Genomic DNA, 57,671 nt, shown 5'->3' on the forward strand with positions numbered 1-57,671 from the left:
AAATGTCTCAATTACCAGACTCCATATGAAGTGTTCTGGAAAGAGGTGCGTGGTGCACTTGCAATTTGAATTCACCAAACCTGTTTATTTCTATTGGTGTAAAATGGAATGATAATAATCCTGATCATCAATTCTCTCCTAAAGTGCACGTTGCAACTATGATTGACCAATAGAGAGGAAAAATGGTTGCAATATATTTCCAAGAACCAGCAGTATTTCGGTGCCGGCCCACGTTCTCTCGATGAGGTGTTCCCGATTTCATAAAGCTTTCCATGTATGCCTATCGATTACTTAAGATGCGAACCTTCAGTCCCATCTTTCTCTTTAACCAAGCAAATGCATTCCGTTAATTTAGGCTTACATGTTAGCTGATTATGTTCATATAGGACGGAAAGTATATCCTGCAACATACTACAGCTACAGGAGGCGCTGTTTTGATTTTTGCCGTATTTTTAGTGCATTCAGGATGATAAAATTTAGAACTAGCTTTATCTTTGCATAATATGCTGAAATAGCATGAATAATTATTTCTAACACGAATTCATTTGTGGTCGCTGGGTAAACAAAAGGCAAAACTCATAGTTGGATATTGCTCATTCATTGATTCCGTTGGGATTGCCGGTTTTTGGTTTATTACAGTTACTAAAATTGGAGTTCCCTGAATGGGCTGAAATTAGATTTTTGAAGTGGGTGGTCAATTTTGTTCAAGACAAGGTTTATCTGTATTTTGTAAACTCTTGGTTAATGAAAATAATATTGGAGCATAAGTCGTTAATGTGAATATTCATTCTTTAGCTTGTTGCCTGGGGTAGCCACTAACTGAAATTCATTAGGGTTGTGTTAGGAAATTGGAACGACACCGACCGAGGGTTAGGTTGGCGTCGATATTATGACCTGGTTAATGATCAGAATCTGGAAGGTATTAAAGTTCATATTTCATTCTTGAACATCTGAACAATAGAATTGGAGAAACGGAAAGGATACTCATTATGGAACAGATCAGCTGGAGCGATTTTGAAAAAGTGGAGTTGAGGGTTGGCAGGATTATCGAGGCGGAGGTGTTTGCCGAGGCGAGAAAACCAGCCTATAAACTGCAGATAGATTTTGGCGAGGAGATCGGCATCAGGAAATCGAGCGCCCAGATTACCGAACATTACGCCGCCGACGAACTGGTTGGCAGGCTGGTGGTGGGGGTGGTGAATTTCCCGAAAAAGCAGATCGGTCCGTTCATGTCCGAGTGTTTGACCACCGGCTTTTATGATGCAAACGGCAACGTGCTGCTCTGTACTCCGGATGGGGAGGTGCCACTGGGGGCGAAGTTGCTGTAACTTCTTTTCTGCGGTTTCTGAAGGGTTTCAGGGGAGTAAGGAGCTAGAAAGAAAACCTGTCGATTTACTCTGTGTTCATCTTCCTGCGCGGCATAGGCAGCTCAGGATGATGAACACGGATATCATCCAATCTCAAGCAGGAATGTCGAGCCTCGTTTTACCCGCTCTTTCCTGTTTTGCCCCTCCTTCTTCATTGCTGAAGATAAGGTAATTATTTACCAGATAATTTATGGCAAAAGCGGAGAGTATTCCGCTGCTCTGGGCAAGCAGATAATGGGTGCCGGCATCCGCGAAAAAAAGTGAGACGTAGACGTTCACCACCAGCGTTCCCAGCGAGAGGGTATTGAAATGGACGAATCTCCTGAGCAATGATCCGTTGTGGTTTCGTGCGCCGAAGGTCCAGTAATTGTTCAGTAAGAAATTGTGAATAATGCTGATTTCAGTGGCGATTGCCGAAGCATACAGGTGGCTCACGGTGAAAACTTCGACCATTGCAGCCATAATGACCAGATTGAGAAGTGTGCCGATCACGCCGACTGCAGCAAACTTTATGAAATCACTTTTCAGGTAACTGCTGAATGAGAGACGGAGCTTTTGGGTTGAGAGGTAAATGGGCTGGTGTTGACGGTGTACTTTCATAGTAAAATTCCGAACATTTCCTTATCGTTTATTCATTAACTGGTGGCTGTTCAAAGTTGTGTCAGTAGGTCAGGCCTGGTGCTCAACCGCCATCCGGAAATGTTATGGTAAAGGTTGTCTGCTTCTGGTCGCTTGTAACCGTAATGGTACCGCTGTGCATTTCCATGATTCGCTGGGCGATGGTCAGGCCGAGACCACTGCCTCCATAGGCCTGGGAACGGGATTTTTCCACACGGTAAAACTGTTTGAATATATTCGGGATGTCGGCTGGTGGTATGACAGGACCACTGTTGCTTAAGGATATGACCAAAGAGCCCTTACTTTTCTTGCCGAGGATCTGTAAGGTGCCATTCCTGTCATGATTGTACTTTATTGCATTGTCGATCAGGTTGATGAAAAGACGTAAGAATTTCTCCTGATCAACCTTGACTGTAAGCTGAGGGAGCGAGGTGGTTACGGTTATATTTTTTTCACGTATCACCTCTCGGTAATCTTCGAGAATTGCTGTGATCAGTTGCGGTATATCAACATGTTCCCGATGCACTGTATCCCGTTGTTCCAGCCTGGCAATATTGAGCAGATCACGAATCAGTTTGTTGAGTCGCTGCATGCAATAGAGCTGTTTTTCAAGGTTGGCCCTGGCGTCTTTTTCGAGGTCTCCCGCCAGCATTTCTTCGTGGCCAAGCATGAGAATGGTCAGCGGGCTTTTCATTTCGTGGGCTGCATTTCCCACAAAGTCTTTTTGCCGGTTGAAGGAATGTTCCAGCCGATCAAACATTGAATTGAGTGAGGCTGAAAGTTCATAGAGCTCGTCTCTGCTTTTGCCCAGCGGGATGCGCTCATCGAGTGAGCTTTCCCTGATCCGCGTAATCCTGCGATTGATGATCGAGATCGGGTGCAGCAGTCTGCCAGCCACAAAATACGCTGTGGCAATAATAAGCAATACTGTCAGCAGCAATGAACCGATCAGGCCGTACAGTATCTCACCTAACTCGGCATCCCAGAGCAGTACCGGTTTGGCGATATGAACGGTGATTGTTTCCTTGCCGATTTCATGACGGAACATCCGGACACGAAAATTTATTTGATCTCCGGAAATATCATCTGCCTCATCAAGGGGAATTTGAAAATGTTCAATGGGGACTGTTCGGGTAACAAAATATGCCTTATCAGTATCGGCAGGAGGAAGCTCGGTAAGTTTGGCGAATTTACTGCGAAAAAGTGTGCCACTGATATCACTGTCTATTTTCAGCCAGTAGCCATGATTAAGAAGTTCCAGATCCCCCTCCGATTGCAGAAAGAGTGTGCCATTCTCATCGTAGTGCAATTTTGAAAAAAGAAGTTCTGCAATGTCTGCCAGCTCGTAATCGAGCATTTCATAAATTTCTTCTCGTATTTCGCGATAAAAGTGGCTTGAGAAAAACATCACACAAATAAACGACGCCAGCGATATAAGCGCTGTAAACTTAGTCCTGACCTTCATGTACGCTACCCTTCCAGTCGATAACCGAAACCGCGCACTGTGACAATGAGCTGCGGCATATTGTCTGCTGTAAGCTTCTTTCTGAGATTTTTTATGTGTACATCAATGAAGTTGGACATGCTGAAAGAGTCGAAATCGTCGCCCCAGACATGTTCTGCAAGTGTAAAACGTGAGACGGCTCTGTTTTTGTTGTGGAGCAGGAATTCGAGTATGGCAAATTCCTTGGAAGTGAGACTGACCGGACTACCGTTTATCTGCACTTCCCGGCTGACTGTATTCAACTGCACATGGCCGGCCTCGATGGTTGAGCTCGAGGCACTGCCGCGCCTGAGCAACGCCCTGACCCGTGCAAGCAGTTCAGCGAGTGAAAAGGGTTTGGCCAGATAATCATCGGCGCCAAGATTCAGGCCGTGAACTTTATCATCGATGTCACCCTTGGCTGTCAGCATCAGGATGGGGGTGGCAATGCCGGCAGCCCGAACCTCCCTGAGGATTTGCAGACCATCGATATGTGGCAGCATGATATCAAGGAGGATCAGGTCATAGTTGTCATCCCAAACCTTATCCAGTCCTTTAGCCCCGTCTGAAGCGGTCGTCACCTTGTAATGTTCTTTGTTCAGGACGCTGGCCAGCCGTTCGAGGAGATCCGGTTCGTCGTCTATAATCAGGATGTTCATAACAGGTTGTTTCCTATCTCATTTACCATGGTCAGATCTTTCTGAATGGCCAATGAGTTTGTTTCCACACGGGTGAGTTGCGAATGGCTTTCTGTTGAATCCCAGTTGTACCCGGATAGCAGGCGATAATAATAATGCCCCGCGGGTTTACCCTGTTTTTCCACGACCAGTTCCTGGATAGCGCCTACTTTTTCACATTTGTTGGTGAACCTGTTTTCCGCCAGCATATCCTTTTTATGGGCAACTGCCAGGATGTCCTTGTTGTCGGCCATGGTCGGCGGATGCCAATAGTTATACATCAATGCGCCACTGCCAAATATCTGGCGTCCTGTTGTTTCAGCGACAGATTCAGCGACATCGGCCTCCGGAAGGGGCTTGCTTCGATAGAAGGCCAGCCCGCTGGCAATCTGGTAGTGATCCATGCCGACCACCAACGGTTTGTGTCCTTGTTGTTCAGATACTTTCAGTACCTGTTCATCGACCTGCCGGGCAAGGTCATCCCAGCCAAAGAGAAAGGCCACATTGCGGAAGGGAACACCAGGAATGCCGATTGCGCTGTAATGGAGCAGTCCACCATAGCACAGCACCATTATGATAAGAGTTTTTGGCCACATTCCAGCAACAGCTCTGTTGAACTTGGTGTTGCGACTGAACATGGCCGAGGCCATAAAAGGGATTACCGACAGCCACAGGGGGCCGGTCCAGTTCACTTTTACTTCCTTGGTAATGCTTACCAGAATGAAGATTGATAATGGAACCAGAAGCATTGTCAATCCAAAAAGACGTTGTCTGTTGAATTTGTTGTTAAGGTGGATGCTCGTTTGACCTTTGGAAAACCAATCACCCCAGGCGGAGAGCACCGCCAGAAATCCTGTGGGGGTGAGCAGTAACAAAATACTCGCCAGCAGTTCATGAGTGGAAAATTCTGACGATGCCTGAAGACGTTCCTGGCTTTGGAAAAGAAAAGAAGCCCATTCGTGCTGGGAATTCCACCAGATGACCGGTGAAAAAATGCTGAGGGCGAGAAGGGCGGCGAGGTATGGTTGAGGGCGGAGAAAATACCTTCTGGCCGAGGAGTCAGCCAGCATGAAGAGAATGATGGCCGGAGCAAGAAGGGCGATGGTGTATTTGGAGGCCAGGCCGAGGCCAAGAAAGATTCCAGCGCCATACCAGGCTTTTTCGCGGTTCTGGACAAGGGCGAGATAGAGATAATACAAGGCGCCGGCCCAGCAGGCGATCAAGGGTGCGTCCGGAGTGCTGAGCAGGCCGGTGCAAAAGAAAATCGGCAACACGGCGACCAGCAGCACAGCTCTGAACGCAGTCTCTTCTTCAAACATTCTGGTGCTGAGCCGAAAGGTGAAAAAGGCGGTGACGAACCAGCACAGGAAGGTGAGGAACCTCACTCCCAGTTCGCTGTTGCCGAACAGCAATGTCCCTCCCCGGATCAACAGGGCGACCATTGGTGGATGATCGAGGTAGCCCGGTGCCATATGTTGCGCATAATTCCAGTAGTAGGCCTCTTCCTGCAGGAGTTCGATGTCACCGAGATATACCAGACGAATTATCACAGTGTAGAGGATCAGGCTGCCGCCAAACCAGCGCCAGTAGGCAGGGCGGTTCCGGAGTGGTTGCAAGCTGGTTCTGCTCAGGATAACCGCTGCTGTGAGGCAGCATAGTGTGCAGAGATATTGTGTTACCATGGCCGTGGTCTCAGCCTGGAACAGCGGTAGGGCCAGGACTCCGTCGCGAAGAAACAATCCCAGCAACAGTACCGACAAAAAGGTCAGGTAGTTGGGACCGTTGGTGTTTTGGGCTTTGTAAACTCCGGAATCGGCCGTAAAGGGAAGAATGAAATAGCAGCAATGGGCGGTGATGAACAGGCTGATAAAGCTGGCGGTCGTCTGCTGATACCCGTGTCGGGACATAAAACCGGACAGAAAGAGATCACAGAGTCCCAAAGAGAGCACCAGGAGCAGGAGCGGCAAAGTTTTCCGGGGCTCTATTCTGCCTGCAGTAAGGCGTGACAGTTGCGACAGGTATTGACCGAGTATTGAATAGTTCATCTTGGAGCTGCCACTGAAGCGGTCTTGAAATACTATGGGAACTTCCTGAACCCTGGGAGGCTGTTTGCTGCCGGCTAGTATTTCCAGGCCGATCTTGAACCCGGAAAGATCATTGGTAACCGCGGTGATATACCTTTTGTGAACTGCGAAAAAACCGGCTAACGGGTCCCTGACCCCTGTTAAAATCCTGGCCGGTAGGGATGCCAGTTGTGAGGCGGCTTGCCGGTACTGCGGCCATCCTGGCGTTGCGCCACCGGCGGTATAGCGGCTGCCGATACACATCTCACACTCATCAGCCATGATGGGTGCGATCAGCTCCGGGATAACTTCCGGGGGGTGACTGAGGTCTGCGTCCATCACCACGATCAGGTCGTTGCTGGCGGCTTCGGCGCCTCGTACCACTGCCCCGGTCAGGCCTCGCTCCGTATCACGGCAGATGAGACGAACATCAAGAATTCCTCTGTACCCCTCAATTATTTGCCGGGTATGGTCTTTGGAGCCGTCATCGACGAAAAGTATTTCCGGTGTCATGCCCTGTTGTTGCATCAGCTTTTCAAGGCGATGCAACAGCGGCTCAATATTTCCGGCTTCGTTCAGTGTTGGGATAATAATGGAAAAAGTGTGCATACAATCTTCACTCTTTAAATTTGATTTTGGTATTTACCACTAAGTGGGCAACTGGTTTCCGGCTTAGGGTAGTTGATGTAAATGAAGGGAAGATGAAGAGAACGTGCAGGGGGGGAGAACAAAAAATGAGGATATTCCTTGAATGTCCAGGGAGAGGGGGTGAATCAGAACAAGGGCGAACCGGGGTATGAAAAGAGGTCAGTGATTACATAGGCAGCTTTCACCTTACAACAGGCTTCCTTTAAACAGCCTTTTAAAGCTTTAAAACCTCCAACGTCCCATCTCCTACGTCCAACGAGTTTGTCGAACGTGAAGTTCGTCCAACGCGCAGTTCGTCCGACCTATCCCCTGTCAAATTCGGACTAATAGTATGCTCTCGGTATAAAAAAATCCAGCCACGCAGATTTTACTTTACCTCATTCTGGTTTTGCATGTATGGAGATGCAAGAGCAGCAGTGAAAATGGAATGAATCGCGAAGATTTCGGAGTTTAGAGAATACGCACATATGTTTCAATGTTCCCCGGATTGGATGGGAGGAGGCTGTAACGATGTCACATGATATTGAGCACAAATTGAAACTCAGGCATCTGCAATTGGATGACTATGAGGCAGTTCGGGATATAAGCGGGCGTGTATACAAGGGTGTTTCACCGCCATGGTCGCTAAAAACATTTACCAGGTTGATCGAAACGTTCCCGGAGGGGCAGGTGTGTATCGAAGATCATGGTACGCCTGTGGCCGTAGCTTTTTCCCTGATCATCGACTTCAGTGTTTTCGGCGACAATCATTCCTACGAACAGATTACAGCCGATGGAACCTATACCACCCATGATGTGGAAGGAGACTACCTGTACGGTATTGAAGTTATCGTTGACCCAGAGTTTCAGGGGTTGCGACTCGGTCGTCGGCTCTATGATGCCCGCAAGGAGCTGGCGGAGAACCTGAACCTCAAGGGAATCCTCATCGGTGGCCGCATCCCGGGCTATCATAAATACTCCGAGCAGATGACACCCCAGCAGTACATTATCAAGGTCAAAAATCAGGAGATCTACGATCCTGTACTTACCTTCCAGCTGTCCAACGGCTTTCATGTCAGAAACCTGCTTGACGATTATTGGCCGGAAGATCATCACTCAAAGGGTAATGCGGTGTTGCTCGAATGGATCAATATCTACTACCAAAAGAAGACCAAACTGATAGGCAGGACCCAATCCATTGCCCGAATCGGCGTGGTGCAGTGGCAGATGCGGCGCTTCGATTCCTTCGACGACTTCATGCAGCAGGTTGAGTTTTTTGTTGATACGGTCAGCGACTATAAGTCGGACATCGTCCTCTTTCCAGAACTCTTTAACGCCCCGCTCATTCATACCTATGAAGGTAACAATTCCATGGAGGCCATGCGGATGCTGGCCGGATACACGGAGGACTTCCGGCAGGCCATGACCGAGATGGCGCTGAGCTACAATATTAATATCATCACCGGCAGCGTGCCGCAGATTCGTGACGACGGCAAGCTCTACAACGTCAGTTATCTCTGCCGACGCGATGGTACCTGGGATTACCAGTCGAAACTGCATATCACCCCGGATGAAGACCGCAGCTGGGGATTCACCGGCGGGCATGATCTCAAAGTATTTGATACCGATGTCGGCAAGATAGGTATATTAATTTGCTACGATGTGGAATTTCCTGAACTGGCGCGGCTGCAGGCAGCCAATGGCATGAAAATGCTGTTTGTGCCTTTCTGGACCGATACCAAGACCGGTTATCTCCGAGTGCGGTGCTGTGCCCAGGCCCGGGCTATTGAAAATGAATGTTTTGTTGCCATCTCCGGCAGTGTCGGCAACATCCCGAAAGTTGAGACCATGGGCATACAATATTCACAGTCGGCCATCTTCACGCCGTCGGATTTCTCCTTTCCCCACGATGCCATTGCCTCGGAAGCCACCCCGGGTATCGAGACCACCCTCATTACCGATCTCGATCTGGATCTTATTAAAGAACTGCGATTCAAGGGCAGTGTCCGCAATGCCTTGAGCAGGCGAACAGACCTGTATCAGTTGCGCTGGATAGGAGACGAATGACATCAGCCTGTGGCAGGTTACATACAGGGTGACCTGCCAGAGTATTCAAGGGCTCTCAGGACCGGCCTGAAAGCTTGGAATAATGCCGTGATGGTAAGGGCGGGCATGAGTGGTTAGGCCCATGAGGTTCCTTGATTGAAGCTCAAGGTATACTGATGCCAAAGAGACTGTGCAGCCTGTTAAAAAGGTTGAGAGCATAAAAGTCATACGCCTCAATCCTTACACCTGCCCCTTCACGTTTTCAATGCAGTGCTTTCCCCGTGCTGCTCATCGCCAGATTACCGTCACGTACGCCGCGCAGGGAGATCAGTCTGTCGGCCAGATCCTGTACCTCTTTGGCCTTGCCCTTGACGATAATAACTTCCAGGCAGTTGTGGTGATCCATGTGCACGTGGGTGGTGGAGACGATATGATGGTGGTAGTCGTGTTGGACCTCTGTCACCTTTTCCTGCAGTTTATGCTGGTGGTGGTCGTAGACCAGACTGATGACGCCCATTATCTGTCTGTCTTCCTCCCACTCGGTTTTCACGAAGGCTTTGCGAATGAGATCCCTGATCGCCTCCGAGCGGTTGCTGTAACTCCGTGCCTTGATATGCTCATCAAAGATTTCGAGAAGATTGTCTTCAAGGGAGATTGAAAAACGTTTCAGCATTGAGGCGACCCCTCCTTAGGGCAACGAATTAACAGTTGGACCTTCTTTCTTGTGAGAACTTCAGGCCAGGGATTTTCTCAGGGGCAGACCACCTGGAGAGTATGGCTCTGAACAATTACTACAACTCGACACTGTAGCATATCTTGTTGCAGAGTCCTAGCGTGATCGGTTGAGATTTCTTCTGATTTTCAGCCGCGACGTTTATGGTTGGAGACGTTTTTCAGGCTATGCCTCAAAAAGAATATCAGCAGGACAAAGAGCGCGAGAGTGTACCACGGTGTCCAGCCCACGGCGGAGATAAAGCTCTGGGCCTCAACCATCTCCTCAGACCATTCCGGGTGATGAGCGCCGGTGCGCGCCCGTGTCTGCTGCATCAACACGGCAAAGAAAACACCAATCAGGCCATAACCCAGATTAAACACCAACCCCTTGAAGCTGAGTACCGTGGCTCTTTGGTCAGAGCTGGTGACGCGGTTCAGGTAGTGGCTGGTAAAGAAACTGACCATCATCAGTCCGATCGAGACAAAAGCCACCGGCAATACACCGAAATAAGGCACGAAAAGCGACAACAGAAAGAGCCCGACGATGGAGAAGCCAAAAAGGAAGAATACGTTTTGCGTGGGGGTGAAACGTTCGACCATTTTCTCGCAGATTTTCGGGACTACCAGGCCAAGTAAAGACATGGTCGCCAGGATCAGACCGAAGCTTGCCTCGGGCAACTGGATGAGCCGGAAGTATTGACTGGTCATGGTTATCAGCAGTCTCAGCACATGATCGTAGAACATACCGCAGAGAATAACCGCGGTAGCGAACGGAGTCTTTAATATCCAGACGCATGCCTTTCCCGTAATCTTCAAGGCTTCGGTCATGTTTTTTGAGAAACTGCCATGGCTGTTATGTTTCTGGTAGTTTTCGGCTGGGTCGTGGAACATCAGGGAAACAGCAGTCGCCATAAAAGCCAGCACCAGGGTCAGAAAGACCGGGTAGCGCATGGAATCCTGCTGGGTGACGGTGGCGGTGGAACCGACCAAGCTGAGCAATCTGTTGATTACAGCCGGGTCATAAACCAGGGCGCCCGTGGTGGCAGTAAGCAGCCCGACCAGCGCTTTTAAGCGCATCTGAAGACTCAGCACTTTGGGCCAGCAATCGCGCATATTGTTGTTGGCGAGAGTGTCATAGGCCAGGGCCTCATCGGCACCGCTGGCCATGGCTTCGGCTAAGCCGCTGATTACGCGATTGAACATGAAGGCGTAAAAAACCAAAGTGATATTGTGCAGCGGCACGAAAGCGATCACACCAAGTTCGAAGATCATCAGGAACGAGGTCGTCACAATGAGCTTTTTCCTGCCGAGAATATCAGCCAGTGCGCCGGAAGGGACTTCTGCGGCGACGATGGTTATGGCCCAGACCGTGTTTAACAGAGCGAATTGCTCAATTGTCAGACCGTAGTCAAGAAAAAGAATTGTGAAAACAGGGTAATAGAACCGTGCATTGAAAAGAATCCGAAAAGCCAGGAACAGCTTGATATTTTTGAGCGCAAAAGGAGAACCTGTTGTACAGCCATTGGCCATGATCGATCCGTGCAAACTGTGATTTGTTGATATTATTGCGACTTCGGTCCAGCAATTACAATAATCTTTCAGCCGGGAGATTTCATGAAAAAATCAGCAATGTTAGAGGAGAAGGGAGGATGTTGTTGGAATGATGGTTGTAACTGACGAAATTTTTAATTGAAAAGGTGGGTAGTGTGAGGTGAGTGGAGGGAGATGAGAGTTGGGAGGTGGGAGGTGGGAAGGCTGGTCTTTGTAGATAGCCAGATCGACGCCGGCTTTCACCTCCCGCCTCACTGTTGAGGTAGAAACGTACCATATTGAAAGATGATACAGAATTCTGAACACTACCCTCGTTCCTCTTGCCTGTCTCCTGGTCTAGCCGAAACATATAGGACGGGATGATCGATAATATCCTGTTATCGTTGATCTTTGTTGTTGTTCGCAGCGCAGGGCAGCCAGTTATCTTTTAAGTCTGTTAATAACTTCCTTATGTTCTTTTGAGACCCGAAAACTCTCGCGGGATTTTTGTATAGCCTTGTTGTGGGTTGTATTATCAAGGCGGTTGTCTTTAAAGAATCGTATCGTATCTTCCGGGAATTTTGCCATGCATACCGAAATAAGCCACGCATTGGCCATATGTACATAATATCCCTGATGAGTCACGGCCTGGGAGAGGGTGAAGATTGTTTCGAGATTCTCCTTTTGCATATAATGGGCTAGAAGAATCACAAGTGCCGCGCGAACAAAAAACTCTTTCTCTGATTGCAGCCAGAGCCTGACAATATCAAGAACCACCTCTTTTTCATGAGCGATATTTTTATAGTCGCAGATGGTTGAGTCGACCTGTGCCCAGTTGTCAACTTTATCGAGGAATCTCTCAGTTAAGGGCAAAAGCTCTGAGAACGTTTTATCGAGATAGGAGAGTGTCATGCCTTCGAGCAATATCAGTTCATAGACATTATTCTTATCAGATTCGATAAACGTCAGTGCCTCTCCTTTGGCGATCTTTTTGGCAAGTTTTCGTAACGCGGGAACACGTACCCCGATGGTTGTTTGTCGGGTGGGAATAATTTTGGTATTGAACTTCTTGTATTGAGTGTCGGAGAGTTTCTCCAATTCTTGCATTACGTTCATCTGATTTCCTCTATACTGCCCGGTTGCGACAATTCGAGCCATGAGGTTTCCCTCCTGGCTGTTTCCATACGTGTACTGTCAGGCTGCGCGGCTTCGATAGCTGGCGGCCCACGCCAGTATTTGCCAAGCAACGGCACAATTGATATTAAATCGGTTTCCGACACATCGTCATCGTATGGTCAGTAGGTGGAGATACGGTACTATAATGATCGATTCGAACAGATTGACGAGATATATCTATCAGGTAACTGTATCGCTGCCAGCCAATTATCCGTCGGAGATTCGTTTACCGGGCAACGCTACAATGGAGTAAATGGAAGGTGTACTCCCAGATATTATGACGTGCGGAAATTGGCAAAATCTTCATGCTCTATAGAAATCCGGTAGGGGAACTATTCAATTTTTCAGGTGTATCACCCACCATAATTGTCTGGTCCATTCTTATTCCTTTTGTCTCTGTACCTTGTCCGGATTTTTAACCGGGACAGCCTCTAAGGTCGCTTGGTAAAGGCTCGGTGTATATCGTGCGCTGCGCACTATTTATAGGCTGTTTCCATTTTCTTCTCCAGCCTGCCCACCAAAAGAGATAAGCTCAGGCATACCAGCAGATACATGGCTGTGATAGTCAGCCACACCTCGATGGTAGCCTGGGTGGAGGCCATTACCTGCATGCCCTGAAAGGTGAGTTCCTGTATCGAGATGATGGAGACGATGGACGAGTACTTGATGGTGTTGATAAATTCATTTGCCAGTGGTGGCAGCATAATGCGGGTTGCCTGGGGCATGATGATATGGCGCATCTGCTGATATTTTGAGAGTCCCTGTGAGCTGGATGCCTCCCATTGGCCGGTATCGATGGATTGGATTCCTGCCCGCACGATTTCGGTGATATAGGCTCCCTGGAAGAGCCCGATGGTAAGTACTCCGGAGAGAAACGGGGTGATCAGTTGTGGAGTAGCAGTAAAAAAGGCGAGTTTATCCTGTAGCTCCGGGCCTGCGGCACGGTAAAAATCCTCGATGCCGAAGAGTGGTAAAAGCTGATCGCTGACGAAATAATAGAAGATAAAGACCAGGACCAGAGGCGGGGTATTCCTTATCAGCTCAACATAGCTTGTACCGATAAGGCGAAACACCAACCTTTTCGCAATACGCATCAGCCCCATGGCCACACCCATCACGGTTGCCAGCAGCATTCCCCAGATGCTGAGCCTGATGGTGGTAAAAAGCCCTTCCAGCAGGACATTGGCTCCCCAGCGGCCTGTCTCCTGATCTAGTCGGAACATATAGGTCGGGATGATCGACCAGTTCCAGTTATAGTTGAGCCCGTAAAACAACCGGTAGCCGAGAAAGCCGGCGAAACCAACAACCATGAGTATGGCTATCCAGTCGAGCAGGGTAAGTTTTCGTGTTTCGTGCTGCATGGGGAATGTCTTTCCAGCTGAACCGTTGGTGGTGTCGGTTGTTGATTGGTATTGGTGGCTTATGTTGCTTGTGAAAATGATCTGCGGAATTGGGCAGAAGGTGCGAATTTCTTTTCAGTTCAGGCAGCGTCAGGTTCGAAGTTTTGACTGTAAACTAGAGTTTGCCATGTGAGCAGTCAAAACACTGAAGAAGATGGCGCTGCATGGACTGTACCCCAAGACCATTTCTTTCAGGGCACTTTCGGTGAACATTATGGAGATCCGCTGCATGTACATTGAGGCCTTATGCGTTCTTAACCCTATATCAAATAGTGATCGCCATAATGTTCATAAGAAATTGGCAACTATTCTACCTGGCTTAACCAATCTTTGGTCCCAAACCAATACTGATGCTTCTCCTCAAGCCAACCTTCCATTTTCACACCGGTGATCCAGCTATTGAAATAGTTGAGGGTGTCCGGGTCGCCTTTTTGCATGGCAAAACCGATGGGCTCTTTGGTGAAGTTTTCGGCAAGAGGCAGAAACAGGCTGTCCGCATAGTCAACCGCTTCATAGGCTGGTTTAGGTGCAGAGCCAACAACCGCATGAACTTTACCGTTTCTCAGCTCCTGGTATGCCTGGGGCTCGTTATCAAACATTCTGAGCTGGGCGTTTGGCAGGTATTTCTTGGCGGCAGCGGCAGCGGTGGTGCCAAGTTTTACAGCAATCTGTACATCCTTTCTGTTGAACTGCTCAAGTGAGTTGAAACCTGCTGCCAGCTCCTTGTGGGCAACAATGGACATGCCGGAATAATCGTATGGTATGGAGAAGTTCACCTTCAGGGCACGTTTCGGGGTGATGCCCATGCCGCCGATGATAACATCAAACTTGCCGGTCAAAAGCGCAGGGATGATTCCGGACCAGGCGGTGGGAACGAACTCCACTTTCACGCCCATATCCTCAGCTAAACGCTTAGCTACATCGATTTCAAAACCGATCAACTCGCCATTTTTATCTTTCATTGCCCAGGGCTGAAAGATGTCCATGCCAACACGCAGAGTGCCGCGTTTCATGACCTGCTCAATGGTGCTGTCTTGAGCTAACTGCTGCTGGATGGACGCAGCAAAAGCTGTTCCACTTACGGACAGCAGCAATGCCAGGCTGAGTACCAGAGCGGATAATGTGGTTCTCTTCATCTGATTTCCTCCAGAATAAGGTTCTAGGATGTATTGGTTTAACATCAGTTTTTTTATGAAATAGCTCGTACACATCAAATCATGAGAGCTTCATTCGCAGCTCCATGACAGTGACCACCACTGAAAGAATCACGGTGATTACCAGATACATGGCGGCAACGGTGAACCAGATCTCAAAAGTCAGGTATGTTTCGGCGATAAGGGCCTGGGCCTGCATGGTCAGGTCGTAAATGGCAATGGTACTGACCAGGGCGGAATCTTTAATAAGCGAAATAGTCTGACTGGTGAGTGGCGGCAGCATGGTTCGCACAGCCTGGGGCAAAATGATATGACGATAGGTCTGGAAATTATTGTGACCAAGGCTGTAGGCTGCCTCATACTGGCCTTTTGAGACCGAAAGAATGCCTGAACGGAAAATCTCAGAGGCATACGCTCCCTCAAAAAGGCTCAAGGCAAGGATTGCCGCGGGAACTCTTTCAAGCCCAAGGACAGGGCCAAGTACGAAATATATAAAAAATATCTGGATCAGCAGCGGGGTATTGCGACTGGTTTCCAGGTATATTCGGGCAAGTGTGCTGGCAACAGGAGAGGAGGAAAGTCGAAAGATGGCCGTTACCAGACCTATGACAAGAGAGAAAATCAGACTAATAGCAGAAATTTTCAGGGTAATTTGCAACCCTTGGAGCAGTGGCCCTGCGGAGAAACCATTTTCGTCCCATGTGTAGATGAACTTGGGGATCTGGTACCACTGCCAGTTATAGCTGATATTGTCTATGCTTATGGCGGCAAGCCAATACAGTCCCCACACCAGCAGCAGAAACTGCATCACGTCAATGAGCGGTGAGCGCAATATGCTCCGCATCTGCTTAAAATAGAGCGACGATTTAGAAAGATTCTGCATGAACATTCAATGAATTCAGGAGCGGGAAGACTATGTAGGAATGAATTTTTTTCTCAATTATCAGAATCCTACATGAAATAGATACGAATTACCATCGTCAATTTCGCCAGCCATGTCTGGGGATTGGACTATTCCCCAGACCTTCGGTAGCTGTTTGCACGCTAATGAGTGGTACAGCATCTGATCACGACTAGCATGGTGACATAGTAGTCACTGAATTTGTTTAATAAAGGGTGTTTTTAGTCTTTATTAAAAACCTCAATGGCATTGGCCGGGCAGACTGTGTAACAATCTCCACACACATCACAGCGGGTCGGGTCGATGAGGTACTGTCCGGCAGATTCCGAAATGGCCTTAAACGAGCACCTCTCAAAACATTCCCCACAGTTGATGCATCCGTCGGAGATGCGTACTCCCCTGAATGGGTATTCCATAGCCCCGAAGGTAAAGCGGGTGCGTTTAAGTTTGTGATCCCGTTTTTCCATGGCAAAGTCAAAATCATAAATCTCACCAGCGGCACGGTAGAGGCAGAAGGTGGTCATTGCCGGATATTTCTCTATATCTTTGACCCCAAGCTCAAACATGCTGTTTGCAGCAGCTTTTTCTTTGAGCTGCTCCAGGCTGATTTCCTTGACACTACCTGAAACACTGATGGTGTAGCCCGGCTGAAAATAGGGCATACCATGTTCATCGTGACTAATAGCTGATACCGGGTAGATACCGCAGATCGCCACTTTACCCGATTCAACCAGCTGGGAGTAAAAGGGTTTGACCGTCATGGTCCTGAAATACAAGCCTTCACTGTCATGGGCGAAGAGATGGGCAATACGGGTACGAGGTTCACCATTTTCGACGGTCGCGAATGTAAGAGATCCGATTTGATCAAAGAGTTGGTAGATTCCCTGAATGTTCATAGTAACAACCTCAAGCTGGAATTATGGATTACTGTATCGTGTTTACTGCTCAGGTTTCATGAGATATTTCTTTATTTCGGCAAAATGCTCATGAGCTATCAGGGCTGGAGAGTAATGGTAAAAGGTCAGTCGGCAAAGGTTGATGCGGGCAGGAAAATGGTAAATATGAGACAGATGTTTATTTTGTGAAATTTTTCCGGAATCGGGCCGGGGATTGCCCTGTGTGTTTTTTGAAGAACTTCACAAAATTTGTCGCTTCATCAAAACCGCATTGGTAGGTGAGTTCCTGTATTGGTTCAGAGGAGGTGGCCAGGTGCCTCTTAATTTCAAGGACCGTATAACTGTCGATAAATTCTTTTGCGGTACTGTTTGTCATGGCCTTGCATATTCTGCCAAGATGTTTTGTCGATTTGCCCAGCATTTCTGCATAGTCGACAACATTCCTGGTGCTGGAAAAGTGTTGCTCCAGAAGGGTTCTGAACAGTTCAAAGGTAGTAAACCACTCCAGGTTTTGGGGTGGGGTTGAAACACGGTGTTGAATGCGCTCGATCTTCAGCAGCAGCTGCTTCAGTTGGAGCCTGAGAATTTCTTCTTTGGCGAAATGGTCCGGGTTGCGGTATTCCCGTACCATCTGGTCAATGAGGCTGGCTATTTCTTCCCGTTCTGTGGCGGCAGGTTCTATAAGTGGGGAGCGGAGATGGTAGTTCATCAGCCGGTTCAGTGACACGACATCATCATGGGTCATATTTTTTTCGAGGAAGGTATCCGTAAAGAGAAGTACCAGGCCGTCCACTTCAGGTTGAACTGTAAAAGCGTGAACCTGATTCTTGGAGACCATGAGCAGTGTACCCGGTTGATACGGGTATGGTTGAAAATCGATGTGGTGTTGGCCATGGCCCTTGGTTATCAGCAGGATCTGGTAAAAATTCACCCTGTGCGGTTTTTCCAATGGGTGCTCCAGCCTGTCTCTGCGGTTGAACAGGCCGGCAAGAGAAAAAATTTCAATCTGCAGTTCCTGTGCTCTTTTTTTGCAAAAATCGATGTGCGGTATATTCAGCTCAATGGACATGGTTCTGTGCCTGTTTTCATACTGGATTTGATTTCATCTCTTCCCGATTATAAAATTTAATCAGGAGTCCAACTGGATTTGCTGGGTCAAATTCATGGATAAATTACGCTGAATTTACCGAATAGGAAAGAGTTCAGGGAGTAACAATGAGAATAGTGATTGTTGGTGGTGGAGCAATTGGAAGACTTTTTGGTTCATATCTGGCGCGGGGGGAGAATGAAGTGACGCTCCTGGATACCGATGAGCAGGTGATCGGCGCTATGCGGGATCAGGGCATAGGTGTGGTGGCGAGTGCCACGGACGATCCTGATGAGGTTACACCCGTGCCGGTAAGTGCTGTAACGGACGGTATGCTTATAAAGGAGTGCGATCTGGTCATGTTGATGGTGAAGTCGTTCGATAGCAGATGTGCCACCAGGTCAGTGGCACATCTTATCGATGCGAACTGCCCTTTGCTCAGCATTCAGACCGGACTCGGCAATATCGAATTGATGGAAAAAGTTGTGCCCAAAGAGCATATTCTGGCTGGTTTCACCTTTAAATCCGGCACTGCTCTCGGGGGGGCCAAAGTGCGTTACGGCAGGGAGGGAAAAACGTATCTGGGTGAATTGAACGGCAAGGTCACCGAACGGGTTCAGAAAATCGCCAATGTTTTTGAACAGTGTGGTATCGAGACCAAAATCTCTCAGCGGATCATTGGCAGATTGTGGTGTAAAGTCATCGTATTTTCGGCGATTAATCCTCTTTCTTCGTTGCTCAAGGTTCCAAACGGCTGCCTTACCAGCAAGATGGAGTCGATCACCCTGATGAAACGCCTTGTTGACGAAGGGAGGGCGGTTGCTGAGGCATACGATATTGATCTTGTGTACGACGATCTTAATGAACTGCTTTTTGAGGCGTGCCAGAAGAGTGCCAACAATCTCTCATCAATGCTCCAGGATATTTTAAATGACCGGCCAACGGAGATTGATGCCCAGAATGGTGCCATATGCCGCTTCGCAGCCAGGCGTGGCATAACGGTGCCTACCCATGAGACCATGGTGGAGCTGGTAAAATTGCTCGAAAAGTGGAGGCCTGGGATGGAGCAATTCTAGCAGAGAGCTATTTTTCTTCATCTCTTCGTTGTAGGGCAAAGAAATAATGCTGAACATATTAATTATATGCCTCCGCTTAATTTTCGACCTACGCCTCGACCTGAGAAAAAATAGCAATTCTTTACTGAATGCCGAAGGACAAGATGAGCTTGAAAATTATTTGTAAAGATCAAGGAGGGGATTAAATGGGAAACTGGAAGAAGTTCTTGCTGGCTGTGGACGGCAGTGAAAATTCCAGGCGAGCCGTAATCTACCTGAGCCACATAGCCCCTCTTGTTGAAGGTGTGGAAATCTGCGTGCTCAATGTCTACCCCCAACCACCACCGGATTATTATACGGAGGGCGGTCGTCTTGATCGATATCTGGAGATGCGTACCAACCGGGCCCGTGAGATGTTTGCGGAGGCCGAGGAGATACTCGTCGCTGCCGGTGTGGATAAATCGTCTTTGGATTTCGAAGTGCACATGGCTGAGGAATGCACCATCAGTGAAGTTGTCCTCAAGATACAGGATGAAGGCGACTATGGCACAGTGGTTGCCGGCAAGCGCGGGGTTTCAAAGGCCGAGGAGTTCCTGTTTGGCTCCATCTCCAATGCCCTGGCAAGGCACAGCAAAAAATTCACCTCCTGGATAGTTGGGTGAAGCCATGGCCGACTGGAGCGGTTTCCCCCACCATATTCTCGAGCGCCTGCAAAATCATGTAGCGGTTCGTTCCCAGCGCAGAAAACCAAGGCTTTTTGCTGATACCAGTGATTTTGTCAATATCGACTATGGCGACGTCATCCATGTCGATGACCGGTATTTTCTGATCGTCGGCTATACCAGGGAAGGGCGTTTCGGAGTGGATGAACAGCCTAAACAGTGGGTACCGAAGGTATATGATCTTGAGAGTGGCGAGCGGCACATTGTCAAGCTGGTATTCCATGAGAGGTATACCATCAGGCTGGGCGGCCTGGAGGTCACCTGCTATCGCAGCCCGGAAAAGGAGGCCCAGGTTATTGAACTGACCAGGCGCAATCCCTCGTTTATGCAGGGCTACGCGGCCCTGGACGAGGTGGGCAACCTGGTGCGAATTCTGGAGATCGTCAATGGCAGGCGGCTGGACAAGGTGGTCTACCAGTTGGGCAGCGATCACCGCGATTACTTTGAAAATCATCTGTCCGGTGTGCTCGAGCGGTTCCTGGTCTCGGTTGAAGGTATCGTCCTGCTGCATAGGCATGGCCTCAAGCACGGGGATATCCGCCGCGACCATATCTTCGTGGACCGTCAGGACGGGCACTTCATCTGGATCGATTTTGACTACGATTTTTACCTGCCCGAACGCCCGTATGCCATGGATCTGTTTGGCCTGGGCAATGTGCTGCTTTTTCTGCTTGGCCAACAGAATTTCAGGCCTTCTGCGGTGTTGGAGAACCCACAATTTGGGCAGAGGGTATTCGATACCCTTGAACAGGGAGACCTGGCCCTGATCGCCCAGGACCGGATCTTCAACCTCAAGAAAATCTATTCCTATATCCCTGAACCACTCAACGATATCCTGCTCTTTTTCGCCACCGGTACGGACGTAATGTATGACACCGTAGAAGAGTTCCGTGATGATCTTGCCCGGGCGGTGGACACGGTCTGGAAATCGGCCTGAACTATTGGAAAAAGGAACTGAAGAAACAAAACGACTATGTTGCTGCCGGTAATGCATTTCCTCGCCTATCCATGCTTCCATACTACCGCCGGGGCCTGGCCAGTTGTTGACCCCGTTGTTCCATTTCGGTATCCTTTTAGATAGCAGTGACGTTGCACGACTAAGAGCCTGTCAGGCTCCTGGCAGGTCGTTTCTCCCTTGCCGAAATCGGTCGGCGCATGCTGTTTGTAACTATCTGCTATGGTTTTAAATATTCGCTTTCCGGGCCGGGTGTATGCTGTCTGACAAATACTGCATTTCCTCAGGGAGGGTAGTGAAATGAAAGGGGTGTCGGCTAACTGGTATTGTATTGTGCTCTCCGCCATATTGATAGGTGGCGTAACATCTGCATACGCCACCACCTCGGCGATGTTCGATAAAGAGAACACCAGGCTCGAGAAAAAGGAATTTTCCCCGTATGTTAATCGAGCCTACCCGACCCAGGTTTTCTTTGGTGATACCCATCTGCATACTTCGCTGTCGATGGATGCCGGCACCTTCGGCAACAGGTTGGGCCTGGACGAGGCCTACCGCTTTGTCCGCGGTGGCGAAGTGGTCGCTTCGGGAGGGTTCAAGGCCAGACTGGCAGAGCCGCTCGATTTTGTGGTCATCGCCGATCACTCCGATGGTATGGGCTTTTTTGATATGTTCGCCAAAGGTGATCCGGCAATGATGAACAAAGAGGAGGGCAAGCGCTGGCATAAGGCGATAAATGAGGGCGGCCAGGCGGCCGTGGATGCGGCCCTTGAGATCATAACCCTGTTCTCCCAGGGCAAGTTCCCCTGGAAAACCAATGATCCCAAAATAATGAAACCGGTCTGGCAAAATGTCATCGATGCTGCGGAACAATACAATGAGCCGGGCCGCTTCACCGCCTTTATCGGTTACGAGTGGACCTCGCTGGTGAAGGGCAACAACCTGCACCGGGTGGTAGTGTACCGGGATGGCTCCGCCCAGGCCAGGCAGACTCTGCCCTTTACCCTCGCCGACAGTGCAGATCCTGAAAAACTCTGGGATGCCATGCAGTCTTACGAAGACCGGACCGGCGGTGACCTGCTCGCCATTCCCCACAACGGCAACCTGTCCAACGGGCTGATGTTTGACGTGGAGACCTTATCCGGCAAGCCCCTTGACCGGAATTACGCTGAACTGAGACAGAAGTGGGAGCCGCTGTACGAGACCACCCAGATCAAGGGGGATGGTGAGGCACATCCGTTTCTCTCACCAGACGACGAATTTGCAGATTATGAGACCTGGGATCTGGGAAATCTCGATATGAGCCAGGCCAAAACCGAGGAAATGCTGGTGGGTGAATACATTCGTTCCGGACTCAAACGCGGTCTTGAGTTTGACCAGCAGCTTGGGGTGAACCCCTATAAGTATGGCCAGATCGGTTCCACCGACTCGCACACCTCCCTGCCGGCAGTGGAGGAAAATAACTTTTTTGGCAAACACTCGGGGGTGGAACCCTCACCGGAACGGGCAATGCATGTGACCTTAGGTGGGGAATACGGGAAGATTATGGGCTACCAGATGGCAGCCTCCGGTTATGCCGGGGTCTGGGCGACCAGCAATACCCGACAGGCTATTTTCGATGCCATGGCGCGGCGGGAGACCTACGCCACCACCGGTCCCAGGCTGGTGGTCCGCTTCTTTGGTGGCTGGGATTTCACCGAGCAGGACGCCCTGTCCCGCATGCCGGCCCATGTCGGCTATCAAAAAGGGGTTCCCATGGGCGGCGATCTCTCCATGACACCGGACGGCAAGTCGCCCACTTTCCTTGTTGCCGCCCTGAAAGATTCGATGAGCGGCAATCTCGATCGGATCCAGATCATCAAGGGCTGGCTCGGCAGTGACGGCAAGGCCCAAGAGCGGGTGTATGATGTTGCCGTTTCCGATGGTCGCGAGATCGGTGAAGATGGCCGCTGCCGGACACCGGTGGGTAATACCGTCAATGTTGCAGAGGCGACCTGGACCAATACCATCGGCGATCCAGAGCTGATAACCGTCTGGACAGATCCTGACTTTGATCCGGCCCAGAGGGCATTTTATTACGCCCGGGTCCTGGAGATCCCCACACCCCGTTGGACAGCGTATGAGGCCAAGAGATTTGAAATAACCATGCCGCCGGAGGCGGAGATGATAACCCAGGAGCGCGCCTATACGTCGCCTATCTGGTACACGCCGTAACGGATATCTGCCACGATATATTTCCCACTACCAGGGGGAACACAAATGAAATCTTCGATGATCTCTCACACCCTGGCCGCTGTCCTGGTCCTTGGTATGATCGGGACAGTCTTTGCCTCTTCCACAGGGATGTCACCCAGCAAAAAAGGCGTGGGCGACGCTCTTTCCACCAAGGAGTATTCTCCCTACGTCGGTCGTGACTTTCCGACCCAGGTGTTCTGGGGTGACACCCATCTTCACACCGCTGTTTCCGTTGATGCGGGCACCATGTGCCGGGTCGGCCAGGAGGAAGCCTTTCGCTTTGCCCGGGGGGAGGAGGTGACCACCACCCATGGGTTGCGGGTCAAGCTCTCCAGGCCGCTGGATTTTCTGGTGGTATCCGACCATGCCGAGATGTACGGGCTGATGCCGCAATTGCTGAAAGGAGACCAGCAGGTGCTCTCCACCGAAAAGGGGCAACGCTGGTACGAGATGCTCCAGAGTGGTGATTATGATAAAACATTTGCCGCGGCCATGGAAATTGTCGCTTCGCTCTCCGAAGACGAGCAGCCGATTAAAAGTGAGCGGGCGGTCAGAAATGCCTGGAACAGCTACACGGCCTTGGCGGACAAATATAATGAACCGGGCAGGTTTACCGCGCTTATCGGTTATGAGTGGACAGCTATCGGTGGCTATAACCTGCACCGAAACGTCATCTTCCGGGGGGATAGCGCCACAGCCAACAGGACCGTCCCCTTCTCCCAGTACGACAGTAAGAACCCGGAGGATCTCTGGGCAGAACTGCAGCGCTTTGAGCAGCAAACCGGCGCCGAGGTCCTGGCCATCCCCCATAACGGCAACCTGAGCAATGGCCGCATGTTCAATGTGGAAACCTTTGACGGTAAGCCACTGACCAGAGAGCTTGCCGAGCTGCGCAGCCGTTACGAACCTCTTGTCGAGGTCACCCAGATCAAGGGTGACGGCGAGGCCCACCCGCTGCTTTCCCCCGATGATGAGTTTGCCGATTTCGACACCTGGGATCGCTCCAACCTGAATGGCACCGAGGCCAAGGAGGAGTCGATGCTGCAGTGGGAATATGCCCGCGAGGCCTTGAAAACAGGGCTCAAGCTGGAAGACTCACTGGGAATCAACCCTTTCAGGTTCGGTATGATCGGCAGCTCTGATGCCCACACCGCGTTCGCGGCGGTGGAGGAGGAGAATTTCTTTGGCAAGCACTCCGGTGTGGAGCCGGAGCCCCAGCGGTGGAAGCATGTGGTCATCGAGGCTCCCGATCCCCAGTTCACCATCTATGGCTGGCAACAGGCGGCCGGAGGCTACGCCGCAATCTGGGCCAGGGAGAATACCCGGGAGGCCCTGTTTGACGCCATGATGAGAAAAGAGACCTATGCCACCACCGGCTCCCGGATGCTGGTCCGTTTTTTCGGGGGCTGGGATTTTGAAGACAGCGATACCCTCTCCAGGCTGCCTGCGGATATCGGCTACAGGAAAGGGGTGCCGATGGGCGCGGACCTGCGCAATGCCCCGTCTGGAGCAGCGGCGCCCAGTTTTCTGGTTGCGGCACTTAAAGATCCGTATAGCGGCAACCTCGACCGTATCCAGATCATCAAGGGCTGGCTGGACAGCGACGGGATGACCAGGGAGAAAGTCTATGACGTTGTCTGGTCGGGTGAGCGCACCCCGGACGAGAAGGGCCAGCTTCCGGCCGTGGGCAATACGGTGGATGTGAAAAACGCTACCTGGACCAACTCCATTGGCGCGCCTGAGCTGATAGGGGTCTGGACCGATCCTGATTTCGATCCGGCTGAGAGAGCCTTCTATTATGCCAGGGTGCTGGAGATACCCACCCCGCGCTGGACAGCCTATGAGGCGAAGCGCTTCGGGGTCGAGATGGACAGCGAAGTGCCCATGACCGTGCAGGAGCGTGCCTACACCTCACCCATCTGGTACGCCCCCTGAGAACTGTGGCCTGTCAATAAAATGAAGCGCGGCTCGTTTCCCGGGCTGTGCTTTTTGGGTGTTTGATGTATACCGATATCTATGAAAAAAATTCTTAACGACCCGTTGTTGCATTTCTTTGCCATCGGCTGCCTGCTGTTTCTCGTCTTTGAATATTTTGGATCAGCAGGCGAAGACGAAGATCTTACTATTCGAGTTTCCAGTGGGGATATCAAAGCGCTGGAGGCGAGTTTCAGCAGGACCTGGCAGCGCCAGCCTTCCAGGGAGGAGTTGGACGGCCTTATTGACGAAAAGGTCCGTGACGAAATTGCCTACCGGGAAGCGGTTGCCCTGGGCCTTGACCGTGACGATGCCTATATCCGGCGCAGGCTGCGCATGAAGATGGAACTTCTGGTCGAAGACATCACCACGGCGGTGCCGCCTACAGATGAGGAGTTGAAAGCCTACCTTGAGGAGAACCGGCAGGCCTTCAGGCAGGAGATGCGGCTGGCGTTCAACCATGTCTACCTCAATCCGGACCAGCACGGAACCACTCTTGATACGGATATCCAGCGACTGCTGGAAGAGCTTGACCGGAAGGGGGAACAGGCGGATCCGAGGATGTATGGTGACGCTATCATGCTCCCCAGAATCTACTCGCTCTCCTCCGCCAATGTAATCGACAGGCAGTATGGGGCCGGTTTTTCTAAAGAGCTTGCCGGCATGGAGACGGGGAGATGGCAGGGGCCGGTTCGTTCGAGTTATGGGCTGCACCTGGTCCTGGTTCGGCAAAAAGAAGAGGCGTACGCCCCTGAACTTAAGGAGGTGCGAGCTGCGGTTGAACGGGAGCTGATGTCTGCCCGGAGGCAGGAGGTCAGGAAGCAGACCTATGACACACTGTTGGATAAGTACAGTATCGTTGTCTCCCGGGACAATGGCGTAAGGGATTAATATGGTCTCTTGGACGAAATATCTCTGGCCGGCAATCCTCTTCTTGTGGCTGGCGCTGCTGCTTCTGCCCAACGTGGTGCTGAGCCATGAGAGCCAGCCCGGTGCCGTGGAGATCAGGCATCTGGCGGGGGACCGCTATGAGGTCGCCTGGCGCGCCCCGATCTATTACAATAAGCCCCACCCGGCCAGGCTGCAGTTGCCAAAGAGCTGGCAGACCATTGGGCAACCTGTCCAGCGGCGCACCCGGGACGCCATCCTCTTTACCAGGATAGTCTCCACCCAGGGCGAGGGGCTTGACGGACAGATCCTGCGTTTTCCCGGTCTTGAGTCGACTATAACTGATGTTTTTATCAAAATAGCGTTGGCCGACGGCAGTGTCATGACCACCACGGCCAGGCCAACACGACCCTGGGCAGAACTCCGCGGTGAGCGCTCCTGGCATATAACGGCCCGGGAGTATCTCTTTCTCGGTTTCCACCACATTCTGCTCGGCCTGGATCACCTGCTGTTTGTGCTTGGCTTGCTCCTGATCGTCAAGAGCAGGGTGATGTTGCTGCAAACCATCACCTCATTTACGATCGCCCATTCAATTACCCTGGCCATTGCCACCCTTGGGTATGCACGGGCGCCGCTGCCGCCGCTCAATGCGGCTATAGCCCTGTCGATCATGTTCCTCGGGCCCGAGATCATGCGCGCCCGGCGCGGTGAGGACAGCCTGACCATAGCCCGGCCCTGGCTGGCCGCCTTTGGCTTTGGCCTGCTTCATGGCTTTGGTTTCGCCTCCGGGCTCTCCACCACCGGCATACCGAAGACCGAATTGCCGTGGGCGCTGCTCTGGTTCAACCTTGGGGTTGAGTTCGGACAACTTGTTTTTGTCTCCCTTATCTTGTTGCTTGCCTGGTCGTTTAGAACCTTGAAGATAGTGTGGCCAAAGTGGGTGGAGGTGGTGCCTGCCTACTCCGTCGGCAGCCTCGGAGCCTACTGGACCATTCAGCGAACCATGATCATGATCGGAGGATTCTAGGATGAAGACTGATAAAAGCGCGTGGCTTGTCCTGGCGGCTTGGCTGCTGCTGATGGCATTTCCCTTTGAAGCCGCAGCGCACATTGCCGGAGGGCAGGCCACCGGCTTCTGGACCGGACTTGAACACCCCTGGTCCGGTCTGGACCATATCGTGGCCATGGTGGCGGTGGGCTTATGGGGAGCTCAGCTCGGTATGCCTGCTCTGTGGGTTTTGCCGGTTGTTTTTCCGATGCTGATGTCGGTGGGGGCCATGCTGGGATTGCTTGGCATCCCGGTTCCCGGAGTTGAGGTGGGGATAGCTGTCTCGGCGGTGGCTCTTGGCATCATGGTTCTGGGGGAGGTGCGCCCCGGGATGGTGGTGGCCATGCTGGTTGTTGGATTTTTTGCGATCTTTCATGGGCATGCCCACGGCACTGAGCTGCCGGCCGGGCAGAGCGGACTGCTTTATTCCATGGGCTTTATTCTCGGCACCGGCTGTCTGCATGGAGTAGGTATCCTCATCGGTCTGGTTCACTACTATCCCCTGGGGAAGGGCCTTTTGCGGCTAACCGGTGGCTGTATCGCGGTTATGGGCCTGTTCTTTCTCTGGCATGCGGTAACCTGAGCCGAAAGCGAATGGATTCTGGGAAAACGTCATTGTTTGTTTCTGTGCTGACAGCAGTCTTGTTCATGTTGTGGCCGGGGACTGCAACTGCCCATCTGGTCACCACCGGCATGGGCCCTGTCTATGACGGCATAGGCCATCTCCTGCTGACGCCGGAGGATATCATCCCGGTTGTGGCGCTGGCTCTATTTGGTGGGATGCGAGGTGCGGAGAGCTGTCGGAAGCTGCTGATGATTGTGCCCCTGTGCTGGCTGTTGGGAGGTATTACTGGCTTCGGTGGCACAAACATCCCGGATTTCCCGGTGCAGGCTGGTTCTTTGCTGCTCATCGGTTTACTGGTGGCTGGAGATGTTCGGCTACCAGTGCCGGTAACGGTCGGTATTGCCGGGCTGTTCGGCTTGCTGCACGGTTTCATGAATGGGGTGACCCTCAACAATGAGCTTGAACCATTGGGTCTTTTGGGAATAACGATAGCCCTGATTGTGATAATCACCATAGTATCCGCCTTGGTCGTTTCCATAGCCGGGGGCTGGAAGCGGGTCGCCGTCAGGGTGGGAGGAAGCTGGGTTGCGGCCAGCGGCCTGCTGATGTTTGGCTGGTACCTGAAGGGGGTCTGATGCCGGTTCAGCATTTAAGAGCGGCTATCTGCCGTATTCTGATGTTTGGTTTTGACAATTAATCCTTGTGGGTTACTCCCAGAAAGGTGTGCCAGACACCATTTCCTTTCCAGTGTTTGAGTACTGAAACCGGCAACGTCTTCAGATGGGCGGAGATCTTTTCCGCTTCGCTGCTGAGTAGGCCGGAGAGCACAAACCACTTCTGCTGCAAAAATCCTTCACTGGCCACAATATCCTTCATCACCGCGTAATGAATATTGGCAACCATTAGGTCGGTGGGCCGTGCAATAAGCTGTTCGGCGCGGCCGCTGACCACCTGGATGTTTGGTTCCAACTGGTTGAGCACTACATTGGCCTGGGCGGTCTGGGCGGCGAGATGATTGAAATCCACGGCCAGACATTTTTCGCAGCCCAGCTTGGCGGCGGCGATTGCCAGAATTCCGGTGCCTGTGCCGAGATCGAGCATGGTCTTCACCTTGCCGCCCATAGAGGCGATCTCGATCGCCTCCAGACAGTCGCGGGTGGTGGGGTGTGCGCCATTGCCGAAGACCACGCCGGGGTTAAGCGAGATCGCTATCTGACCTGGTTCAACCTGCTGCTCGCTCCATGAGGGCTGCAGCACAAATCTGCCGATCTGGACCGGATCGATTGAGCCGCCCTGCCAGTCGGCGTAGCTCATCTCATATTGATCAACGAGTTGAAGTGTATTGTGATCTTCGACCACTTGGCCGACGGTTTCATCGGCTGCTTCCAGAAAAAAGAGAAATGAAAACTCATCTTCTTCCCAATTACCTAAAAAGGCGGGATGGGAGATGACGTAATCGAGGCTGATAATCCCTTCCAGGTAGTAGATATGCAGTATCGAGTCGGGGCGAAGTAGTGCTGTTGCGCAATTCATCTGCTTTTTCCTGACACAAATTATTGGTTGAAAATCTTCTGAAAAATTAACAGTTACATCGTAAACAGCTGACTATACAGCGTTCACAGGCTGGCTGGAAGGATAAATTGAGCCAGGGTCCCCCGGTAGCCGTCATCGCGCGTAGTGATTGCCGTCATTACAGCGCAAGAGGAAAGAGATTGTCCGCCTTGGCCGAATGCGCTAGTCTTATGGACTGTGAGCTGATGTAACATCGGGGCTCTGGCGTAGCCGAGCTGTCTGTGAAAGAAATGAGAGACTCTGTGCATGTCCGGCAGAGGATCGGTGACAGGTGGATGATTGCTGATGGATATTATTAAATTTGCTATTCCTGAGATTATTTTCGGCAGGGGAAGCCTCAATTACGCGGGTCAGTGTGCTTTGCGACTCGGCGGGAAAAAAGTCTTTCTGGTCAGCGACTCGGGTATCGAGGAGGCGGGCTGGCTTGACCGGTTGATGCACATTCTGAAAAAGGATGGGATCGAGTGGGTCTATTATCCCGGCGTAACCTCCAATCCCCGTGATTATCAGGTGGAGCAGGGCGCCGAGCTCTACATGAAGAACGGCGCAGACGTCATTATCGCCATCGGTGGCGGCAGCCCGATGGACACAGCGAAGGGCATCGCTATCCTGGCCAACAATGGCGGACGGATACGCGACTACGAAGGGGCCAACAAGGTGGAACGCCCGTTGCCGCCCATGGTCCTGGTTACCACCACCGCCGGCAGTGGCTCCGATATTTCCCAGTTTGCCATAATCACCGATATGGAACGGGCGGTGAAAATGTCTATCATCACCAGGACACTGGTGCCCAATATTGCCATTGTCGACCCGTTGATTCTCAGAACCAAGAGCGAGACACTTATCATCAGGAGCGCATCGGATGCGCTGGCCCATGCTGTTGAAGCGTACCTGTCGGTGATCGCCTCGCCATTTACCTCAATGCACTCGTTGAAAGCGATTGAGTTGATCCATAAAAATCTGAAGCTGGCAGTGGAGACACGTTCGCTTGAGGCGCTTGAGCAGTTGAGTATCGCCTCGGTCTCTGCCTCCATCGCGTTTTCCAATGCCGGTCTTGGGGCAGAGCATGCCCTGGCGCACTCCCTGGGCGGCCAGTTTGATATTCCCCACGGCGTGGTTCATCCCATCCTGTTGACCTCAGTGATGCGATTTAATCTTGATGCCTGTGAGCAGAAGATGGCGGATATCGGCAGGGTGATACTCGGCGGTCAGCGAGGCTCTGATAACCGTACGGCGCTTGAAGGCATTGACAAGCTCACCGAGTTTTTCTCTTCTTTCGACGTTTCTTTAAAGCTGCGGGATGAAGTCGGCGAGGAGGGCAAAGAGATGCTTGAGCCAATAGCCAAAATGGCCATCAACGATGCCTGCAACCTCACCAATCCGCGACCGGCCACCAGTGAAGAGTTGCTGGCTATCTGTGAGGAGGTGTGGTAATGCCGGGGAAAACGACCCTAGAGGACCTGATAGGGATAGAGCACTGCAAGCTGGGATTTTACCAGGAGTTGCAACAGAACGTCGCCCAGCTGAGCAGATCGAATATGAAGCTTGACGAGAAGCGCAAAGAAAACCAGGCGCTTCTGGACGGGATCACCGATATGATGATCGTCCTTTCCGAAGATCTGACCATTAAACGGGTAAACCATGTCTTTCACCGCTGGTATCCGGGAGTGGACCCGGTAGAAAAGAGCTGCCACCAGATCTTGAGAGGAAAGTCGACCCGTTGTGAGGAGTGCCCGGCCCTGAAAGCTTTCGACTGCAATGAGGTGGTCAAGGATTTCTGCATTTACAAGGTGGATGGTAAGTATCGGCATTATGAGATCATCGCCTCACCATTGAAGACCGACCCGGCCTCTGAGCGCCAGGTGTTGTTGTTCAAGCGCGATCTCACCCGTGAAAAGGAATACCAGGCGCAATTTTATCAGGCCGAGAAAATGGCCACCATTGGCACCCTGGCAGCCGGTGTGGCCCATGAAATTAATAATCCGCTGACGGCAATCAGCGGTTTTGCAGAAGGTTTGCAGCGCAGGGTGAAAAAGCTGGAAGGCGTGGTGCCCGAGGAAATGCTCAGCGATTTCAGGGAATATACCCGAACCATCATTGACGAGGGACTCCGCTGTCAGGATATCGTCAGAAACCTGCTTACTTTCAGCAGGCCCAAGTGTACCAGTCTGGGGCCGGTGGATATGAATGGCTGCGTGCGGGACACCCTGTTTTTGCTCAAACATCATTTTAAGCGACAGCAGCATATTACAATCACGACCAGGTTGGCCGAAAGTCTGCCCTCTATTTGTGGAGATGAATCGCAGTTGAAGCAGGTGATACTCAATCTGCTCACCAACGCCTGTGATGCAATCGCAGAGGGCGGTAAGGTGGAAATTTCCACTGTGGAGACAGAGACCTTGGGGGTCAAACTGGTCATCAAAGATACCGGTTGCGGCATCTCCTTAGAGAATCTGGATAAGTTGTTTGAGCCGTTTTATACCACCAAGCCGGTTGGGCAGGGGGTTGGTATCGGCCTGTCTACCTGCTATTCGATTGTGAGGAACCATGGTGGGGAAATCGTGGTGGATAGTACTCCCGGTAGCGGGTCTGCATTTGAAGTACGTTTGCCCGGGGTTGCCGATAGTGGAAGTTGCTCTGAGCAGACATTTTGTTTTTAGGAGATGAGCAGGGGGATGGAAGAAAAAAAATACAATATTCTGGTAATTGATGATGAGGAGCCGATTCGCAGACTTTTGCAGAATGAATTGAGCAACTCATATCGGGCAGTGCATGTGGCAGGGTGCGGGGCAGAAGGTCTGAAAAAGGCCCGTGACTACTGGTTTGACGTAGTCTTGCTCGATCTCAGTTTGCCCGATGTCCATGATCTGGAGTTGTTGATAACGATCCGGGAGTCTGTGCCCGATTGTGAAGTTATTATGATCACCGGCCATGGTGACATCGACAGCGCTGTGCAATCCATGAAACTCGGTGCCTGCGACTTTATCCGCAAGCCTTTCAATCTGGATCGGCTGGAACTGATAGTGGAAAAGGCACACCAGCGGGTGATGCTGGCACGTGAGAATGCGATCCTGCGTCATAGTGCCGACAGCGGCAGCGTAGCCGTCAATTTTATCGGCAACTCCAAGGCGGTAAAGGATATAAAATTTCTGGTGGAAAAAGTCGCACCAGCCAGAATTCCGGTACTCATTACCGGTGAATCGGGGGTGGGCAAAGACGTTGTCGCCCGGCTCATCCACCAGCGTTCCGGCTGTGGCGCCAACCCGATGATTGCCAAGAACTGTGCTTCGCTGCAGAAGGAACTGGCTCGAAGCGAGCTCTTTGGTCATATCAAGGGCGCTTTTACCGGAGCAACTGAAACCCGTGAAGGACTGTTGGCATTTGCCAATGATTCAACGCTCTTTTTAGATGAGATAGGCGAGTTGCCGTTGGCTGTTCAGGCTTCGCTGCTGCGGGCTCTGGAGACCAAAAGTTATCGAAGAATCGGCGAAAAGGAGGAGCGAACGGTCAACACCCGCTTTCTTTTTGCCACGAACCGGGTGCTGCTCGAAGAAGTTGAAAACGGCCGTTTCAACGAGGCTTTTTTCCACCGTATCAATGCCTTTACTATCGAGATTCCACCTCTTCGGGAGCGGAAAGAGGACCTGTCGCTGCTGGTCGACTATTTTCTGAACGCCTTGAGCCCGGATGGCAGCGATTACAGGATAATTGACACGGCCATGGACTGTGTGCTGCGCTATCACTGGCCTGGCAATATCCGGGAACTTCGTAATGTGCTGGAGCGGGCGATAATTCTGGCTGAGAATGGTCTTATCACCGAGCGGTGTCTGCCCCATGATCTGGCGGGCGGTGCTGCCGAGGAGTGTTCTCCGCTGTCTCTGGAGACAGTTGAGCGCCAGCATATCATCAAGATGCTTGATTACTTTTCCGGTAATCGCCAGAAAACTGCGGAGTCTCTCGGAATAAGCAGAAAGACTCTCTATAGAAAGCTCGCCCGGTATGAAGATTAAATTCTGAGCCTCTTTATCTTTTGTCCCTTCCCTGTGTGTGTCAAAATGACCCGAACAGCCTCATTAGCGGGTCATTTTGTCTTTACACCCATCCTGCCTAAATAAAAACCCATAATTACAGTTGATTAGCTGTAAAATTTCAGCCGTGTCACCTCGCCGATTGGTACCGATATGTCACAGTTGCGTGGCAGGGTGTGACCTTTTGCAGTGAGAGGGGATTGGCTATGTGCCTGTAGTAGCGTCATTACTGTTTTGGCACGACTGTTGCTATATATGTTACGGATTTTGTGTTGATTATTGTATGAGCTCTTCCAGAAGCGGTTTTCTGACCCGAAGCACCATAGGCGGGAGAAAACTTCATATTCGTAACATCAGAAAAAGGACGGTTTCATTATGGCTACACAGGAAATGGTTTATGGCTACTTCATCCCAAGCGTTACCCTGATCGGCATTGGTGCAAGCAAAGAGATTCCAGCCAAAATCAAAGCTCTTGGTGGAACAAAGCCCCTTATTGTTGCAGACAAAGGTATCACAGCTGCAGGTATTACCAAGACAGTAACCGATATGTTGGAAGCGGATGGCATGGAATGTGTTGTTTACGATGAGACCATTCCAAATCCGACCGATAATAATGTTCATGCGGGTGTTGAGTCCTACAAAATGAACAAGTGTGACAGCCTGATCACCCTTGGTGGTGGTAGCGCCCATGATTGCGGTAAGGGCATTGGCCTGGTGATCGCAAACGGCGGCACCATCCATGATTATGAGGGTGTTGATAAATCAGCCAATCCCATGCCTCCGTATGTAGCGGTAAACACCACAGCCGGAACTGCATCAGAGATGACACGTTTCTGTATCATCACTGATACCAGCCGAAAGGTGAAGATGGCCATCGTAGACTGGCGCGTGACCCCGGGTGTCGCCATTGATGACCCGATGCTGATGGTAGGAATGCCTCCCGCGCTGACCGCTGCAACCGGTATGGACGCCCTGACCCACGCAGTTGAAGCCTATGTTTCAACTATCGCCAACCCCATGACCGACTCTGCAGCAGAAAAAGCTATCGAGCTTATCGCCAAACATCTTCGACCGGCAGTGGCTAATGGTGAAGATATTGATGCTCGCGAAGGTATGTGCTTTGCCCAGTATCTGGCTGGTATGGCTTTCAACAATGCCAGTCTCGGCCATGTGCATGCAATGGCACATCAGCTCGGCGGTTTTTATGACCTGCCCCATGGTGAGTGCAATGCCATCCTGCTGCCACATGTCAGCCGTTTCAACCTGATCGCCAAGGTGGATCGTTTCGTCAAGATCGCTGAACTCATGGGCGAGAACACCGAAGGGTTGTCACCGCGTGCAGCGGCTGAACTGGCACTTTCTGCAATTCAGAAACTCTCCACCGATATCGGCATCCCGGCCGGTCTGGTCGAGTTGGGCAAGCGCTACGGTAAAGAGGTCAAGGCTGAAGATATCGGCACCATGACCGCCAACGCCCAGGTAGATGCCTGCGGTCTCACCAATCCACGCAGACCTACCGATGACGATGTAAAGGCTATTTACACCGCCGCGTTATAATACTCTGACATTTGCTGCATGAGCGGCTCAGCTCTTGAGCCGCTTAAAAGGTGAGATGAGGGTGGCCCGGTAGGTATGTCCAATGCCCTGTCCAGCATCGCATACCGCTCTGACTATCCCGTCTCTATACCAAAAAGGTCCCTGCATAATTACATGCAGGGACCTTTTCTTGATTACGGGCTGTTCAGTATACTGCTTACTTTTTCTTTTTCCGATCCTGAAGCAGCTCTGTTCTGGCAATCTCAGTCAATGTTCTGAAGTCGATTTTACCGCTGCCCATCTTGGGCACATTTTCCATGACCATGAAGGTTTTGGGAATGGCGATGGCGGGCAGATGTTCGGCCATTTGCTTCATGATCGATTTCTTATCAACCTCAACGGTGGTGACAGCCACGATCTTGGCTCCTTTCACCGCATCGGGAACTTCAACGACGGAACAGAGCGCATCGGTGGGAAGCATTTTTTCGAGAACATCTTCAATCTTCACCAGGGAGACCATCTCCCCGCCGATCTTCACAAAACGTTTCAGGCGGCCGACATGCCAGAGGTAACCGTTGGCGTCGATGTTGCCCATATCACCAGTATCGTACCAGCCGCGGCGAATGTGCAGGGAGGTCTGCTCGAAATCGTTGAAATAGCCCCGCATGACGTTCTCGCCTTTGATCAGGATACGGCCATCCTCACCGGGTGCGCACTCTTCGCCTGTTTCATAATTTTCGATACGTACCTGTACTCCCGCCAGAGGTTTGCCCACACTACCCGGACAGTTGTCTTCGGGGCAGTTTGCTGAAATAACCGGGGAACACTCGGTGGCGCCGTAACCTTCCAGCAGGGTGATGCCGTGTTTTTCCTTGAAGGCATCGCGCAGTGAATCGGGACATTTGTCGGCGCCGCAGAGAGCGATACGAAGTGAATCGAAATCTCCACTCTCTGACTTACGCAGATAGCCCCAGAAGAAGCTTGGGGTACCGACCATCAGAGTTGGTGAATGCTTTCGGGCAATCTCACAAACCTTATTGTATTCCAGTGGATTGGCGTAGGTAAGGATGGTGTTGCCGTGATAGAGGGGGATCCACATATTCACGGTCATACCGAATACGTGGAAATACGGCAAGGTAGAAAGGAAAACCTCATCGTTGGTGAACTTGAACCTTTCGGTAGCGGATTCGATGTTGGCCAGGATATTTCTGTGGGTCAACTGAACCGCTTTGGGATCTTTTTCACTGCCGCTGGTAAAGAGGATGGTCGCATTGGAGCGATCGGGGCCATTATAGAGTAGTTTTTTCAAAAGGTTGGGAGGCAGTTTGGACAACAGGGCAGCTTTTACTTTCTGGAAGCCATTGATGTTATCCATGATGTCCTCGATGTAGATCATGCCGTCTACATATGGACACTCAATCTTCTCCAGCAGCGCCTTGGAAGTGATAATCGACTTGAAGTCACATTTATCCTGGGCGAAACGGCAATTCTGCTCCGCTCCGGTGGAGTAATTTATCATTACCGGAGTTCGGCCACTCATGAGGATGGCGATCTTGGCAAGTATGCAACCGGCAGATGTCGGCAGCATCAAACCAATGTTACCTTTCTCCAGTTTTCGAAAAATCCCTGTGAGGATAAGGGATGCGATTAACGCTCTGTCATAACTTACCTTTTTGTTGGTGGTAAAGTCATGAATTGCGAGCTTATCGCCAAACTGCTTAGCAGAATTGATGAAATGGTGGTGTAATAGCACAGAAATCTCCTAGTGACCTATGACCGGTTAATATCCGGTAACCAAATACCATGTTTTGTGTACTTTGGCAATGTCAGGTCTGGAGGAAAAATAGCCATCTTTTCTTTGGGATGCGCCGAGACTCGTTGTTTCGACGATATTGTCGAGCCCGTTCTTTGATTGTCGTCTCAAGCATAGCTCAAAACACGCTGTTGTTCGAAAAAAATGCGTACTTTGACGGAGAAAGTCCGTTTGTTGTGAAAATAACTTATTGGCACGCTTCTTGGATGGTAAAGGGCAAACAGGTTGTTGTCAGTTGAAAAGACATATTTTCACAAGGAGAGTTTCAATGAATATGCGCAAGATTACGTCCATGACCATGCTGGTCTCCATACTGCTTCTGTGTGTTAACTCTGTAGTACTTTATATCGTTCCGGAGGGAAGAGTCGCGTATTGGGCCGACTGGCACCTGATCGGTCTTACCAAGAGTCAATGGGGTGATCAGCATATCACCGTCGGTGTACTCTTTCTGGTGGCAAGTATTCTGCACGTTTTCTACAACTGGAGCCCGATTGTAGCCTACATGAAAAACAAGGCTAAAGAGATCAAGGTCTTCACCGGATCTTTTAATGTAGCGCTGATATTGACCATATTCGTTGCGGTGGGAACGTATTACGAGGTACCGCCCATGAGCACAATTCTTGATATTGGTTCTGCTATCAAGGATGGTGGCGCCGAAAAGTATGGTGAACCGCCTTATGGCCATGCAGAGCTTTCTTCTCTGAAATTCTTTGCCAAAAAAGAAGATCTGGATCTTGAGAAAGCGATCGCCCTGTTGAAGGAAGCAGGCCTGAAGGTGGAAGGTGAGAAGGAGACCCTGAAGGATATTGCCGGAAGCAACGCAATGACTCCAAAAGAGATTTATGAGATCATCAAGCCTGCAAAAGTTCAAGTGAAAATAGAGATGAAAGCAGGTGAGGAAGCACCGGGAAATGCCGGTGTAAGCGCACCCCAACTGCCTGATCATCCAAAACCGGGCTTTGGCAGAAGAACTCTTGAGGAGGTTTGTGCCGAGTATCAACTTGATCTACAGTTTATGATCGATGGTCTAGCCAAAATAGGAATTAATGCCAAAGCGGATATGACTATCAAGGATATCAGTAAAGAAAGCGGCAAAGAACCGCTGGAGATCTTCGAAGCGATTCATGTCATCGTAAATGAACAGTAGAGGCAAGTAATGAAGAAGGCTGGAATAGCAGTGATAATAATGCTTGCCCTGATAGCGACAAATGTTCTAGCCTCTGACATCATCCACGGTGAAGTCATCGACATTGACCGGGAGGCGATGAAAATGACGATCAGGACAAGTTCGGAAGAATCCGGTGAAATGATGAGGATCGTCTCTCTGACCGAGAAGCTGCTCATTAAAAATCAGGCTGGTGCCAAACGGCTCCCGGGTTGTATACAACCTGGGAATCGGGTGAGGGTCTGGGGAACGGTCAACGATCTGGAAGAAGAAGAGAAGGTCTTTGTCGCCGAGGAAATTCGAGGCTGTGGAATGGGCGGTTGTAACGACCCGACAGGAGTACGGGATCGCCTGAACAAAAGTAGAAAACGAAACTGTTGTCGCTGACGGAGTTGATAGAAATGGCAGGTCGCAAGACCTGCCTCTTTGTATTTAGATATAATATTACAGCAAGATACGGGTAGAAAGAGAAGGAGGCTGAGATTTATGCGGGGTAATCCAATGTGGAAGACCAGCCTGCTGATCTGTGCGATTTTGGTCGCGCTGGTGACAGGCTATTTTGCGTATCAGGTTCATACTGCCTCAAACCAGTTTCGGAAAAATTCCCGCGAACACTCTAAAGTACTGGCGGCGGCGGTTGAACTGAATATCCGCAATGCGATGCTCAGCAATAACGGCCTTGAACTGGTTATTACCGATTTCCTAAAAAACAGCGCCCGCTTTATTTCCTACCTCAACGTTATCGAACGGTTTGATCAGCAAGAACTTTCCGCTTTTGCCAGGGAAAGTGGTCTTGCCGGTATAACCATTGTCTCAACTGGTGAGGGTGTTCAGGTGTCCGGGCCGGAGGGATGGGCAGAAAATGTTCGCTGCAGTCAAGATCGGATTCTTTCTTTAGACATTGAAAAACATCTCTATTCTTACGTCTATACTTCTGAAGATACAGAAGAATGTGTGGTTGTCGGTTTTGCATCAGACGATGTGGCACATATACGGCAAAGTGTTTCGGTAGAGACATTGCTCGAAAAGCTTAGTGAATTACCTGGAATAGTTTCCGTACAGCTGGAAAAGAGTACGCTTGATAGTTCAGGCCAGGAGGAACAACTGGCCAAGCTGGTACAACGCGATGGGCAGAAGGTGACAGAAACACGAATTCGCATAAATGACAGCGACCTGATTGTTACCCAACGTGCCGGGCATTTTGCTAAAAGGCTGAAGCAGATGGCTATTGAATTCATGGTGTTCGTTGGGTTATTGCTGGTCTTTGGCGTACTTTCCAGCTGGTGGCTCTATCATGCTGAAAGACGACGTCTTGCTGAAGCACGCGAGTATGAAAAAGAGATGGCCCGCCAGCACGAGGAAGCGGTCCTGGGCAGGGCTGCGGGAACCATCGCCCATGAGATACGCAACCCGTTGAATGCAATAAATATGGGCCTTCAGCGCTTACAATTGGAAACTGAAGGGCTCGATCCGGAGCATCTTGATCTGCTGGTTTCCATGCGGCAAGCGGTGGCGAGATCCAACGGAATTATCACCAATCTCCAGCAATATGTTCGTTCCTTCGAAGTAACGAAGGAGCAGGTTAAGCTGTTGCCCCTGATTCGCTCAGTGCTGGATCTTTATGGTGCAGCCTGTAAAGCGCAGGGGGTTGAGGTTGTGCTGGAGGCAGATGCGGAATATACTGTGCCGGGTGACACAGGACTTTTGGGCCAGCTTTTTGAAAATGTTATCAAGAATGGTGTGGAAGCTCAGTCCCATGGAGGCTATTGCCGGATTTCTGTGAGTGGTAGCGATACCTATTGTCGGGTAAGGTTGGAAAATGGTGGTTTTCTCCTCTCCGAGGACGACAGCAAACAGCTGTTTGAGCCATACTTTACCTCAAAGGTCCAGGGAACCGGTCTGGGGCTGGCTATTAGCCAGAAAATTGTCGAGGCCCATGGCGGGAGTATTGCGGCTGAACCCGATATCGACAGGCAAAGCCTTGTTTTGCTCATAGATCTGCCACGAAAATAGCTCTGTTGTTCCTGGTGAAATTGTGTCGACATGTTCGGGTAATGTTCTTTATAACGGTAATATATGCGTATTCTGATTGTTGATGATGAGCAGATGCAGCGGGAGATGCTGCAGGGCTTTCTGGAGAAAAAAGGCTACTCGGTATGTACCGCCTCAGGTGGAGAGGAAGCACTTCGCCTTTTCAGGTCTGAACCGGTACAGTTGGTATTGCTCGATCATCGCATGGAAGACATGAACGGGGATGAGGTGCTGGCCCATATGCGTCGGGAGTCGCCGTTGATACGCGCGATTATGATCACCGCCTTTGGCAGTGTGACGACTGCGGTCAAGGTGATGCAACTTGGTGCCGATGACTTTCTGGAAAAACCGGTAGACCTTTTGGAGTTGCTGGAAAAAATCGATCGTATAGAACAGGAGCTTGTAGCGGCCGAAGAGGCAGACGAGGTTACTGCTACTCTGGTGCAGCAGGAGCTGCCGGTGAATATCATTGGCTCAAGCCGGGAAATGCAGGATCTGCTTTCGCTGGTGCATCGGGCGGCGCCGGTGGAGTGGCCGACGCTTATCCGCGGGGAGACCGGTACCGGCAAGGAGTTGGTGGCAAAATGTATCCATTTGCTTGGCGAACGTAAAGATGGCCCTTTTGTGGAGGTGAACTGTGCAGCGGTTCCGGAATCTCTCTTTGAATCAGAGCTCTTCGGGCACGAGAAGGGCGCTTTTACCGGCGCTTCCAATATGCGCCGGGGCCGTTTTGAGCTGGCGGATAAAGGAACACTCTTTCTTGATGAGGTAGGGGAATTACCACTGCAGATGCAGGCCAAACTTCTCCGTGCCCTGCAGGAGAAAACCATCAATCGGGTGGGCAGTGAAACCAACCTGAAAATCGATGTACGGGTTATTGCGGCAACCAACCGGGATCTGAAAAAAATGGTAGCAGAAGGCAGCTTCAGAGAAGATCTCTACTTTCGCTTAAATGTGCTGGAACTCTTTATTCCACCGCTGAGAGAGCGTCGCGGGGACATTGTCGAGCTGGCCGAACATTTTCTCACCAGGCATGGTCGCGGAATCAGCTTTGATCCGGAAGCTCTGAGTGTGTTTGTCAAATACGACTTTCCCGGTAATGTCAGGGAACTGGAACATATCATTCAGCGAATGGTTACCTTTGCCCGCGGCAGAGTCATCAGGATGAGTGATCTCCCTGCCGAGGTACGGGAGCAGCCGGAGAATGGTGGCATGCTCAGCGAACGTCTGGCCAATGTGGAGCGGCGTATGCTGCTGTCTGCTCTTAAGGAGCATGGCTGGATCCAGACCAGGGCCGCAGACTCCCTGGGTATCAGTGAGCGTGTCCTGCGCTATAAGATGAAGAAGTATGGTATAGAAAACAGTATGAGTTAAACGCAGTTTCCCTTTATGTCCCTGTGTATTACCAATTCAATCACGGAGGCAGAAGCATGCGAACGCTGTTGGATAAGGTTGTCTCTTTTCTGGGAAATCGTTTCCCCGGGGACCATTCCGGTAGCAATACGACCATAGATCTCCCAATTTCCCATGATCACCTCCGTGAACTCCTGTTACGGGACCCGGTACCCCTCTATTCGAAAGAGCATGATCTGGCCCTGTTCTGGTCAGCCAAATCGGGCTGCACCTTTGGGGTAAAATGGTTTTTGCACCATACAGACCTGCTTGGCCGGGCCCTGGAGCACAGCAGCTGGGTGCACGATTATCGTGAGCAGGTTCTGACGATTTCCCGGCAGTTTCAGGAAAACATCGGTTGCATCGCTGCGTCCTCCATGGGGGTGGTCAAGCTGGTGCGCAACCCCTATGCACGGGCGGTCAGTTCGTATCTGATGGCAGTACGGGCAGGATACGAGAATGAACTTGTAGCGAGGTTCCTGCAACGGCCTGTGGATAGTAACAATGGCTTTTCTTTTGCGGAATTTGTCGACTATCTGGCGACCATAGATCTCAGGAATTGCAATATTCACCATAGACTGCAGCTGCATCCGGCTGAAGAGGCGGGCGGGGTGGTGCCTGACCATGTGATTCAGCTTGAGGGTAGTTTTAAACAACTGGCAGAATGTGAAAGAGTTTTGGGATTAACTCCAGCTGATCTCGGTCAATTCAGAAAGTCAGGTCATAACACCGCCAGAAAGGTATGGCCTGAGTTCTGGGGAGAAGTGCGGCTTTATCGCCATCTCGGCACTAAAATCCTTCCCCAGACCGCAAATTTCTATGATGAAAAACTCCAGATTAAGGTTGCAAGCCTATATGGGGCAGATTTTCACCATTACGGTTATGACCTGAGCTGTGTACCAGGCAAAGAGGGTGTGGAACTTGAGGAGCATGCACCGGATCAGTTGCTCAATACGATACGTAAGCAACTGCCCGTAGTCGGGGCGGTTGAAATTGCCGGTAAGCCGGTGGGATACTGGCCGGACAGCTGGTGCGCGATACGTTTTGAGGCACAGATGACAACTTTCACTGCGGCAGGCTCCGTCTCTTTAAGTGGTTGTCTGCCCGGAGGAGTGCTTTCTCACAATACCTTGACCGTGAAAGTGAACGATATCAGCAAAAAAGTGGAAATTGACAACTGTTCCGACTTTCGTGTCGAGCTGCCTGTTGCGCTGGCCAAAGGAGAAACGGTGCAGTTGCGAATAGAGTCGGCGTTCAGCAAAAGTGGTGTCGAGGCTGAATTGAATAGTGATGACAGGCAACTATCTTTCTATCTGAAAGAGATCGCTTTTCATGCTGTACCTCCCGGGTCAATTATTTAATACATTGTAAATAAGAGCTAAATATGAATAATAGTATTTAATAATTTAATTAAACTTGAAAGTGGTTCTGCCATATTGTAGTATGCATTTGATTTTGCATATACAGGAGGAACCATGAAAATCAGCAGAAGAAACTTTCTCAAAGGGAGCGCCATGGCGGGTGCCTTGACGGTACTTCCCAAGGTAGACGCACACGCCGCACCTGCTCCCGAGTCATATGCCACTCTTATAGATTTGAGTAAATGTGACGGTTGTGCGGGGAAAGATACCCCGCTCTGTGTCGCTGGCTGCCGCAGCGGTCGGGCGCAGGATTTTCCGGAACCGATCCAGGATCAGGTTCGGGACTACTGGCCACAGAAAAAACATGAAGACTGGTCGAATAAACGGCATGTCACCGATCGCTTCACTCCATATAACTGGCTCTTTGTGCAACAGGTCCAGGTGGGAGGGCAGACACTTTCCATCCCAAGACGCTGCATGCACTGTGATAATCCACCTTGTGTGAAACTGTGCCCTTTCGGCATTAACCATAAAACACCTGAAGGGCCCGTATATATCCAGGAAAACCTGTGCATGGGCGGCGCGAAATGCCGCAACGTCTGCCCCTGGAGTGTGCCCCAACGCCAGGCCGGAGTTGGACTTTACACGTATATTCAGGATTACCTGCCCATGGGCGGTGGGGTAATGTTTAAGTGCGATCTTTGCCGGAAAGAGCTGGTACAAGGCGGTACCCCCCATTGCATTTCCGCCTGTCCGAAAGATGCCATGAGTATCGGTTCCCGGGAGGCGATACTGGCCAGAGCTGAAGAACTCAAAGATGAATACGACGGCGATATTTACGGAATGGATGAAAACGGTGGTACCTCTACCATATATGTCTCACCGGTAGCGTTTTCCGAAATAGATGCCGCACTTCAGAAGGCGGCTGCAGAGCAGGGCACAAAAAAGGTCGTTCGTCTGAACAAGCCAGAGAATATGCTGGAGAAACAGAAAGGTTTGGCGCTGCTGAGTCTGGTGGCGCCAGTTATAGGTGCGGTAGCGGCATTTGGTCTGGCAGGAAGAAAGACCACGGATGAGGAGGTGCAGAAATGAAAAGAGTACGACATTCCCTCGCGGTCCGGCTTACCCACTGGCTGATAGCTTTCAGCGGCATCCTGCTGCTCTTTTCCGGTTTTGGGCAGATGCCTATGTACGCACGCTATAACGTGGTGAAAATTCCAGGGTTAGCCTGGTCATCAGACTACGCCTTGACCCTTATTCTGCACTATGTATCCGCGGCAGTTTTTACCGCTGTCGTGGTCTTTCACCTGGTGTATCATCTCCGCAGGGAGGAGTTCGCTATCCTCCCTAAACGGGGTGATCTTGGTGAGTCGGTACGTGGCGTTCTGGCTATGTTCGGCCTGGGACAGGAACCCGAAAATGAAAAATTCCAGGCCAAGCAACGGGTAATTTATGCCATAATCGGTTCCACCACACTGGTGCTGATTGGTACGGGGCTTTTGAAGTCCTACAAGAACCTTGGTGCCATCATTATCGACCCGATGATCCTGCAATGGACCGCCTACATTCACACGATCTTCGGCATGATCTTTATGCTGCTCCTGATCGCCCATGTCGCGGCATTGCTGTTCAAGAGCCACAGGCCATTAATCCCCTCGATGATCACCGGCAAAATTGATCGCCAATATGCCGAGCATCATCACTCCAGGTGGCTGGATGGCGAAGGCAAGTAGTCGTTCATCGTTGCAATACAGCAGGATGCGCTGTGAAGTTTCATCCTGCTGTATCAGTAAAAAATAACTCCTTAACCGACAGATTATATCTCCTCAATTTGATAAATATTCTCTTGCGGTATGCGACCGTTGACGAAGTCCAAGAGGGCTGGAAACCATTCTGGTCGTGGCGGTAGTTGAAAAGGTGCTCGGCCATTGCCAGCCCACTGGATCCGTAACGCTGAGATTGGACGGAAGCCGAGTTTAATATGGAAACTATTTATGGGCGGATTTCCTACCCTCCACCTCTTTTTCAACGCGGCACAACAACGCGGAATGCGGCCAACTGCCTATTTCAGGACTGCAGAATTCAGGATCGTCTGGGCAGAGAATATTGGCGTTTGACTCAAAAACACCAAATAACTCTGGAAGTTTTGGCTCCCGCTCCGGGAACCACCAGGAGTGTTGGATGTCAACCATCTTGGGATGCATGACGTCTGAAATCTTTACCCGCTGGCGTATCGAACCAAGCGGAGTCGATATCATGGCCCAGTCTCCTTCGGAAAGCCCCAAATTTTCTGCTGTTTCGGGGTGAATTGAGACTAATGGGTCAGGTATTTTTTTGCGGGCCTTTTCTATTTGTCGCTGTTCCGAATGATACATGGGCATAAAGCGGCTTCCGGTGATCAGAATCAGAGGATATTCCTCCGCCAACTCCGGGCTGCTCACCGGGCTCCATACTGGCTCACGGTATTGAGGCAGAGGATCTGCCCCCAGCTCTTCAAAAATCGAGGATTTCAGTTCGACCTTACCGGACGGGGTCCCGAAGCCGAACTGTTCGTACCGACGATATTCCATCTCGCCAAATACGCCGTATTGATCCGCCAGTTGCTTGAATGTCAGGCCAACAGGTTCCAGAGAATGGTCATAGACGTCTTCAATCGTTTCCCAAGGCCAATATTCCTCCTGACCTAAGCGCATCCCAAGGCCGCGGTAGAAGTCATAACTATTGCGCCGTTCGTACATCGGCTCAACCCCTTGCGGACAGGCCATGCAGAATCTGCCGGTCAACCAGATTTCAGAGGTTTCCACAGTGGAGGCTGCAGGAAAAACATAGTCCGCCAAGGCGGCGGATGGGGTCATGTAGTAGTCCACAACCACATATAGCTCCAGGGCTTGCAGAGCCTCAAATACCCGTTTTGTATTGGGTAAGGCAAGAAGCGGATTGTTTGCCAGGGTGATTGCAGCTGTTACTGGATATGGCTTGCCGGTAATAATGGCGTTCATAACCTCTCTGGCATGCGCGAGATTGGAATGCCACGCCTCGGGAGCGGCCATGTATCCTTCGGGGAGTCTCTTGTTGGCGGCTGAGTTTTTTTCCCATCCCGGGAAACCGAAAAACGGATATTGGTCAACGCCAAGCTGCTTGGCCTTTTGACTCTCAGGCAGCATATCGTTAAGCTCAAAATACCCAGTATCACGTATTTTGCCTACTTCACCAGCCAACGAAAAGACCTCTCCGCCTGGGATTTCCAGGTTGCCGGTAATAGCCCTGATAATTGCCCGACCTCTCGCACACTGCGTGGAATTGACGCCCTGTTTGTCGAGACCCAGTCCAAAAGGAATTACAGCCGGGCCGTTTGTTGCGTACATTCTTGCCGACTCTGTAACGAGACCTGCAGGCACCGAAGTGATTTCTGCAACCTTCTCCGGAGTGTAGGGCTCAACCGCCTCTTTCAACTCTTCGAAACCAACAGTCCACTGGGATACAAACTCACGGTCATATAAATCTTCGGCAATAATCAAGCGAATCCAGCCGAGCATGAGCGCAAGGTCCGTGCCCGGGCGAATCTGCAACCACACATCCGCCTTTTCCGCCTCTTTTGTCCTTCTCGGGTCAACGACAATGACCTTGGCTCCATTTTTTCGGGCGGCAACAATTTTAGGGTAAAGGCCAACCGGGCTGGATTGTGAAGCGTTACAGCCCCATAAAACGACGCATTTGGCAGCCGGCACTTCGCTACCCATGATCATGCCCCCGTAGGTGGCAAATTCAGTCGCATAGCTGGGACACATGCAAATCGTGTTTACGCCACAGGTGTTGGGAGAGCCGAAGAGATTGAAAAAACGGCGGCAATCCCAATGATATGTTCGTTTGGTGCCATGGGTAAATGTCAGGGTTTCTGCTCCGTGTTTATCCCTAAGTTCCGAGAGATTTTGGGCCACTTCATCCAGAGCCTGGTCCCAGGATATCTGCTGCCAGCGACCTTCCCCTTTCTTCCCAACCCTTTTAAAAGGATAATTCAACCGCTGTGGGTGATAGAGATGATCCTGCATTAAACGGCCACGTTCGCAGATGACTCCCCGAGTGATTGGATGGTCCGGGTCTCCGGTAACCTTTACTACTTTGCCGTTCTCCAGATGCAAAAGGGTGCCACATCGTGGATGGCAAAGACCACAGTAACTTCTGCGAATTTCCTTCATGTGTACCTCCAGGCTTGGTTGAGAATAATCAGGTTTTGGGCCTTTGAACCATGGCTGGACCAAGCTCAATTGAAACCATTCCTTTCATTATCCAGCATGAATTTCACCAACATCAAAAATCAGAAGTGGAACTGCTTACGCAGGTAAATGTCCGTTTATCTAGCTAGAGTTACGCAGTACTTTATCCTGATATAATAATTTATATCGGTTGTAGATTATGTTAAAATAGACTGGCAGTCAATTTTAAATCGACCGGAAGTCGACAAAACATTCACACGCAAAAAATTGCGCACCATAACAGCGAGGAGAAGACATGAAAAAGGCCGCTTCAGTTGCGAGCCGATCAGGCTGTAAGACCACCCGTCGAAGCGGGGCACCATCGGGGCCAAGGAAGGCGGATGAGAGACGCGCAACCTTGATTAAAGCGGCAGGCAAGCTTTTTGCTGAAAAGGGCTACGAGGCTACCACGATGGATGAAATTGCAGCCGCCGCCAATTGCGCAAAAGGTACACTGTATCATTACTTTTCTAATAAGGCTGAACTGCTGCAGGTTCTGAGAGAGGGGTTCGAACTAGAAGCCATGAAGCGTATCAGGGCGAGCGTGGATAACTGCCATGCTGATGATTGGCGGGGTCGTATCAAAGCATGGATAGATGGGGCCGTTGAGGGGTATTTTGAGATGAATGAGCTGCACGACAGAGTAATCTACGGTTCAGGAATGCCGTTTCGAAACCCTATGGCAGATGCTGAAGTAACCAAATATCTTGCGACCTTGATAAGCGATGGAACTAAAGCTGGAGCCTGGCACGTTGATGATGAGCACTGGACTGCCGTAGTTATGTTCTACAGCTTTCGAGGTGGCTGTGACGAGGCTATTCTGGGAACACAGTGCGCAAAAGATATTCCGAATAAGCTTTACGATTTGTTTTTCAGAATTTTAGGTGTAAACCATTGAAGAAACTATAATTGTGATTTCAGTGTCTTGGATATGGAGTAGGCTGGTAAAAATGCGGCTTGCATTGTACTTTTCGTTAATATTGCCATTTCAAAGATCTTACCACTCTAATAATCTCAAGCTTTGCCTGCCTTACTGGATATTTTCGATCGAGTCATTCCTGATTCCTCCACCCATTGTCGAGCACAGAATTTCGGCAGGTGTGAAACATCTGCAACTGACTCTATATAAAAAACACGTATAATTAGAGGAGATAGGGTCGGAAAAGGAATATTGAATCAGGAGGAGGCGAGATGATAGAGAATGTCATTATTATGGGGGCCGCCGGTCGTGATTTTCATAATTTCAACGTCTACTTCAAAGACAATTCCCGATATCGGGTTGTCGCTTTCACCGCCGCCCAGATCCCCAATATCGAGGGACGAAGTTATCCACCGGAACTGGCAGGAAAAATATATCCCGCCGGTATCCCTATCCGGGCAGAAGCGGAGCTTGCCGGCCTGATCCGCGAAAATTCCATTGATCTGGTGGCCTTTTCCTACAGCGATGTTCCGTATTCCGAGGTGATGCATAAAGCCTCGATCGCCATGGCTGAGAATGCCGATTTCATCATGATCGGTGCACGCTATACCATGCTGAAATCGGCCAAACCTGTGATCGCCGTCTGTGCCGTTCGCACCGGGTGCGGCAAGTCTCCAACCACCCGGAAGATTTGTGAATTACTTGCAAAAGAAGGCAAGAAGACAGTGGTGGTTCGTCATCCCATGCCCTATGGGGACCTGCGAAAACAAGAGGTGCAGCGTTTCTCCAGTTACCAGGATTTCGAAAAAATGCAGTGTACTATCGAGGAGAGGGAGGAGTACGAGCCGCTGATCGATCTCGGTATCACGGTCTTTGCCGGAATTGATTATGAGAAGATTCTGAGGGCGGCGGAACCAGAGGCTGATATCATCATCTGGGACGGAGGCAATAACGATACACCTTTTTTTGCACCCGATGTCCATATTGTCCTGTTCGATCCTCATCGGGCCGGTCATGAACTTCTTTACTATCCGGGTGAAACCAACATGATCATGGCGGATATAGCGATCATCAACAAGGTGAACACTGCCCAACCAGAGAAGATAGATGAGGTGCGGCACAATATCGAACGTCATGCACCAAAGGCCCGGATAATTTTGGCCGAATCCGAAATCAGTGTCAACAGACCGGAACGCATCCGGGAACGGCGGGTACTCGTTGTCGAGGATGGCCCGACGCTGACCCATGGAGGCATGACCCATGGTGCCGGTATGATCGCTGCCAGGAAGCATGGAGCTGCAGTAATAGTCGATCCCCGGCCCTATGCGGTCGGAACGCTGGCGAAAGCGTACAAGACATATCCCCATATCGGTCCTGTCCTGCCGGCCATGGGGTACAGCCCGGCCCAGGTAAAGGATCTGGAAACCACCATTCACAATGTCGATTGTGACCTTGTTCTCTTCGCCACTCCGATCAAGCTCAACCGGTTGCTTTCCATCGATCATCCGGCTCTTCGGGTTTCTTATACATACCGGGATCATGGCAAGCCTGATCTTGAGGATGCACTCCGTCCTTTCCTTATGAAACTTTTCCCTTAGCCCGAATTTCTCATGAGCATTTTGTAAAAAATGAGCAAAATGTATTTAATTTAAAGGTAATGTTTCGTTCTGTTGCAGCAATTTCTTCATTTTCATGCCAGACCTCCTTTGTCTATGAGTGTGCTCTTTATTTGGGAAAGAGAAATTTTAAGGTGAATACCGTGCTCCAGTCAGGGCCAAAGTCGGGTTTTTCCGCATAGCCGTAAGCCTGCAGTTTGAAATCAACGGGTTGATTGCCGAACCGGTGCAGTTTGCCGATGCCTCCGCCGACAGGGATGGTCCAGGTACTGTCGCTGTCCGCCTCCCAGTTGGCGGTAATGATGGGCGTCATGGAGAGGTACCAGCCGTTAGCCAGGTTGTAATTGATGAAGTACTGAAACAGGAACTTATTGACATCCGGAGCATCACCCGGGCCGGCATACGACCACATATTTTGCGCAAGGGCTCCAACAACCCATTTCCCAGGCATCGTGAGTACCACGGCTGCGATTCCCGCCGACTATTTTTCCGAGCCTAATCCGTCACTTTGAGTGGGGAAATCAAGTACCGGCCCAATTCCGTAAATGACCTCCCCCGGCTCGGCAAGGCTGAAGAATCCCTGGTACTGGATGTTGCCGAGGCCGTTTTCCGAAACATTGGTTGGGGGAATGACCACATTACCCAGGTCGCTTCCATCGATATTGGCATCGACAGAGATGTAAGGAATGATGAATCGGTTGATCAGATTGTATTTTCCGATATTTACCGGATACACCGGCTTGGCGATGACGACGTCGGCACTGGAATCGTTGGGCATTCCATCGTAATGCCAGTACTCGAAGGGCAGGCTGATCATGTCGCCCACGGGGTTTTGCGATTGTTTGGCCAGGTCACCTTCGGCAGACGCGTTGGATAAGGCCAGGAAAATGGAAACGAGCATGATCAATACACTACAGTGGCGCTTCATGAAGTTATCTCCTCTCTTCAGGTTGTTGAGAAAAACAGCAAGCAAAACAGCATCCCGCTTTTCCCCGCGAAGGAAACGACACATAAGATGACTCATCGTGGGAAACGACAAACAAGCCAGGTAACGATTATAAGCATATGATAAACTGTATCGTCTTGCTATATCCCTGAACAAACGTTTTTTTATTTGTTGGGGTTGGGCGTCTCATGAGTCTTTTTCAAGAAGAGGCATTGATAGTGTCTGGATCTTCATGTACGTCAGGATGAGGTGTGTAATGCTTCAATATTATTGATTCACTCACGGGCTTGAGTCAGGTTGTTGATGCCTTGAAAGTATTAAAATCGGTGAATGGAATTTGGAACGGCACACAACGGTCTATTTAAGCAAGCGGCATCTTCCTTTGAAGCAGATCCGGAACAATCTCAAAATCGATTGTGGCATTTTTTCTGAAAGTCTCCAGGAAATTTTGAAATGTAGTCGTAATCGTGAGCTAATAATTTGTGATAAGCATAAATGTTGACAGCTTTCGATAAAAGTGAGCTTCTTGCTTTTCGCCTGCAGTCGAGTTTGCCGAAGACTTGATCTGTAATGATGTTAGGTGCTATGTCAGGTACTACGATACAATCAATAGCAAGGGGGAGCACTACCTTTGGGGTGTTCTGGAGGGCGGGATTCAAACATGTCTGTAATCCCTCAAGATCAAATCTCAAATTTTACACCTTATCCTTCCCACGTCCCACTTCTCCCTTCCGACCTCTAACCTTCCCAAATCCCAGTTCCAGTTGTTTACTCCTTTCAGGTGAGGTTCCAGATCCACTTATCCGTTTACTTCCGGGGTTCCGTGGTATATTCCCTGGCTTTTTTAAGGGCTGATGTAAACTCGTGAAATATCCGGGCCAACAGAACATGCCGCTGTCTCATAAATATTCCTCTGGGTGAGTTGTGGAGAAGATTTCCAGAGGGGTGAATTTGTCACTCCCTCTGGTTTGGAGACTACTCCTGTTTTTTTAACTTTTTGCAATTCCTGCTGTTGTTATCCAAGCGTCCAATGCAGTTATTTTTTGAGCGCTTTCCCATCACGCCACGGCTTGCCGGTACGTTCTCCGATAGACCAGTATTCATGCGCCATAAAATCAAAGAGAATAGGGTCGATCTTTTTCAGGTCAGGCTTTTTACCGGTGAGGCAGGTTTCATCTATGTACGTATTCACCAGTTCACCAATGAAAATTTCATGGGGTCCAAGCACGACGGTATCATGCAAACGTAACTCCATCGAGAGCGGACAATCGGCTATCATCGGGGCATGGGCGAGCTCTCCCCGGGCTACTTCAAACAGCTCGCTTTTATCCACCTTTTCACCGGTCACGAGGCCCGCATAGTCTGTTGCCACCAGCATTTTCTGCGAAGGGATATTAATGCTGAATTCCTTATGCTCATTAATGCCTATGTTGCTGTAGTGGTTGCTGTGCAGGCCAATTGAAAGATATTGCGGGACATCTCCATGGGCATGATTGAGTATGCCCACATGGGCGATGGTTATCCAGTTGGGTTTGCCTTTGACATCGGCGCCGACAATAGTGGTGAGCGAAGGATAAAGTCCGTTTTTGGCATCAATGTTTACACGGTTCATGGCGTTCTCCTTAAAAAAGATTAGTTGTGCATGCAAGTATTTGGTTCTAAGAATTCTTTTGCTTTAAATTTTTTCCATTAGCGACAGAGAAATACGTTAGTTATCCGTCCAACGTCCAACATGCTTTAAGCTACCCTTTCTGCAGCTTGCGGCTGGCCTCAAGAGTCAGTCGTGTCAGTTGATCTCCATTTTCCTGGCCGAGTAGTTCGGAGTAGCGTTTATAAAGATTATGCCAGACCTCCTTGATCTGCGGTTCAATCGCGAGACCTTTTTCCGTAGGGTGGATAAAGGTATTGCGTCCCAGTCCTTCCTTTCTGATAAGTCCACGTTTATCCAGTGCGTCCACAAAGCGGGAAACCGTGGAAGGGGCCATATTCATAGCCTCAGCCAGCTCCTTCTGGGCTATGCCGGGGTTCTCCATGGCCAGCATCAGCAGGAAGGCGTAGGAAGGGGTCATTGCTATAGCTGCAAACTCTTCTTCGCCCATGCGGGTGATTACCCTGGCCAGTGAGTTGGCGGTGAAGAAGAGACAACAATCGAGTGGGCTTTCTGTTTTATGTTTCATATCAGGTCCTGAATTATTAGTTGCACACACAAATATTCTTTTAGAGAGTATAAGTCAACAAATAATTTTAAGGTAACAGGGAGGCAGGAACAACAAGCGGCATACGCTAGGAGAATACTCCGATTTCTCACTGAGAGCCTGCAATTTTCAGGTTTGTATAGGTTGAATGAGCTTCTGATTGTCCCAGAAGTTCAATAAGAACTGGTAGGATATCACGCGTAAGGTGGCAGGCGTATGGGGTAGGCTAACCAGAGGGACGTGCCACATTTTCTCAGGATATGGGTTGGCCGTTTCCATACAAAAAATACCTAATCTTGACTGCAGTAAGAAATATTCAGTGCATATCTGGTTAAAATAAAACGAAAAAACAGCTTTTGTTACGTATACTCAGGAATCATCTTCAGTTGTCCTGTCTGTCAACCACAGCAGATAGTCGATGACCATCTTCAATCTCGCCTTGCATGATTGTGTCGTGCAAGTTCCCAATCTGCCTGACACCCTAGAAACTCCAATCCCTGAGGTGCGTAGCCGAAGATAATCCGAGAGTACCTTTGAGGTGAGTCAATCAAAGACGTGGTTTTTTTCTGCAGGTGTTTGAAATTGTGTCTCCTGATCCCGATTCTACAATTCCTTGAGCTTCTTCATATCCTTTTTATGGTAAAGATCAAAAAATATAACGCTGTTGTCCGGCAGCTCGTCGCATCCATCGCATTTTTGTTCTAGGCGTTGATTTTCCTTACGACACAGATGACACCAGTAATAGATCAGGCGGTAATCTTTCCGTCCTACATACTTTTTGAGCCGGCCATTATAAAGTCCTCTCATCTTACCGTCTGAATTACCGGGGTCAAACAACAATCGATCAATTACCCTATTGATACGAGCATGACCAGATGGGTCAACAACCTCAACCTGGTCAAGCTTCCTTGAAAAATGTGGCATCGGCCGATATGCAAAAGTTGTGTTATTCATAGCGTAGGTACATGATAAAACATTTCCGCATGTTAAAAATTTCCGCATGTTAAAATATTGGTTGTTATTCGACTAACACAAAATTATTACCAGATAACGGCAAATAGATCTACTTGAAAACATTGTAGATCTTGTGTGCCGATGTTGGCAGAGATAGATGTCAAGTCCAGAATCATGGAACCAGTAAGTGTAGTTCACGTGATCCGTTGATGCCTGATACCGTTTAACTATATTCCAGAGATGCCTAACATTTATACGACAAAGATGCACATAATGCATTGATATAAAATGTAATAATTAACACAGCGCCCCTCCTGCCGTTTGAACCAACTATTCGACAAAATGCAAAAGTCTATTATTTGAAATGCGTAGAGTGTCAAAAATGGCGTGCCAACCACGAGACACTATGTTGTAATGTAAAGATATGATTAATCTATCTTAGTAACTCGCTGGCGTTTGTTCATTGCTTATCATATCACAAATGCCTTATCCTACGCGGGGTGACGGGGGAGAGCGATGACTCCAGCACCAGCAGTTTTGAAATGTTGTGGTAATTTAGCGTATCAGTCTATCTGTAAATAAACCTAAAGCGACAATAATCTTAGCTGTTGTAATTCGAGGTAACATCATGCAGCAAATTTCGCAGGAAAGGGAAGGAGAGGGAATAGGCAATACCCTACAGACACTGCTGAATTACACAGTTATTCTTGGCACCCTGATAGGTCTTTATTTCACAATAAGAATTAATTATCTCGTTTTTCATATTCTGGCAGAGGGTTACAGTATTATCATTGCATCTTCTATCTTCGTGATAGCCTGGAACTCCAAAAAGTATATTCACAATCCATATCTGTTGTTTATTGGAATTGCGTATTTCTTCATCGCCCTGGTTGATCTGCTGCATACCATGGCATACAAAGGTATGCCGCTGTTCACGGATTACGACTATTACGCAAATCAACTCTGGATTGTGGCCAGGTACATAGAGTCCATTACACTCCTTGTTGCCTTCGCTTATATGCGCTTGAACCGGATGCCTCGAGTAAATCTTGTTTTCATTGTCTATACGATTGTGACAGCTCTGTGCATAGCCAGTATTTTCTACTGGAAGATCTTCCCCGAATGCTTTGTTGAGGGGCAGGGACAGACAATGTTCAAGATAATAAGTGAATATGTTATCTGTGCCATTTTGGTGACATCGGTCTATCTTCTGGTGAAAAACAGATCAAGATTCTCACCGAAGATATTTTACATTCTCCTGGCGTCGATTCTTTTCACCATCAGCTCAGAGTTGTCATTTACACTGTACATTGACAACTATGGAATGATGAACCTGGTTGGTCACTATTTCAAGATTTTCTCATTTATCCTGATCTATCTGGCACTCATCAAGACAGGCATCGAAGAGCCGTTCAATTTGTTTTTTCTTGACCTGAACCGAGCAAATAATGATTTGAAAGAAGAGATTCGGATCCGCAAGGAAACCGAAGCGGAAAAGGAGCACCTTATCAACAATCTTACTCATGCTCTGGAGGAGATAAAAACTTTACAGGGGTTGCTTCCTATCTGCTCATTCTGCAAGAACATCAGGGATGATAAGGGGTACTGGAATAATATAGAGTCCTATCTCTCAGTTCATGCCGATGTTGAGTTCAGCCATGGTCTATGCCCGGATTGTGCAGAAAAAAATTATCCTGAATTCTATGAACAATAGGAAAAAATCTGCAGCTTCTCAAGTTGTCCTGTTTCTCCCTTCCCCATGATGGTAGTCATCACAGACGGTTAACCTGGAGAATTGGAGTTCAGTACATCTGAAAGAGCATCAAAGCTGATAGGTTTTTCCATAAAGGCGGCGGGACTAAGAGGAGAGAGTTGTTCACGCTTCGTATCGTTCAAGCATCCAGAAACGATTACCACCTTCACCTTTTGGCAGAGTGTTCTGATACACTGAAAGGCTTCAATGCCGTTCATTTCTGGCATATTGATGTCGAGCAGGACCACACCGATACTTTGTTTATTTCTGGTAAATAATTCTACTGCAGCAACACCATTAAGAGCAGTGATGACAGGATATCCCATATTTTTAACCATGGACGCTGCCACGCCGAGAAAGATGGCATCGTCATCAGCAATCAGTATTGTCGGCAGATTTTTCAAGAATTTTATCACCCGGAAACTCTTGATTGAAAAGACTAATAGCGTGTATTAAGCATTATAATCACGAGACTCTCTTGTATTGCAAAGTAGCATTCAGGAGATTAGTTAACAATGATAAAATGGGTGTTATCAGGAAAGGAGCTCATTTGAGGTAACAATTTTTGCTGTTGAAAATCCATTCAGATCTATGTTTAGTGATATTTTATTATAGAGGGTCTATCTTGTTAGGGACCCAGGCCCTTGCCAAATCTAAGATTAAGGCTATTTCATCTTCGCTGAAAAGTACATTGGTTGAGAGCCAAACCAGGTTAATAGAAGTCTTTGGTAGGACATTCCCACTACCAATCTAAAGAACCTGATGGACTGATCTGGCTTTCTACAGTTCATTTCCTCTCAATTCCAGATGAATACCTGCGGTGCCATATTCGAAGCTTTTGACTGTACGCATTAGTTCAACCTATGCGTACAGTCAAGACACTGAAGAAGATGGCCTTGCACGTGTTAATCCTGATACGCTCCGGCAGAATAGGTCAATTCATAGCTGTGGGAGTAGATCTCGATAAGGTTGCCGAACGGGTCTTCGCAGTACACCATGCGGTATGGTTTTTCGCCGGGATAGTATTCCCGTACAGGCATTCGCTGCTTGCCGCCATGCTCGACGATCTTTTTGGCGAGCCCTTCCACATCCGGGTCCTGCACGCAGAAGTGAAAGACGCTGGTCTTCCAGTATTCAAAATTGTTTTCCGGTTTTTCCGCGTTCTTGAACTCAAAAATCTCAACGCCTATTTTATCACCCGTGGAGAGGTGGGCAATCTTGAAACTTCCCCAGCCCTCGCCAAAGACATCGTTGCACATTACGCCGATGGCTGAATCGTCTGCGAAGATTTCAGTCGGTGGCATAATGACGTACCAGCCGAGTACTTTGGTATAGAATTCAACAGCTTTTTCAAGATTTGTAACTGAAAGACCGATATGAGAAAAGGTTCTTGGGTAAGTCATGTACGTGCTCCTTAATGGGTGTCATTGATTACTGGGCTATCCCAGAGTTACTGGTATAGTATAGGGAATAAATTGACAGGTACAAGAAGGCACTTATTGGTGTGATACGTACCCACAGGTTGGTTTTGTGAAGCTACAGTGTAGCGCGAGCGATAATTTTTTTTGGGATTGAAGATGATTGAAAGAAACGGAAAACACTACCATTGCCCTGTGGAGGTCGCCATGGACATGCTCAGCGGCAAATGGAAATGTCTCATGCTCTGGCATCTGCATGAAGGTGATAAGCGTTATAAGGAACTGGAGCGAATTGTGCCAGGTGTAAGCCAGAAGATGCTCAGCCAGCAATTAAAAGAGCTGGAGCGGGATGGTCTGCTCACCAGAACGGTGTATCCCGAGGTACCTCCAAGGGTGGAATACGCGCTGACTGATCTGGGTAAAAGCGCTTTTCCCATCCTTTCCATGATGCACCACTGGGCAGTTGAAAAGCTTAAGGTGACAGATGAGAACCATACCTCGGAAGTTACCAGCTGAAAGACATACTCACCTGCCTGAAACCGGCCAATTGAATGATGAACGGGGAAGAATGAAGTTGTTTGATGAGACCCGGATCAATGGTGTCTCATTCATCGCTGAGTATCAGGAGCTGACCAGACGCGTTCATAACATGGAAGCAAGATCGCTATGCAGAGCTTTTTCGTTGATTTGCCTGATTATCTTGTACTTCTATGTTTGACGCGTGAGCGTGCTTTTGATGATCCTGATAAAATCAACAATCGATTCGTTACGTATGGTGTTGGCTTTCGCCATGTAATATGAGTAATCGATTGTGCCATGCTTATCACGTCGAACAGGTCTGGAGTCACTTTTGCCTGTACTTTCCAGGCGACCACCCTGGTATTGGATTGCCTCCATATTTTCAGCACAGGGCTCCTCAAATTTCTCAGTCCACGATCGAGTAATAATTCTTATATTTTCCATGACTAAACTCTGTTCACCAGCAGGTTGAATGTAGATATTTGTAAGTGAACATCATCGTACTCAGGGTTGTGGAAAAATACATTGCTAAGAATTGTTTGTTTTGTAATTATCTGGCAACAATTAAGACAAAAATTCTAATATGGCGCAATTATGGATAACTACGATCTGAAAATACTTGATTGTTTGCAAACTGACGCGAGGATCTCGAATGTGGCTCTGTCCGAGGCGATACATCTATCACCTGCACCATGCCTGAGAAGGGTTCGTGAACTTGAGAATCAGGGAGTCATCAGCGGCTACACGGCGCTGCTCGATCAGGAGAAGATGGGATGGGGGGTAACTGTGTTTATCGAGATTCGGCTCGACAAGCAGGTGTTGAGTTATATTGAGGTATTTGAAAAAAAGATTGCCCAGTATCCTGAGATAATGGAGTGCTATCTGATGACAGGTTCATCAGATTACCTGTTGAGAGTAGTAGCCCGGGACTTGCCATCACTGCAGACGTTTATCACCGAAAAACTCGCCACGATACCGAACGTTGCCAATATGCGTTCCAGCATTGCTCTCAAGCAGGTGAG

At 49.7% G+C, this 57,671-nt stretch carries 50 protein-coding genes (1 of these 50 running past the window's edge); 27 read left to right on the forward strand and 23 right to left on the reverse strand.

Going from position 1 to position 57,671, the window contains the following annotated elements:
* Nucleotides 1-989 precede the first annotated feature (989 nt).
* The gene (locus tag ACN5NT_RS13855; RefSeq protein WP_136798952.1) at nt 990-1,328 is read left to right on the forward strand and encodes a tRNA-binding protein; all 339 of its coding nucleotides are present in this window, start codon (nt 990-992) and stop codon (nt 1,326-1,328) included.
* A gap of 132 nt (nt 1,329-1,460) precedes the next feature.
* Here the strand turns inward: ACN5NT_RS13855 and ACN5NT_RS13860 are convergent, their stop codons facing one another.
* The 4 genes from ACN5NT_RS13860 to ACN5NT_RS13875 all read right to left on the reverse strand — a co-directional run bounded on the left by ACN5NT_RS13860 (nt 1,461) and on the right by ACN5NT_RS13875 (nt 6,817).
* Nucleotides 1,461-1,967: a GtrA family protein gene (locus ACN5NT_RS13860; protein WP_136798953.1), complete on the reverse strand. Its 507-nt coding sequence runs from the start codon at nt 1,965-1,967 to the stop codon at nt 1,461-1,463.
* An 82-nt stretch (nt 1,968-2,049) separates the two neighbouring features.
* Nucleotides 2,050-3,450, reverse strand: a complete 1,401-nt coding sequence (locus ACN5NT_RS13865; RefSeq protein WP_136798954.1) for a sensor histidine kinase — start codon at nt 3,448-3,450, stop codon at nt 2,050-2,052.
* Between the two features lie 5 nt (nt 3,451-3,455).
* Nucleotides 3,456-4,127, reverse strand: a complete 672-nt coding sequence (locus ACN5NT_RS13870) for a response regulator transcription factor (RefSeq protein WP_136798955.1) — start codon at nt 4,125-4,127, stop codon at nt 3,456-3,458.
* Nucleotides 4,124-6,817, reverse strand: coding sequence for a glycosyltransferase family 39 protein (locus ACN5NT_RS13875; RefSeq protein WP_419175807.1), 2,694 nt, complete (start codon nt 6,815-6,817; stop codon nt 4,124-4,126). The genes ACN5NT_RS13870 and ACN5NT_RS13875 overlap by 4 nt, the downstream gene beginning before the upstream one ends.
* 549 nt (nt 6,818-7,366) lie before the next feature.
* Between ACN5NT_RS13875 and ACN5NT_RS13880 the strand changes: the two genes are divergently transcribed.
* On the forward strand, nt 7,367-8,902 hold the full coding sequence (locus ACN5NT_RS13880) for a bifunctional GNAT family N-acetyltransferase/carbon-nitrogen hydrolase family protein (RefSeq protein WP_136798957.1): 1,536 nt from the start codon (nt 7,367-7,369) through the stop codon (nt 8,900-8,902).
* A gap of 241 nt (nt 8,903-9,143) precedes the next feature.
* Here ACN5NT_RS13880 and nikR read toward each other — a convergent pair whose 3' ends face one another.
* The 8 genes from nikR to ACN5NT_RS13920 form a co-directional block, all read right to left on the reverse strand.
* Nucleotides 9,144-9,554: a nickel-responsive transcriptional regulator NikR gene (nikR, locus tag ACN5NT_RS13885; protein WP_136798958.1), complete on the reverse strand. Its 411-nt coding sequence runs from the start codon at nt 9,552-9,554 to the stop codon at nt 9,144-9,146.
* Nucleotides 9,555-9,742: 188 nt separating this feature from the next.
* Nucleotides 9,743-11,125: an MFS transporter gene (locus tag ACN5NT_RS13890; RefSeq protein ID WP_136798959.1), complete on the reverse strand. Its 1,383-nt coding sequence runs from the start codon at nt 11,123-11,125 to the stop codon at nt 9,743-9,745.
* A 441-nt stretch (nt 11,126-11,566) separates the two neighbouring features.
* Nucleotides 11,567-12,241: a DNA alkylation repair protein gene (locus tag ACN5NT_RS13895; protein ID WP_167495857.1), complete on the reverse strand. Its 675-nt coding sequence runs from the start codon at nt 12,239-12,241 to the stop codon at nt 11,567-11,569.
* Between the two features lie 536 nt (nt 12,242-12,777).
* Nucleotides 12,778-13,662: an amino acid ABC transporter permease gene (locus ACN5NT_RS13900; RefSeq protein WP_419175808.1), complete on the reverse strand. Its 885-nt coding sequence runs from the start codon at nt 13,660-13,662 to the stop codon at nt 12,778-12,780.
* A 344-nt stretch (nt 13,663-14,006) separates the two neighbouring features.
* On the reverse strand, nt 14,007-14,837 hold the full coding sequence (locus ACN5NT_RS13905) for a transporter substrate-binding domain-containing protein (RefSeq protein ID WP_419175809.1): 831 nt from the start codon (nt 14,835-14,837) through the stop codon (nt 14,007-14,009).
* Between the two features lie 79 nt (nt 14,838-14,916).
* Nucleotides 14,917-15,738, reverse strand: coding sequence for an amino acid ABC transporter permease (locus ACN5NT_RS13910; protein ID WP_228721452.1), 822 nt, complete (start codon nt 15,736-15,738; stop codon nt 14,917-14,919).
* Between the two features lie 239 nt (nt 15,739-15,977).
* A complete protein-coding gene (locus ACN5NT_RS13915) occupies nt 15,978-16,652 on the reverse strand; it encodes a 4Fe-4S binding protein (RefSeq protein ID WP_136798963.1) in 675 nt (224 codons plus the stop codon).
* A 178-nt stretch (nt 16,653-16,830) separates the two neighbouring features.
* Nucleotides 16,831-17,721 carry a helix-turn-helix domain-containing protein gene (locus ACN5NT_RS13920; RefSeq protein WP_419175810.1) on the reverse strand — a complete coding sequence of 297 codons (891 nt, stop codon included), beginning with the start codon at nt 17,719-17,721 and terminating at the stop codon, nt 16,831-16,833.
* 146 nt (nt 17,722-17,867) lie between these two features.
* Here ACN5NT_RS13920 and ACN5NT_RS13925 point away from each other — a divergent pair, with 146 nt between their 5' ends.
* The 9 genes from ACN5NT_RS13925 to ACN5NT_RS13965 all read left to right on the forward strand — a co-directional run bounded on the left by ACN5NT_RS13925 (nt 17,868) and on the right by ACN5NT_RS13965 (nt 27,813).
* Nucleotides 17,868-18,815, forward strand: coding sequence for a ketopantoate reductase family protein (locus tag ACN5NT_RS13925; RefSeq protein ID WP_419175811.1), 948 nt, complete (start codon nt 17,868-17,870; stop codon nt 18,813-18,815).
* A gap of 185 nt (nt 18,816-19,000) precedes the next feature.
* A complete protein-coding gene (locus ACN5NT_RS13930) occupies nt 19,001-19,456 on the forward strand; it encodes a universal stress protein (RefSeq protein ID WP_136798966.1) in 456 nt (151 codons plus the stop codon).
* 4 nt (nt 19,457-19,460) lie between these two features.
* On the forward strand, nt 19,461-20,453 hold the full coding sequence (locus tag ACN5NT_RS13935) for a serine/threonine protein kinase (RefSeq protein ID WP_419175812.1): 993 nt from the start codon (nt 19,461-19,463) through the stop codon (nt 20,451-20,453).
* A gap of 318 nt (nt 20,454-20,771) precedes the next feature.
* Nucleotides 20,772-22,682: a DUF3604 domain-containing protein gene (locus ACN5NT_RS13940; RefSeq protein WP_419175813.1), complete on the forward strand. Its 1,911-nt coding sequence runs from the start codon at nt 20,772-20,774 to the stop codon at nt 22,680-22,682.
* Between the two features lie 45 nt (nt 22,683-22,727).
* Entirely contained in the window at nt 22,728-24,638 is a 1,911-nt protein-coding gene (locus tag ACN5NT_RS13945) for a DUF3604 domain-containing protein (RefSeq protein WP_419175814.1), read from the forward strand.
* An 81-nt stretch (nt 24,639-24,719) separates the two neighbouring features.
* The gene (locus ACN5NT_RS13950) at nt 24,720-25,568 is read left to right on the forward strand and encodes a peptidyl-prolyl cis-trans isomerase (protein ID WP_419175815.1); all 849 of its coding nucleotides are present in this window, start codon (nt 24,720-24,722) and stop codon (nt 25,566-25,568) included.
* Between the two features lies 1 nt (nt 25,569).
* Entirely contained in the window at nt 25,570-26,592 is a 1,023-nt protein-coding gene (locus tag ACN5NT_RS13955; protein WP_419175816.1) for a HupE/UreJ family protein, read from the forward strand.
* A gap of 1 nt (nt 26,593) precedes the next feature.
* Nucleotides 26,594-27,196, forward strand: coding sequence for a HupE/UreJ family protein (locus ACN5NT_RS13960; RefSeq protein ID WP_136798970.1), 603 nt, complete (start codon nt 26,594-26,596; stop codon nt 27,194-27,196).
* A gap of 65 nt (nt 27,197-27,261) precedes the next feature.
* Nucleotides 27,262-27,813, forward strand: a complete 552-nt coding sequence (locus ACN5NT_RS13965; protein WP_419175817.1) for a HupE/UreJ family protein — start codon at nt 27,262-27,264, stop codon at nt 27,811-27,813.
* Between the two features lie 58 nt (nt 27,814-27,871).
* On the opposite strand, the gene ACN5NT_RS13970 is transcribed toward ACN5NT_RS13965, so the two are convergent.
* A complete protein-coding gene (locus tag ACN5NT_RS13970; protein WP_136798972.1) occupies nt 27,872-28,711 on the reverse strand; it encodes a 50S ribosomal protein L11 methyltransferase in 840 nt (279 codons plus the stop codon).
* Nucleotides 28,712-29,035: 324 nt separating this feature from the next.
* Here ACN5NT_RS13970 and ACN5NT_RS13975 point away from each other — a divergent pair, with 324 nt between their 5' ends.
* From ACN5NT_RS13975 to ACN5NT_RS13990, 4 genes are all read left to right on the forward strand, one after another.
* Nucleotides 29,036-30,184: an iron-containing alcohol dehydrogenase gene (locus ACN5NT_RS13975; RefSeq protein WP_136798973.1), complete on the forward strand. Its 1,149-nt coding sequence runs from the start codon at nt 29,036-29,038 to the stop codon at nt 30,182-30,184.
* Entirely contained in the window at nt 30,184-31,410 is a 1,227-nt protein-coding gene (locus ACN5NT_RS13980; RefSeq protein WP_419175818.1) for a two-component system sensor histidine kinase NtrB, read from the forward strand. The genes ACN5NT_RS13975 and ACN5NT_RS13980 overlap by 1 nt, the downstream gene beginning before the upstream one ends.
* Before the next feature lie 15 nt (nt 31,411-31,425).
* Entirely contained in the window at nt 31,426-32,760 is a 1,335-nt protein-coding gene (locus ACN5NT_RS13985) for a sigma-54-dependent transcriptional regulator (protein WP_136798975.1), read from the forward strand.
* A 393-nt stretch (nt 32,761-33,153) separates the two neighbouring features.
* On the forward strand, nt 33,154-34,335 hold the full coding sequence (locus tag ACN5NT_RS13990) for an iron-containing alcohol dehydrogenase (protein ID WP_136798976.1): 1,182 nt from the start codon (nt 33,154-33,156) through the stop codon (nt 34,333-34,335).
* Nucleotides 34,336-34,531: 196 nt separating this feature from the next.
* On the opposite strand, the gene ACN5NT_RS13995 is transcribed toward ACN5NT_RS13990, so the two are convergent.
* Complete coding sequence (locus tag ACN5NT_RS13995) at nt 34,532-36,067, reverse strand: AMP-binding protein (RefSeq protein WP_136798977.1); 1,536 nt, start codon at nt 36,065-36,067, stop codon at nt 34,532-34,534.
* Between the two features lie 328 nt (nt 36,068-36,395).
* Between ACN5NT_RS13995 and ACN5NT_RS14000 the strand changes: the two genes are divergently transcribed.
* The 7 genes from ACN5NT_RS14000 to ACN5NT_RS14030 all read left to right on the forward strand — a co-directional run bounded on the left by ACN5NT_RS14000 (nt 36,396) and on the right by ACN5NT_RS14030 (nt 43,809).
* On the forward strand, nt 36,396-37,274 hold the full coding sequence (locus ACN5NT_RS14000; RefSeq protein ID WP_419175819.1) for a DUF4405 domain-containing protein: 879 nt from the start codon (nt 36,396-36,398) through the stop codon (nt 37,272-37,274).
* A 9-nt stretch (nt 37,275-37,283) separates the two neighbouring features.
* Entirely contained in the window at nt 37,284-37,679 is a 396-nt protein-coding gene (locus tag ACN5NT_RS14005; RefSeq protein ID WP_136798979.1) for a hypothetical protein, read from the forward strand.
* Nucleotides 37,680-37,778: 99 nt separating this feature from the next.
* Nucleotides 37,779-39,305: an ATP-binding protein gene (locus ACN5NT_RS14010; protein ID WP_136798980.1), complete on the forward strand. Its 1,527-nt coding sequence runs from the start codon at nt 37,779-37,781 to the stop codon at nt 39,303-39,305.
* A gap of 63 nt (nt 39,306-39,368) precedes the next feature.
* Complete coding sequence (locus ACN5NT_RS14015; RefSeq protein ID WP_419175820.1) at nt 39,369-40,697, forward strand: sigma-54-dependent transcriptional regulator; 1,329 nt, start codon at nt 39,369-39,371, stop codon at nt 40,695-40,697.
* A gap of 56 nt (nt 40,698-40,753) precedes the next feature.
* The gene (locus ACN5NT_RS14020) at nt 40,754-42,076 is read left to right on the forward strand and encodes a hypothetical protein (protein ID WP_419175821.1); all 1,323 of its coding nucleotides are present in this window, start codon (nt 40,754-40,756) and stop codon (nt 42,074-42,076) included.
* Between the two features lie 114 nt (nt 42,077-42,190).
* The gene (locus ACN5NT_RS14025) at nt 42,191-43,168 is read left to right on the forward strand and encodes a 4Fe-4S dicluster domain-containing protein (RefSeq protein ID WP_419175822.1); all 978 of its coding nucleotides are present in this window, start codon (nt 42,191-42,193) and stop codon (nt 43,166-43,168) included.
* Nucleotides 43,165-43,809, forward strand: coding sequence for a formate dehydrogenase subunit gamma (locus tag ACN5NT_RS14030; RefSeq protein ID WP_419175823.1), 645 nt, complete (start codon nt 43,165-43,167; stop codon nt 43,807-43,809). The genes ACN5NT_RS14025 and ACN5NT_RS14030 overlap by 4 nt, the downstream gene beginning before the upstream one ends.
* Before the next feature lie 255 nt (nt 43,810-44,064).
* Here the strand turns inward: ACN5NT_RS14030 and ACN5NT_RS14035 are convergent, their stop codons facing one another.
* Nucleotides 44,065-46,272, reverse strand: coding sequence for a molybdopterin-containing oxidoreductase family protein (locus tag ACN5NT_RS14035; RefSeq protein ID WP_419175824.1), 2,208 nt, complete (start codon nt 46,270-46,272; stop codon nt 44,065-44,067).
* 313 nt (nt 46,273-46,585) lie between these two features.
* On the opposite strand from ACN5NT_RS14035, the gene ACN5NT_RS14040 reads away from it, so the two are divergent.
* Entirely contained in the window at nt 46,586-47,227 is a 642-nt protein-coding gene (locus tag ACN5NT_RS14040) for a TetR/AcrR family transcriptional regulator (RefSeq protein ID WP_136798986.1), read from the forward strand.
* A 293-nt stretch (nt 47,228-47,520) separates the two neighbouring features.
* Nucleotides 47,521-48,846 (forward strand): cyclic 2,3-diphosphoglycerate synthase, encoded by a 1,326-nt coding sequence (locus ACN5NT_RS14045; protein ID WP_419175825.1) that lies wholly within the window; start codon nt 47,521-47,523, stop codon nt 48,844-48,846.
* 127 nt (nt 48,847-48,973) lie between these two features.
* Here the strand turns inward: ACN5NT_RS14045 and ACN5NT_RS14050 are convergent, their stop codons facing one another.
* From ACN5NT_RS14050 to ACN5NT_RS14070, 5 genes are all read right to left on the reverse strand, one after another.
* On the reverse strand, nt 48,974-49,327 hold the full coding sequence (locus ACN5NT_RS14050; protein ID WP_419175826.1) for a hypothetical protein: 354 nt from the start codon (nt 49,325-49,327) through the stop codon (nt 48,974-48,976).
* An 18-nt stretch (nt 49,328-49,345) separates the two neighbouring features.
* Complete coding sequence (locus tag ACN5NT_RS14055) at nt 49,346-49,876, reverse strand: hypothetical protein (protein ID WP_419175827.1); 531 nt, start codon at nt 49,874-49,876, stop codon at nt 49,346-49,348.
* Between the two features lie 970 nt (nt 49,877-50,846).
* Nucleotides 50,847-51,422 (reverse strand): flavin reductase family protein, encoded by a 576-nt coding sequence (locus tag ACN5NT_RS14060; RefSeq protein WP_419175828.1) that lies wholly within the window; start codon nt 51,420-51,422, stop codon nt 50,847-50,849.
* Between the two features lie 130 nt (nt 51,423-51,552).
* Nucleotides 51,553-51,987, reverse strand: coding sequence for a MarR family winged helix-turn-helix transcriptional regulator (locus ACN5NT_RS14065; protein ID WP_136798990.1), 435 nt, complete (start codon nt 51,985-51,987; stop codon nt 51,553-51,555).
* 621 nt (nt 51,988-52,608) lie between these two features.
* Nucleotides 52,609-52,929, reverse strand: coding sequence for a toxin (locus ACN5NT_RS14070; RefSeq protein WP_217907687.1), 321 nt, complete (start codon nt 52,927-52,929; stop codon nt 52,609-52,611).
* Nucleotides 52,930-53,587: 658 nt separating this feature from the next.
* Here ACN5NT_RS14070 and ACN5NT_RS14075 point away from each other — a divergent pair.
* Entirely contained in the window at nt 53,588-54,673 is a 1,086-nt protein-coding gene (locus ACN5NT_RS14075; RefSeq protein WP_136798992.1) for an MASE3 domain-containing protein, read from the forward strand.
* Nucleotides 54,674-54,741: 68 nt separating this feature from the next.
* Here the strand turns inward: ACN5NT_RS14075 and ACN5NT_RS14080 are convergent, their stop codons facing one another.
* Both ACN5NT_RS14080 and ACN5NT_RS14085 read right to left on the reverse strand, forming a co-directional pair.
* Complete coding sequence (locus tag ACN5NT_RS14080; protein WP_167495859.1) at nt 54,742-55,128, reverse strand: response regulator; 387 nt, start codon at nt 55,126-55,128, stop codon at nt 54,742-54,744.
* A 489-nt stretch (nt 55,129-55,617) separates the two neighbouring features.
* Nucleotides 55,618-56,115 carry a lactoylglutathione lyase family protein gene (locus ACN5NT_RS14085; protein WP_136798994.1) on the reverse strand — a complete coding sequence of 166 codons (498 nt, stop codon included), beginning with the start codon at nt 56,113-56,115 and terminating at the stop codon, nt 55,618-55,620.
* Nucleotides 56,116-56,289: 174 nt separating this feature from the next.
* Here ACN5NT_RS14085 and ACN5NT_RS14090 point away from each other — a divergent pair, with 174 nt between their 5' ends.
* A complete protein-coding gene (locus ACN5NT_RS14090; protein ID WP_136798995.1) occupies nt 56,290-56,646 on the forward strand; it encodes a winged helix-turn-helix transcriptional regulator in 357 nt (118 codons plus the stop codon).
* Nucleotides 56,647-56,838: 192 nt separating this feature from the next.
* On the opposite strand, the gene ACN5NT_RS14095 is transcribed toward ACN5NT_RS14090, so the two are convergent.
* Nucleotides 56,839-57,093: a hypothetical protein gene (locus tag ACN5NT_RS14095; RefSeq protein WP_136798996.1), complete on the reverse strand. Its 255-nt coding sequence runs from the start codon at nt 57,091-57,093 to the stop codon at nt 56,839-56,841.
* Nucleotides 57,094-57,243: 150 nt separating this feature from the next.
* Here ACN5NT_RS14095 and ACN5NT_RS14100 point away from each other — a divergent pair, with 150 nt between their 5' ends.
* Nucleotides 57,244-57,671, forward strand: the 5' portion of a protein-coding gene (locus tag ACN5NT_RS14100) for an Lrp/AsnC family transcriptional regulator (protein WP_136798997.1). 28 nt of this gene lie beyond the right edge of the window; 428 of the gene's 456 nt are visible here — the first part of the coding sequence; its start codon is at nt 57,244-57,246; the stop codon falls past the right edge of the window.

The organism is Desulfosediminicola sp. (assembly GCF_048381775.1).
Lineage (GTDB): Bacteria > Desulfobacterota > Desulfobulbia > Desulfobulbales > Desulfocapsaceae > Desulfopila > Desulfopila ganghwensis.

Coding starts and splice junctions, on each gene's coding strand:
- ACN5NT_RS14030 (WP_419175823.1), top strand. CDS start 43,165: ATGAAAAGAGTACGACATTCCCTCGCGGTCCGGCTTACCCACTGGCTG.
- ACN5NT_RS13870 (WP_136798955.1), bottom strand. CDS start 4,127: ATGAACATCCTGATTATAGACGACGAACCGGATCTCCTCGAACGGCTG.
- ACN5NT_RS13925 (WP_419175811.1), top strand. CDS start 17,868: ATGAGAATAGTGATTGTTGGTGGTGGAGCAATTGGAAGACTTTTTGGT.
- ACN5NT_RS13940 (WP_419175813.1), top strand. CDS start 20,772: ATGAAAGGGGTGTCGGCTAACTGGTATTGTATTGTGCTCTCCGCCATA.
- ACN5NT_RS13985 (WP_136798975.1), top strand. CDS start 31,426: ATGGAAGAAAAAAAATACAATATTCTGGTAATTGATGATGAGGAGCCG.
- ACN5NT_RS14025 (WP_419175822.1), top strand. CDS start 42,191: ATGAAAATCAGCAGAAGAAACTTTCTCAAAGGGAGCGCCATGGCGGGT.
- ACN5NT_RS14065 (WP_136798990.1), bottom strand. CDS start 51,987: ATGAAACATAAAACAGAAAGCCCACTCGATTGTTGTCTCTTCTTCACC.
- ACN5NT_RS13955 (WP_419175816.1), top strand. CDS start 25,570: ATGGTCTCTTGGACGAAATATCTCTGGCCGGCAATCCTCTTCTTGTGG.
- ACN5NT_RS14060 (WP_419175828.1), bottom strand. CDS start 51,422: ATGAACCGTGTAAACATTGATGCCAAAAACGGACTTTATCCTTCGCTC.
- ACN5NT_RS13990 (WP_136798976.1), top strand. CDS start 33,154: ATGGCTACACAGGAAATGGTTTATGGCTACTTCATCCCAAGCGTTACC.
- ACN5NT_RS13930 (WP_136798966.1), top strand. CDS start 19,001: ATGGGAAACTGGAAGAAGTTCTTGCTGGCTGTGGACGGCAGTGAAAAT.
- ACN5NT_RS13960 (WP_136798970.1), top strand. CDS start 26,594: ATGAAGACTGATAAAAGCGCGTGGCTTGTCCTGGCGGCTTGGCTGCTG.
- ACN5NT_RS13980 (WP_419175818.1), top strand. CDS start 30,184: ATGCCGGGGAAAACGACCCTAGAGGACCTGATAGGGATAGAGCACTGC.
- ACN5NT_RS14055 (WP_419175827.1), bottom strand. CDS start 49,876: ATGTGTCGTTTCCTTCGCGGGGAAAAGCGGGATGCTGTTTTGCTTGCT.
- ACN5NT_RS13950 (WP_419175815.1), top strand. CDS start 24,720: ATGAAAAAAATTCTTAACGACCCGTTGTTGCATTTCTTTGCCATCGGC.
- ACN5NT_RS13890 (WP_136798959.1), bottom strand. CDS start 11,125: ATGGCCAATGGCTGTACAACAGGTTCTCCTTTTGCGCTCAAAAATATC.
- ACN5NT_RS14095 (WP_136798996.1), bottom strand. CDS start 57,093: ATGGAAAATATAAGAATTATTACTCGATCGTGGACTGAGAAATTTGAG.
- ACN5NT_RS14010 (WP_136798980.1), top strand. CDS start 37,779: ATGCGGGGTAATCCAATGTGGAAGACCAGCCTGCTGATCTGTGCGATT.
- ACN5NT_RS14005 (WP_136798979.1), top strand. CDS start 37,284: ATGAAGAAGGCTGGAATAGCAGTGATAATAATGCTTGCCCTGATAGCG.
- ACN5NT_RS14075 (WP_136798992.1), top strand. CDS start 53,588: ATGCAGCAAATTTCGCAGGAAAGGGAAGGAGAGGGAATAGGCAATACC.
- ACN5NT_RS13910 (WP_228721452.1), bottom strand. CDS start 15,738: ATGCAGAATCTTTCTAAATCGTCGCTCTATTTTAAGCAGATGCGGAGC.
- ACN5NT_RS13900 (WP_419175808.1), bottom strand. CDS start 13,662: ATGCAGCACGAAACACGAAAACTTACCCTGCTCGACTGGATAGCCATA.
- ACN5NT_RS14000 (WP_419175819.1), top strand. CDS start 36,396: ATGAATATGCGCAAGATTACGTCCATGACCATGCTGGTCTCCATACTG.
- ACN5NT_RS13875 (WP_419175807.1), bottom strand. CDS start 6,817: ATGCACACTTTTTCCATTATTATCCCAACACTGAACGAAGCCGGAAAT.
- ACN5NT_RS13865 (WP_136798954.1), bottom strand. CDS start 3,450: ATGAAGGTCAGGACTAAGTTTACAGCGCTTATATCGCTGGCGTCGTTT.
- ACN5NT_RS14090 (WP_136798995.1), top strand. CDS start 56,290: ATGATTGAAAGAAACGGAAAACACTACCATTGCCCTGTGGAGGTCGCC.
- ACN5NT_RS13855 (WP_136798952.1), top strand. CDS start 990: ATGGAACAGATCAGCTGGAGCGATTTTGAAAAAGTGGAGTTGAGGGTT.
- ACN5NT_RS14070 (WP_217907687.1), bottom strand. CDS start 52,929: ATGCCACATTTTTCAAGGAAGCTTGACCAGGTTGAGGTTGTTGACCCA.
- ACN5NT_RS13880 (WP_136798957.1), top strand. CDS start 7,367: ATGTCACATGATATTGAGCACAAATTGAAACTCAGGCATCTGCAATTG.
- ACN5NT_RS13965 (WP_419175817.1), top strand. CDS start 27,262: ATGTTGTGGCCGGGGACTGCAACTGCCCATCTGGTCACCACCGGCATG.
- ACN5NT_RS13905 (WP_419175809.1), bottom strand. CDS start 14,837: ATGAAGAGAACCACATTATCCGCTCTGGTACTCAGCCTGGCATTGCTG.
- ACN5NT_RS13860 (WP_136798953.1), bottom strand. CDS start 1,967: ATGAAAGTACACCGTCAACACCAGCCCATTTACCTCTCAACCCAAAAG.
- ACN5NT_RS14085 (WP_136798994.1), bottom strand. CDS start 56,115: ATGACTTACCCAAGAACCTTTTCTCATATCGGTCTTTCAGTTACAAAT.
- ACN5NT_RS13975 (WP_136798973.1), top strand. CDS start 29,036: ATGGATATTATTAAATTTGCTATTCCTGAGATTATTTTCGGCAGGGGA.
- ACN5NT_RS14015 (WP_419175820.1), top strand. CDS start 39,369: ATGCGTATTCTGATTGTTGATGATGAGCAGATGCAGCGGGAGATGCTG.
- ACN5NT_RS13945 (WP_419175814.1), top strand. CDS start 22,728: ATGAAATCTTCGATGATCTCTCACACCCTGGCCGCTGTCCTGGTCCTT.
- ACN5NT_RS13915 (WP_136798963.1), bottom strand. CDS start 16,652: ATGAACATTCAGGGAATCTACCAACTCTTTGATCAAATCGGATCTCTT.
- ACN5NT_RS13920 (WP_419175810.1), bottom strand. CDS start 17,721: ATGTCCATTGAGCTGAATATACCGCACATCGATTTTTGCAAAAAAAGA.
- ACN5NT_RS13970 (WP_136798972.1), bottom strand. CDS start 28,711: ATGAATTGCGCAACAGCACTACTTCGCCCCGACTCGATACTGCATATC.
- ACN5NT_RS14040 (WP_136798986.1), top strand. CDS start 46,586: ATGAAAAAGGCCGCTTCAGTTGCGAGCCGATCAGGCTGTAAGACCACC.
- ACN5NT_RS14020 (WP_419175821.1), top strand. CDS start 40,754: ATGCGAACGCTGTTGGATAAGGTTGTCTCTTTTCTGGGAAATCGTTTC.
- ACN5NT_RS14035 (WP_419175824.1), bottom strand. CDS start 46,272: ATGAAGGAAATTCGCAGAAGTTACTGTGGTCTTTGCCATCCACGATGT.
- ACN5NT_RS13935 (WP_419175812.1), top strand. CDS start 19,461: ATGGCCGACTGGAGCGGTTTCCCCCACCATATTCTCGAGCGCCTGCAA.
- ACN5NT_RS14045 (WP_419175825.1), top strand. CDS start 47,521: ATGATAGAGAATGTCATTATTATGGGGGCCGCCGGTCGTGATTTTCAT.
- nikR (WP_136798958.1), bottom strand. CDS start 9,554: ATGCTGAAACGTTTTTCAATCTCCCTTGAAGACAATCTTCTCGAAATC.
- ACN5NT_RS13895 (WP_167495857.1), bottom strand. CDS start 12,241: ATGAACGTAATGCAAGAATTGGAGAAACTCTCCGACACTCAATACAAG.